Origin of the sequence: Pseudomonas sp. CBC3 (assembly GCF_037967085.1) — a bacterium.
GTDB lineage: Bacteria > Pseudomonadota > Gammaproteobacteria > Pseudomonadales > Pseudomonadaceae > Stutzerimonas.
The window spans coordinates 620,512-677,354 of the sequence record NZ_JBANEO010000003.1; the positions used below are offsets into that span (position 1 = coordinate 620,512).

General features: G+C 61.9%; 51 protein-coding genes, 2 tRNA genes and 1 pseudogene (2 of these 54 only partly in view). 29 read left to right on the plus strand and 25 right to left on the minus strand.

The genetic code is table 11. The features are described from left to right. The 8 genes from tolB to nadA all read left to right on the plus strand — a co-directional run. Positions 1-829, plus strand: partial view of a Tol-Pal system beta propeller repeat protein TolB gene (gene tolB / locus V6943_RS15525; RefSeq protein ID WP_218568023.1) — the 3' portion only. Its footprint begins 428 nt before the window's first position; 829 of the gene's 1,257 nt are visible here — the last part of the coding sequence; the start codon falls outside the window, past its left edge; it ends in the stop codon at positions 827-829. A 50-nt stretch (positions 830-879) separates the two neighbouring features. Continuing rightward, positions 880-1,386 carry a peptidoglycan-associated lipoprotein Pal gene (pal, locus tag V6943_RS15530; RefSeq protein ID WP_131650209.1) on the plus strand — a complete coding sequence of 169 codons (507 nt, stop codon included), beginning with the start codon at positions 880-882 and terminating at the stop codon, positions 1,384-1,386. Positions 1,387-1,392: 6 nt separating this feature from the next. Continuing rightward, positions 1,393-2,220 carry a tol-pal system protein YbgF gene (gene ybgF / locus V6943_RS15535; RefSeq protein ID WP_340554352.1) on the plus strand — a complete coding sequence of 276 codons (828 nt, stop codon included), beginning with the start codon at positions 1,393-1,395 and terminating at the stop codon, positions 2,218-2,220. 122 nt (positions 2,221-2,342) lie between these two features. Next, a complete protein-coding gene (queE, locus tag V6943_RS15540; RefSeq protein ID WP_340554354.1) occupies positions 2,343-2,990 on the plus strand; it encodes a 7-carboxy-7-deazaguanine synthase QueE in 648 nt (215 codons plus the stop codon). A 53-nt stretch (positions 2,991-3,043) separates the two neighbouring features. Next, positions 3,044-3,718, plus strand: coding sequence for a 7-cyano-7-deazaguanine synthase QueC (gene queC, locus V6943_RS15545; protein ID WP_340554724.1), 675 nt, complete (start codon positions 3,044-3,046; stop codon positions 3,716-3,718). Between the two features lie 57 nt (positions 3,719-3,775). Beyond that, positions 3,776-3,851: transfer RNA gene (locus V6943_RS15550), tRNA-Lys, on the plus strand. Between the two features lie 197 nt (positions 3,852-4,048). Further along, positions 4,049-5,545 (plus strand): acetyl-CoA hydrolase/transferase family protein, encoded by a 1,497-nt coding sequence (locus V6943_RS15555; RefSeq protein WP_181101033.1) that lies wholly within the window; start codon positions 4,049-4,051, stop codon positions 5,543-5,545. 237 nt (positions 5,546-5,782) lie between these two features. Continuing rightward, a complete protein-coding gene (gene nadA, locus V6943_RS15560; RefSeq protein WP_131650214.1) occupies positions 5,783-6,841 on the plus strand; it encodes a quinolinate synthase NadA in 1,059 nt (352 codons plus the stop codon). 31 nt (positions 6,842-6,872) lie between these two features. Here nadA and V6943_RS15565 read toward each other — a convergent pair whose 3' ends face one another. Then, positions 6,873-8,303: a M48 family metalloprotease gene (locus V6943_RS15565; protein WP_131650215.1), complete on the minus strand. Its 1,431-nt coding sequence runs from the start codon at positions 8,301-8,303 to the stop codon at positions 6,873-6,875. 106 nt (positions 8,304-8,409) lie between these two features. Here V6943_RS15565 and V6943_RS15570 point away from each other — a divergent pair, with 106 nt between their 5' ends. Both V6943_RS15570 and V6943_RS15575 read left to right on the plus strand, forming a co-directional pair. Beyond that, positions 8,410-8,664: a sulfurtransferase TusA family protein gene (locus tag V6943_RS15570; protein WP_131650216.1), complete on the plus strand. Its 255-nt coding sequence runs from the start codon at positions 8,410-8,412 to the stop codon at positions 8,662-8,664. A gap of 25 nt (positions 8,665-8,689) precedes the next feature. Continuing rightward, positions 8,690-9,766: an AI-2E family transporter gene (locus V6943_RS15575; RefSeq protein WP_340554357.1), complete on the plus strand. Its 1,077-nt coding sequence runs from the start codon at positions 8,690-8,692 to the stop codon at positions 9,764-9,766. 31 nt (positions 9,767-9,797) lie between these two features. Here the strand turns inward: V6943_RS15575 and V6943_RS15580 are convergent, their stop codons facing one another. Together V6943_RS15580 and V6943_RS15585 are read right to left on the minus strand one after the other, a co-directional pair. Next, a complete protein-coding gene (locus tag V6943_RS15580) occupies positions 9,798-10,271 on the minus strand; it encodes a peroxiredoxin (RefSeq protein ID WP_340554358.1) in 474 nt (157 codons plus the stop codon). 14 nt (positions 10,272-10,285) lie between these two features. Beyond that, on the minus strand, positions 10,286-10,846 hold the full coding sequence (locus V6943_RS15585) for a glycine cleavage system protein R (RefSeq protein ID WP_131650219.1): 561 nt from the start codon (positions 10,844-10,846) through the stop codon (positions 10,286-10,288). Between the two features lie 217 nt (positions 10,847-11,063). On the opposite strand from V6943_RS15585, the gene dapA reads away from it, so the two are divergent. From dapA to V6943_RS15605, 4 genes are all read left to right on the plus strand, one after another. Beyond that, a complete protein-coding gene (gene dapA / locus V6943_RS15590) occupies positions 11,064-11,942 on the plus strand; it encodes a 4-hydroxy-tetrahydrodipicolinate synthase (protein ID WP_340554360.1) in 879 nt (292 codons plus the stop codon). Between the two features lie 40 nt (positions 11,943-11,982). After that, complete coding sequence (bamC, locus tag V6943_RS15595) at positions 11,983-13,083, plus strand: outer membrane protein assembly factor BamC (protein ID WP_340554362.1); 1,101 nt, start codon at positions 11,983-11,985, stop codon at positions 13,081-13,083. Between the two features lie 132 nt (positions 13,084-13,215). Next, the gene (locus V6943_RS15600; RefSeq protein WP_340554364.1) at positions 13,216-14,085 is read left to right on the plus strand and encodes a phosphoribosylaminoimidazolesuccinocarboxamide synthase; all 870 of its coding nucleotides are present in this window, start codon (positions 13,216-13,218) and stop codon (positions 14,083-14,085) included. Positions 14,086-14,219: 134 nt separating this feature from the next. After that, positions 14,220-14,309 (plus strand) — tRNA-Ser (locus V6943_RS15605). Between the two features lie 264 nt (positions 14,310-14,573). Here the strand turns inward: V6943_RS15605 and V6943_RS15610 are convergent. The 7 genes from V6943_RS15610 to V6943_RS15640 form a co-directional block, all read right to left on the minus strand. Beyond that, positions 14,574-15,920, minus strand: coding sequence for an OprD family porin (locus V6943_RS15610; RefSeq protein ID WP_340554366.1), 1,347 nt, complete (start codon positions 15,918-15,920; stop codon positions 14,574-14,576). 9 nt (positions 15,921-15,929) lie between these two features. Beyond that, positions 15,930-17,108, minus strand: a complete 1,179-nt coding sequence (locus V6943_RS15615) for a DUF1624 domain-containing protein (protein ID WP_340554726.1) — start codon at positions 17,106-17,108, stop codon at positions 15,930-15,932. Positions 17,109-17,311: 203 nt separating this feature from the next. Continuing rightward, positions 17,312-17,635, minus strand: coding sequence for a DUF2149 domain-containing protein (locus tag V6943_RS15620; protein WP_131650224.1), 324 nt, complete (start codon positions 17,633-17,635; stop codon positions 17,312-17,314). Beyond that, positions 17,632-18,111: a MotA/TolQ/ExbB proton channel family protein gene (locus V6943_RS15625; RefSeq protein WP_340554368.1), complete on the minus strand. Its 480-nt coding sequence runs from the start codon at positions 18,109-18,111 to the stop codon at positions 17,632-17,634. The genes V6943_RS15620 and V6943_RS15625 overlap by 4 nt, the downstream gene beginning before the upstream one ends. A 10-nt stretch (positions 18,112-18,121) precedes the next feature. Continuing rightward, positions 18,122-22,009 carry a cobaltochelatase subunit CobN gene (gene cobN / locus V6943_RS15630; RefSeq protein WP_340554369.1) on the minus strand — a complete coding sequence of 1,296 codons (3,888 nt, stop codon included), beginning with the start codon at positions 22,007-22,009 and terminating at the stop codon, positions 18,122-18,124. 1 nt (position 22,010) lies between these two features. Beyond that, positions 22,011-23,972, minus strand: a complete 1,962-nt coding sequence (locus tag V6943_RS15635) for a TonB-dependent receptor domain-containing protein (protein WP_340554371.1) — start codon at positions 23,970-23,972, stop codon at positions 22,011-22,013. Positions 23,973-24,069: 97 nt separating this feature from the next. Then, positions 24,070-24,327: a type B 50S ribosomal protein L31 gene (locus V6943_RS15640; protein ID WP_131650228.1), complete on the minus strand. Its 258-nt coding sequence runs from the start codon at positions 24,325-24,327 to the stop codon at positions 24,070-24,072. Positions 24,328-24,523: 196 nt separating this feature from the next. On the opposite strand from V6943_RS15640, the gene dksA reads away from it, so the two are divergent. Together dksA and zigA are read left to right on the plus strand one after the other, a co-directional pair. Further along, positions 24,524-24,928: an RNA polymerase-binding protein DksA gene (gene dksA, locus V6943_RS15645; protein ID WP_340554373.1), complete on the plus strand. Its 405-nt coding sequence runs from the start codon at positions 24,524-24,526 to the stop codon at positions 24,926-24,928. A 10-nt stretch (positions 24,929-24,938) separates the two neighbouring features. Next, entirely contained in the window at positions 24,939-26,144 is a 1,206-nt protein-coding gene (zigA, locus tag V6943_RS15650) for a zinc metallochaperone GTPase ZigA (RefSeq protein WP_340554375.1), read from the plus strand. 222 nt (positions 26,145-26,366) lie between these two features. Here zigA and V6943_RS15655 read toward each other — a convergent pair whose 3' ends face one another. The 3 genes and pseudogenes from V6943_RS15655 to V6943_RS15665 all read right to left on the minus strand — a co-directional run bounded on the left by V6943_RS15655 (position 26,367) and on the right by V6943_RS15665 (position 29,436). After that, positions 26,367-27,206 (minus strand): bifunctional allantoicase/(S)-ureidoglycine aminohydrolase, encoded by an 840-nt coding sequence (locus V6943_RS15655; protein ID WP_131650231.1) that lies wholly within the window; start codon positions 27,204-27,206, stop codon positions 26,367-26,369. A 251-nt stretch (positions 27,207-27,457) separates the two neighbouring features. Next, positions 27,458-28,351: an MBL fold metallo-hydrolase gene (locus V6943_RS15660; protein WP_340554377.1), complete on the minus strand. Its 894-nt coding sequence runs from the start codon at positions 28,349-28,351 to the stop codon at positions 27,458-27,460. A gap of 78 nt (positions 28,352-28,429) precedes the next feature. Continuing rightward, a pseudogene (locus V6943_RS15665) lies at positions 28,430-29,436 on the minus strand (GlxA family transcriptional regulator). On the opposite strand from V6943_RS15665, the gene V6943_RS15670 reads away from it, so the two are divergent. The 3 genes from V6943_RS15670 (at position 29,362) to V6943_RS15680 (ending at position 31,234) form a co-directional block, all read left to right on the plus strand. Continuing rightward, complete coding sequence (locus V6943_RS15670) at positions 29,362-29,523, plus strand: hypothetical protein (RefSeq protein WP_231752255.1); 162 nt, start codon at positions 29,362-29,364, stop codon at positions 29,521-29,523. The pseudogene V6943_RS15665 and the gene V6943_RS15670 sit on opposite strands and share 75 nt — an antisense overlap. A 43-nt stretch (positions 29,524-29,566) precedes the next feature. Then, positions 29,567-30,115 (plus strand): cysteine hydrolase family protein, encoded by a 549-nt coding sequence (locus V6943_RS15675; protein WP_131650233.1) that lies wholly within the window; start codon positions 29,567-29,569, stop codon positions 30,113-30,115. Positions 30,116-30,256: 141 nt separating this feature from the next. Continuing rightward, positions 30,257-31,234, plus strand: a complete 978-nt coding sequence (locus V6943_RS15680) for a GlxA family transcriptional regulator (protein ID WP_340554379.1) — start codon at positions 30,257-30,259, stop codon at positions 31,232-31,234. A 338-nt stretch (positions 31,235-31,572) separates the two neighbouring features. Here the strand turns inward: V6943_RS15680 and V6943_RS15685 are convergent, their stop codons facing one another. Next, positions 31,573-33,051: an MFS transporter gene (locus V6943_RS15685; protein ID WP_340554381.1), complete on the minus strand. Its 1,479-nt coding sequence runs from the start codon at positions 33,049-33,051 to the stop codon at positions 31,573-31,575. A 94-nt stretch (positions 33,052-33,145) separates the two neighbouring features. Between V6943_RS15685 and V6943_RS15690 the strand changes: the two genes are divergently transcribed. Next, entirely contained in the window at positions 33,146-33,691 is a 546-nt protein-coding gene (locus V6943_RS15690; RefSeq protein ID WP_340554383.1) for a TetR/AcrR family transcriptional regulator, read from the plus strand. 58 nt (positions 33,692-33,749) lie between these two features. On the opposite strand, the gene V6943_RS15695 is transcribed toward V6943_RS15690, so the two are convergent. From V6943_RS15695 to V6943_RS15705, 3 genes are all read right to left on the minus strand, one after another. Next, positions 33,750-34,682: an electron transfer flavoprotein subunit alpha/FixB family protein gene (locus V6943_RS15695; protein WP_340554384.1), complete on the minus strand. Its 933-nt coding sequence runs from the start codon at positions 34,680-34,682 to the stop codon at positions 33,750-33,752. Continuing rightward, positions 34,683-35,432, minus strand: a complete 750-nt coding sequence (locus V6943_RS15700; RefSeq protein WP_340554386.1) for an electron transfer flavoprotein subunit beta/FixA family protein — start codon at positions 35,430-35,432, stop codon at positions 34,683-34,685. Between the two features lie 157 nt (positions 35,433-35,589). After that, the gene (locus V6943_RS15705; protein ID WP_181101066.1) at positions 35,590-36,372 is read right to left on the minus strand and encodes an enoyl-CoA hydratase/isomerase family protein; all 783 of its coding nucleotides are present in this window, start codon (positions 36,370-36,372) and stop codon (positions 35,590-35,592) included. A gap of 305 nt (positions 36,373-36,677) precedes the next feature. Between V6943_RS15705 and V6943_RS15710 the strand changes: the two genes are divergently transcribed. Beyond that, positions 36,678-37,445, plus strand: coding sequence for an SDR family oxidoreductase (locus V6943_RS15710; protein ID WP_340554389.1), 768 nt, complete (start codon positions 36,678-36,680; stop codon positions 37,443-37,445). 63 nt (positions 37,446-37,508) lie between these two features. Here V6943_RS15710 and V6943_RS15715 read toward each other — a convergent pair whose 3' ends face one another. Genes V6943_RS15715 through V6943_RS15740 form a run of 6 tightly spaced genes read right to left on the minus strand, consistent with a single transcriptional unit; the run spans position 37,509 to position 43,483 of the window. Beyond that, on the minus strand, positions 37,509-38,867 hold the full coding sequence (locus V6943_RS15715) for a spinster family MFS transporter (RefSeq protein WP_340554391.1): 1,359 nt from the start codon (positions 38,865-38,867) through the stop codon (positions 37,509-37,511). A gap of 47 nt (positions 38,868-38,914) precedes the next feature. Continuing rightward, entirely contained in the window at positions 38,915-39,946 is a 1,032-nt protein-coding gene (gene dmpG / locus V6943_RS15720; RefSeq protein ID WP_340554393.1) for a 4-hydroxy-2-oxovalerate aldolase, read from the minus strand. Positions 39,947-39,956: 10 nt separating this feature from the next. Further along, positions 39,957-40,853, minus strand: coding sequence for an acetaldehyde dehydrogenase (acetylating) (locus V6943_RS15725; protein ID WP_131650243.1), 897 nt, complete (start codon positions 40,851-40,853; stop codon positions 39,957-39,959). Positions 40,854-40,878: 25 nt separating this feature from the next. Next, a complete protein-coding gene (locus tag V6943_RS15730; RefSeq protein WP_340554397.1) occupies positions 40,879-41,673 on the minus strand; it encodes a fumarylacetoacetate hydrolase family protein in 795 nt (264 codons plus the stop codon). 9 nt (positions 41,674-41,682) lie between these two features. After that, on the minus strand, positions 41,683-42,456 hold the full coding sequence (locus V6943_RS15735) for a glucose 1-dehydrogenase (protein ID WP_340554399.1): 774 nt from the start codon (positions 42,454-42,456) through the stop codon (positions 41,683-41,685). A 25-nt stretch (positions 42,457-42,481) separates the two neighbouring features. Continuing rightward, positions 42,482-43,483: a flavin reductase family protein gene (locus V6943_RS15740; RefSeq protein WP_181101070.1), complete on the minus strand. Its 1,002-nt coding sequence runs from the start codon at positions 43,481-43,483 to the stop codon at positions 42,482-42,484. A gap of 183 nt (positions 43,484-43,666) precedes the next feature. On the opposite strand from V6943_RS15740, the gene V6943_RS15745 reads away from it, so the two are divergent. The 8 genes from V6943_RS15745 to V6943_RS15780 all read left to right on the plus strand — a co-directional run bounded on the left by V6943_RS15745 (position 43,667) and on the right by V6943_RS15780 (position 54,577). Further along, entirely contained in the window at positions 43,667-45,100 is a 1,434-nt protein-coding gene (locus tag V6943_RS15745; protein WP_340554402.1) for a coniferyl aldehyde dehydrogenase, read from the plus strand. Between the two features lie 77 nt (positions 45,101-45,177). Continuing rightward, the gene (locus V6943_RS15750; RefSeq protein ID WP_340554404.1) at positions 45,178-46,770 is read left to right on the plus strand and encodes an amidase; all 1,593 of its coding nucleotides are present in this window, start codon (positions 45,178-45,180) and stop codon (positions 46,768-46,770) included. A 111-nt stretch (positions 46,771-46,881) separates the two neighbouring features. Further along, positions 46,882-48,072 carry an acyl-CoA dehydrogenase family protein gene (locus V6943_RS15755; protein WP_340554405.1) on the plus strand — a complete coding sequence of 397 codons (1,191 nt, stop codon included), beginning with the start codon at positions 46,882-46,884 and terminating at the stop codon, positions 48,070-48,072. Positions 48,073-48,131: 59 nt separating this feature from the next. Then, positions 48,132-49,841, plus strand: coding sequence for an FAD-dependent oxidoreductase (locus V6943_RS15760; RefSeq protein ID WP_340554407.1), 1,710 nt, complete (start codon positions 48,132-48,134; stop codon positions 49,839-49,841). 10 nt (positions 49,842-49,851) lie between these two features. After that, complete coding sequence (locus V6943_RS15765) at positions 49,852-50,607, plus strand: glucose 1-dehydrogenase (RefSeq protein WP_181101078.1); 756 nt, start codon at positions 49,852-49,854, stop codon at positions 50,605-50,607. Positions 50,608-50,609: 2 nt separating this feature from the next. Continuing rightward, positions 50,610-51,641 (plus strand): ferredoxin--NADP reductase, encoded by a 1,032-nt coding sequence (locus V6943_RS15770; RefSeq protein ID WP_340554409.1) that lies wholly within the window; start codon positions 50,610-50,612, stop codon positions 51,639-51,641. Positions 51,642-51,657: 16 nt separating this feature from the next. Next, positions 51,658-53,265 carry a FadD3 family acyl-CoA ligase gene (locus tag V6943_RS15775; RefSeq protein WP_340554411.1) on the plus strand — a complete coding sequence of 536 codons (1,608 nt, stop codon included), beginning with the start codon at positions 51,658-51,660 and terminating at the stop codon, positions 53,263-53,265. 76 nt (positions 53,266-53,341) lie between these two features. Then, entirely contained in the window at positions 53,342-54,577 is a 1,236-nt protein-coding gene (locus V6943_RS15780) for an NADH:flavin oxidoreductase (protein WP_340554413.1), read from the plus strand. Between the two features lie 555 nt (positions 54,578-55,132). Here the strand turns inward: V6943_RS15780 and V6943_RS15785 are convergent. Next, positions 55,133-56,323, minus strand: coding sequence for an acyl-CoA dehydrogenase family protein (locus V6943_RS15785; protein ID WP_340554415.1), 1,191 nt, complete (start codon positions 56,321-56,323; stop codon positions 55,133-55,135). Next, positions 56,320-56,843 carry the end of an acyl-CoA dehydrogenase family protein gene (locus tag V6943_RS15790; protein ID WP_340554417.1) on the minus strand. 646 nt of this gene lie beyond the right edge of the window, so the window shows 524 of its 1,170 coding nt (coding positions 647-1,170); its start codon lies off the right edge, out of view — the gene reads right to left on this strand; the stop codon is at positions 56,320-56,322. Before V6943_RS15790 ends, V6943_RS15785 begins: the two co-directional genes overlap by 4 nt.

A 56,843-nucleotide genomic window follows, 5' to 3' on the forward strand; every position in this document is an offset into this window, starting at 1 on the left:
GGGCGCGTTCTCCACGCGCTTGCTCTACGTTACTGCTGAACGTCTCGGCGGCACCAATACGCGTTACACGCTGCAGCGTTCCGACTACGACGGTGCGCGCGCCGTGACCCTGCTGCAATCACGTGAGCCGATTCTGTCGCCGCGCTATTCGCCGGATGGCCGTCGCATCGCCTATGTTTCTTTCGAACAGAAACGTCCACGTATTTTCATGCAGCACATCGACACGGGGCGTCGCGAGCAGATTACTAACTTCGAAGGGCTCAATGGTGCGCCGGCATTCTCGCCGGACGGCAATCGCCTGGCATTCGTGCTGTCGAAGGATGGCAACCCGGAAATCTACGTGATGGATCTTGGGTCGCGTCAGTTGCAGCGACTCACCAATCATTACGCAATTGACACGGAGCCTTTCTGGGGCGCCGACGGTCAGACTATCTACTTCACCTCGGATCGTGCGGGCAAGCCACAGATCTACAAGCAGCGTCTGGGTAGCAATAATGCCGAACGAGTCACTTTCGTTGGTAACTACAATGCAAACCCGAAACTATCGGCAGATGAAAAGACGCTGGTGATGATTCATCGCCAGGAGGGCTATACCAATTTCAAGGTGGCGGCACAGGACCTGCAGCGCGGCAATTTACGGCTACTCTCAGATACGAGTTTAGATGAGTCGCCCACTGTTGCGCCTAATGGCACCATGCTAATCTACGCGACCCGCCAGCAGGGCCGGGGAGTCTTGATGCTCGTATCAATCAATGGTCGAGTTAGGCTCCCGCTTCCTACTGCTCAAGGCGAAGTCCGTGAGCCATCGTGGTCCCCTTACCTGAACTGATGCGGTATCAACGCTTTACCTAACCAAAAACACAACTGGGGTTGTTACACATGGAAATGCTGAAATTCGGTAAGTTCGCTGCGCTGACTCTGGCTATGGCCGTAGCTGTTGGTTGTTCGTCCAAGGGTGGCGACGACTCTGGCGAAGGTTCTTCCGCCATTGATCCGAACGCTGGCTACGGCGCTGACAGCGGTGCTGTCGACGGCAGCATGGGTGGCGAAGAAGCTGCTCTGCGCGCTATCACTACTTTCTACTTCGAATACGATAGCTCGGACCTGAAGCCGGAAGCTATGCGCGCTCTGGACGTTCATGCCAAGGATCTGAAGTCCGCTGGCAACCGTGTCGTTCTGGAAGGCCACACCGACGAGCGCGGTACTCGCGAGTACAACATGGCTCTGGGCGAGCGTCGTTCGAAGGCCGTTCAGCGTTACCTGGTTCTGCAGGGCGTATCTCCCGCTCAGCTGGAACTGGTTTCCTACGGTGAAGAGCGTCCGGTTGCCATGGGCAACGACGAGCAGTCGTGGGCTCAGAACCGTCGCGTTGAGCTGCGTAAGTAATAAGTCATGCTCAAGCACCGTTACGCTCTGACGCTTATTGCGCTTGGTTTGCCTCTTTTTGCGGCGGCTCAAGTCCCAGTGGTCGAATATGACTCGCAAACCCAAAGCGGTGTGCCTGAGTCGGGTTATTCCACCGGGGCAGATACTAGCGGTGCCTATGTCGGAGGCGGAGCATCGGCTCCGTCTTCGGCGCAGGGCATGCTTTTCGTTCAGTTGCAGCAGATGCAAGAAGAAATTGCGCAACTGCGCGGCATGCTGGAAGTGCAACAGAACGAGATCCAGCGCCTGAAACAGGAAGGGCTGGAGCGTTATCAGGATTTGGATAGTCGTTTGTCGAACGCCGCATCAGGCGGTTTGGCCAACCAGAATTCGTCAGCCGCGGGCAGCAGTAATGCCGGTGGTGCAGTGCAAGGGCCCGTGAATGCCTCTGTGCAAGATCAGGCGAGCAATCAATCGGCTGATCCTGAAAGGGAAAAGCTGTACTACGACGCAGCCTTCGATCTGATCAAGGCGAAGGATTTCAATAAGGCTAGCCAGGCTTTTTCCGCCTTCTTGCGTAAATATCCCCAAAGCCCCTATGCCGGTAATGCACAGTACTGGCTGGGCGAGGTCAATCTCGCCAAGGGAGATTTGCAGGGGGCCGGCCAGGCATTCGCGAAGGTCAGTCAGGCGTATCCTCAGCACAACAAGGTTCCTGACTCGCTGTACAAGCTTGCGGATGTCGAGGTGCGGCTGGGTAATCGTGACAAGGCTGACGGGATTCTTCGTCAAGTCATTGCCGACTACCCGAACAGCTCGGCTGCGCAGTTGGCTCAGCGCCAACTGAATCGATAAGCCGATACGTTGGCATCAGGTAACAAAAACCCGCCCATTGAGCGGGTTTTTTCGTTAGAATCGCTGCCCTTTTCCCGCAACGGAGGCGGATGGCCTGTTTAGCCGTCACGCCCGTGGCTGATATGCAAAATACCCTGCGAATTTCCGAGATTTTCTACTCGCTGCAGGGGGAGACCCGTACCAGTGGCCTGCCTACTGTGTTCGTCCGCCTGACCGGCTGCCCCCTGCGCTGTCATTACTGCGATACCGCCTACGCTTTCAGTGGTGGCGAGATCATGCCGCTCGAAGCAATTCTCGAGCGGGTCGCGTCCTATAAGCCCCGCTACGTCTGTGTCACGGGCGGCGAACCGCTGGCTCAACCGAACTGTCTGCCGCTGCTGCGCGAGCTCTGCGACGCGGGCTATGAAGTTTCACTGGAGACAAGTGGTGCGCTGGATATTTCCGGTACCGACACGCGAGTAAGCCGGGTCGTTGATCTGAAGACGCCGGCGTCAGGCGAGATGGGCCGCAATCTGTACGCGAACATCGGTCAGCTGACGCAAAACGATCAGATCAAGTTCGTAATTTGTTCACGCGAAGATTACGACTGGGCTGTATCCAAGCTTATCGAGTACCGGCTGGATGCTCGTGCTGGTGAGGTGCTGTTTTCGCCTAGCCATCGGCAAGTCGATGCCAGAGCGTTGGCTGACTGGATCGTCAGCGACAATCTTCCGGTGCGTTTGCAGCTTCAACTGCACAAAATTCTCTGGAACGATGCGCCCGGCCATTAATGTACGCCGGAGCGGCTTTGATCCTGGAGCCGAAGTTCTCACAGGTAAACATAATGACTGACAAGAAAGCCGTAATCCTCCTTTCGGGCGGGCTCGATTCTGCGACCGTTGTCGCGATGGCCAAAGCGCAAGGTTACGCTTGCTACACCATGAGCTTCGATTATGGTCAGCGTCACCGTGCGGAGCTGCAGGCTGCCGAGCGGGTTGCTCGCCAATTGGGCGTGGTGGAACACAAGGTCATCGGCATGAATCTCGATGGCATAGGGGGCTCGGCACTCACCGACAGTAGCATCGAGGTGCCGGAGGCGTCGGAGGAAGGCATACCGATAACCTACGTGCCGGCACGCAACACCGTGTTTCTCTCCTTGGCGTTGGGCTGGGCTGAGGTGCTCGGCGCTCAGGATGTTTTCATTGGAGTCAATGCCGTCGACTACTCCGGTTATCCAGATTGCCGTCCAGAATTCATCGATGCCTTCGAGCGCATGGCCAATCTTGCGACCAAGGCTGGCGTGGAGGGGCAGGGCTTTACCATTCGTGCTCCCTTGCAGAACTTGAGCAAGGCGGAGATCGTCCAGGCTGGTGCCCGTCTGGGTGTTGATTATGCGATGACCGTCTCATGCTATCAGGCCGACAATGATGGGCGTGCTTGTGGAAAGTGCGACAGCTGCCGTTTGCGAGCCGCAGGTTTTGAGCAGGCCGGCCTTTCGGATCCGACTCGCTACCGTTAATTTCTTCCAAAAAAACTTTGATTTAATCAATCAAATCAGTATCATGCGCCCCGCATTGGGTCGTTAGCTCAGTTGGTAGAGCAGTTGGCTTTTAACCAATTGGTCGTAGGTTCGAATCCTACACGACCCACCATATTCTCCTTAGGGAGCCGAAAAGCCGGAGACCGCTAGGTCATCCGGCTTTTTTATGTTCGCAATTCACAGCAGTCAAAACGGGTTATTTCCGTCGGTTATAAAAGGCGTTTTTCACTACGACCTTGGTCTGTGACTCAGCCGAGATTAAACGTAATAGACTGCGACCTCCCGATTGTCCGTTGGTTTGAGGCTCAAATGTATTCTGATCGCATCCGCTTGTCCTCCCTGCAGAGCAAGGTCATGAGCGCCGAAAAGGCCGCTACTCTTATTCAAGACGGCATGACCGTCGGCATGAGCGGCTTTACCCGTGCGGGTGAGGCTAAAGCTGTGCCTTTGGCGTTGATCGATCGCGCCAAGGACGAAAAGCTGAAGATCAGTCTCATCACAGGCGCCAGCCTCGGTAACGACCTGGATGGAAAAATGGCTGCAGCCGGTTTGTTGGCTCGCCGTGGACCGTTCCAGGCGGATGCCGTCCTGCGCAAGGCGATCAACCTGGGCGAGGTCATGTTCATAGACCAGCATCTCTCCCACACCGTTGAGCAGATGCGCAACAACCAAATCAAGCGTCCGGACGTGACCATCATCGAGGCCGTAAGCATCACTGAGCAGGGTCACATCGTCCCGACTACCTCAGTAGGTAACTCCGCCAATCTGGCGGTGTTCGCCGACAAGATCATTGTCGAGCTGAACCTTGCACATAACCTGAATCTGGAAGGTCTGCACGACATCTATTTCCCGGGCGAGCGTCCGAACCGTGGTCCGATCCCACTGACCAAGGTCGACGATCGTATCGGCACTGCCGCCATTCCGGTCGACCCGGCCAAGATCGCCGCTATCGTCATTACCGAGCAGCCGGATTCTTATTCCACCGTCACGCCAGCAGACGAAGAAACCCAGGCCATCGCCAATCACCTGATCGAATTCTTCAAGAAAGAAGTCGATGAAGGCCGCATGGCGAAGAACCTTGGTCCGATGCAGGTGGGTATCGGTAACATCGCCAATGCCGTTGTATGTGGTCTGATCGACTCGCCGTTCGAAGATCTGGTGATGTACTCCGAAGTGCTGCAGGACTGCACCTTCGAATTGATCGATGCTGGCAAGATGAAGTTCGCTTCCGGTTGCTCCATTACCCTGTCCGAGCGCTGCAACGATCGCGTATTCGGCAACCTGGAGAAGTACAAGGACAAGCTGGTGCTGCGTCCGCAGGAAATCTCCAACCATCCGGAGCTGGTGCGTCGTCTGGGTATCGTTGGAATCAACACCGCTCTGGAGTTCGACATCTACGGCAACGTCAACTCGACGCATGTCGGCGGTACCAAGATGATGAATGGCATCGGTGGTTCCGGTGACTTCGCGCGTAACGCTCACATGGCCATCTTCGTGACCAAGTCGATCGCCAAGGGCGGCAACATTTCCAGTGTTGTGCCGATGGTTGCGCATGTCGACCACACCGAACACGACGTGGAAATTCTCGTCACCGAGCAAGGCCTGGCGGATCTGCGTGGCCTGGCGCCCCGCGAACGGGCCCGTGTGATCATAGATAACTGCGTCCATCCTTCGTACCGTGATGCGCTGAACAATTACTTCGAAGGCGCATGCGACAAGGGCGGCCAGACTCCACATATGTTGCGCGAAGCCATGAACTGGCACATCAATTTGGAAGAACGCGGTCATATGCTCAAAGACAAGTGATCGATAACCGCCGGCAAATGCCGGCGGTTTTCATTTGGGTGAGCCTAAACACCCTTCGTTTGCCCCCTCGCTTTCCCTTTTGCAGACGCTTCAGCTAGTATTCCTGCCCCTTGAGCGGGCAGGGAGCGGCGGACTGCACCTCGCACTGTCTTCCTCTTTCGCCTCGTCCGATTCGAACAGGCTGGCCGGGTATACTCGGCGCTTCATGCAATAACGCGCTTTTGCAGGACCGCGAATATGACGCAGATACCCGAACGCATTCTTGTGCAGGCTCACCTGGCAGCCAAACAACCCCAGCCGCTGTCGCCCGAGCAGGAAGCGCAATTGCGCGACGATATCGCTGTCGAGTTGAAGCGCCAGAATGCGGTGCTCGTGGCGCATTACTATACCGACCCGGTGATCCAGTCGCTCGCCGAGGAAACCGGAGGCTGTGTTTCCGATTCGCTGGAGATGGCCCGCTTCGGCAACGAACACTCGGCGCAGACCGTGGTGGTCGCGGGCGTCAAGTTCATGGGTGAGACGGCGAAGATCCTCAATCCTGAAAAGCGGGTGCTGATGCCGACATTGGACGCCACCTGCTCGCTGGACCTCGGTTGCCCGGTGGAAGAGTTTTCGGCTTTTTGTGATCAGCATCCAGAGCGTACTGTCGTGGTCTATGCCAATACTTCGGCGGCTGTGAAGGCTCGGGCCGACTGGGTAGTTACCTCGAGTTGTGCGCTGGAAATCGTCGAAAGCCTGATGGACAACGGCGAGAAGATCATCTGGGCTCCAGACAAACATCTCGGCAGCTATGTGCAGCGTGAAACCGGAGCCGACATGCTGCTTTGGGATGGGGCTTGCATCGTCCACGAAGAATTCAAGGCGAAGCAGCTGGAGGATATGAAGGCGCTGTATCCGGACGCTGCCGTTCTGGTTCACCCTGAATCACCTGAATCGGTGATCGCTCTGGCGGATGCCGTTGGGTCCACCAGTCAGCTGATCAAGGCGGCCCAGACGCTGACGAATCCAACTTTCATCGTTGCCACCGACCGCGGCATCTTTTACAAGATGCAACAGCTTTGTCCTGATAAGGCGTTCATCGAGGCGCCGACGGCGGGTAGCGGAGCCGCCTGCCGTAGCTGCGCGCATTGCCCGTGGATGGCGATGAACACGCTCGAGCGTACATTGCATTGCCTGCGCACCGGCAGCAACGAGATATTCGTCGATCCAGCCTTGGTTCCGCGGGCGGTCAAGCCGCTCAAGCGCATGCTGGACTTCACTCAGGCTGCGCGTATCAAGCAGGCTGGCAACGCCTGACATCATTGTCGTCGAGGTAGGTGCTGCACGCTCAGCGCAGCATCTCCTCAATCATTCGCTTCTCTTCGATCAGCTGTTTCTGCCGGGCGTCGATACGTGCGGCTGTTTGAAAATTGCTCGATCGGCGTTTAGCGAGATCCAGTTGCTCGATAGCCTGATCGTAATCTCCGACCAGGGCGAAGAATTCAGCTCGGCCCTGGTGCAGCCCCAGTATGTTTCCGGTAAGTCCGCGGATCTCCGAAACCTGATACCAAATGTCCGGGTCCTTGGGGCGTGCTTCGACCAGCTTGTCCAGCTCTCGCTCGGCCTCTTGCAGCTTGTCTTCCTTTATCAGTAGATCGATATGCGCTTGGCGTACCGGGTAACTGCTGGGGTAGAGATCGAGCAGGGTCTGGGTTCGCTCGCGGGCTGCGGCCAGTCGGTTGGCGGTGATATCCAACTCGATCTGCGCCAGGTTGTAGCTGACTTCGTCCGGCGACTCCGCCAGTAACGGTTGCAGGCTGGCGGCGGCGTCCGAGAGTTGGCCGCTCTTGATCTGAGCCAGCGCCAGGCCGTAGCGAGCAGCATCCAGGCTTTCGTCTTCATTGAGCATGGCTCGGAAGCGCTTGGCGCTGAGGCCGGGTGTGCTTTCAAATTTAAGGTCGACTCTTGCACGCATCAGCTGATATCGCAGGCTGTCTTGCACGCCTCCAGCCGGAAACTGTTCGGCGCGGTTTTTGGTATCGGCGATGCGCGATTCCGTGACCGGGTGGGTCAGGAGGAATTCGGGCGGTTTCTGGTCGTAGCGATACTGGCGCATCAGACGACCGAACATCTGCGGCATGGCGCGAGGGTCGTAACCTGCTCGTTCGAGATTGACGATGCCGATGCGATCGGCTTCCTGTTCGTTCTGTCGGGAGAAGCGTCGTTGTGCCTGGATTGCCGCGGCCTGAGTCGAAACAATCGCGGCGATGCCTGCGTCACCCGCGCCGGCTGCGGCCGCTACGACCCCCGCAAGCATCGCTGCCATCAGCGGCAGCTGCATCCGCTTTTGTGCTTCCAGGCCACGTGCGAAGTGGCGTTGGGACAGATGCGCTAGTTCGTGCGCCAGTACCGAGGCGTATTCGGCTTCAGTCTGGGCATGAAGAAACAGGCCGCCATTGACTCCGATGATTCCGCCCGGCGCGGCAAACGCGTTCAGCTGCGGACTTTCGAGCAGTACGAACTCCAGACGGCGGTCTTGCAGCTGGCTGGTCTCGGCCAGGCGATAGACGCTGCGTTCCAGATAGTCTTTCAGCAGCGGGTCGGACAATTGCGGAACCTGTCCGCGAAGCAGGCTGAGCCAGGCCCGGCCCAGTTGGTACTCCTGTTCTGGCGAGACGATACCTGAGCTGGAATCGCCGAGAGAGGGCAGATCATTGGCCATGACCGGCTGCGCAATCAGGCATGCCAGTGTCAGCAGGGTGGGGCGCAGCAATTTCATCCAGACTGGCTCATGAAGGCAGGAGCGTTACTGTAGCCTTGTGCCAGGGTGGCTGGCCAGGGGCGGGCGCGGGTCGGTATCCTGCGCTCCTTTCGAGGAGATGAACATGACCCAACAGACCGTGCCTGTCACCTGCGATGCCGAGCTGGATGCGGTCGGGCTGGAATGCCCGATGCCGCTGCTCAAGGCTAAACTTGAACTCAACCGACTAGCCAGCGGGCAGGTACTGAAGGTTACCGCGACCGATCCGGGCTCGCAGCGAGATTTTCGTAGTTTCGCCAGATTGTCCGGCCACGCTCTGTTACGGGAAGAGGCGGATGAAGGGCTCTATCGCTACTGGCTGCGTAAGGCTGAGGGCTGAAGGCTGAAGGCTCTAAGGGAAACATATGCTCAAGGTGTTGCGCAGCTGGGCCCATCGCTATTTCTCTGATGAGGAAGCGGTGGTCTTGGCTGTACTGTTGGTGGTTGCCTTTGCTGCGGTGCTAACGCTGGGCGACATGCTTGCGCCAGTCCTTGCCGGCCTGGTGCTCGCCTACCTGATGCAGGGTTTGGTCGGCGCGCTGGAGCGCATCAGGATTCCCCACCTCGTGGCGGTCTGGCTAGTATTTTTGATGTTCGTCGGCGCGCTCACGGTTTGCATGCTGTTTCTTGTGCCTTTGGTCTGGCAGCAGGTGCTAACCCTGTTCAACGAGCTGCCACGGATGCTTGTGGAATGGCAGTCCTTGTTGCTGCTTCTGCCCGAGCGCTACCCGCAATTGCTCACCGAAGAGCAGGTGCTGCGTGGCATCGATTTCATGCGTGGCGAGGTAGGCCGCTACGGCCAGGTGGTGCTGACGTCGTCGTTGTCCAGCCTGCCATTGTTGTTAAGCCTGATGATCTATCTGATCCTGGTGCCGATTCTTGTGTTCTTCTTTCTCAAGGATCGCCAGCAGATAAGCGACTGGTTGAGCGGCTACCTGCCGCGTGAGCGTGCGCTGATTACGCAGGTGTCTCAGGAAATGAACGTGCAGATCGCCAATTACATTCGGGGCAAGGCGATCGAGATCCTGATCTGCGGTGTGGTGTCGTATGCGGTGTTCGTGGCGCTGGAGCTCAACTATGCCGCGCTGCTGGCGCTGCTGGTGGGGGTCTCGGTTGTGGTGCCTTATATCGGTGCGACCGTGGTGACCATTCCCATCGCCCTGATTGGCTTATTCCAGTGGGGGTTGGGTGACCAGTTCATCTACTTGCTGGTGGCCTACGCGATCATTCAGGCGTTGGATGGCAATGTCCTTGTGCCTTTGCTGTTCTCCGAAGCGGTGAACCTGCACCCGGTGGCCATTATCTGCTCGGTGCTGTTATTCGGCGGCCTCTGGGGATTCTGGGGAGTGTTTTTCGCGATCCCCCTGGCTACCTTGTTCAAGGCGGTGCTATACGCTTGGCCGCGCAGGCCACCCACGGTCCCGGTGGTGGAGGTCGGCTAGAACGAGAAAGGCCGGTGCTACCGGCCTTCGCTTATTGTCGATGCAGTGCTTGAGCGGCCTGCAAAACGGCTTCGACATGTCCGGGAACCTTCACGCCTCGCCACTCCTGGCGAAGGATGCCGTCGCGGTCGATCAAGAAGGTGCTGCGGTCTACGCCCATGTATTCCTTGCCATAGAGCTTCTTCAGCTTGATGACATCGAATAGCTGGCAGAGCTCCTCAGTCTTGTCGCAAATGAGCTCGAAAGGAAACGCCTGCTTGGCCTTGAAGTTCTCGTGTGTCCGCAGGCTGTCCCGCGAAACGCCGAAGATCAGCGTGTTGGCTTCGCTGAACTCCGGCTGCAGGTCGCGGAAACCCTGGCCCTGAGTGGTGCATCCTGGCGTGTTGTCCTTGGGATAAAAGTAGAGCACCACCTGCTTGCCCTTCAGCGTGTCGAGGCTGACCAGGGTGTCGCTAGTGGCTTGGGCCTGGAAGGGCGGAACGGACTGGTCGATTGCTACGGCCATCACTTGTTTCCTTATCAGGGGTTTTGCGGGCGCCAGGGCTCTATTAGAGCGTCAAGATTCAGTGCGTCGGCAAAATCCAGAAATTGATCACGCAGCCAGCTGATCTGCGTACCTGCCGGTAGCGTGACGGTCAGCGTCGCGTTGAGCATGGTGCCGCCGGTCTGGGGCGCCTGGTACGTGTCGCAGGTAAGATTTTCCAGTTCGACGCGGTGGTCGATGAAGAACTGGCACAGCTCATTGAGTATGTCCGGACGGTATACCGAGCTGACATAGGCTACGTATGGCAACGCTTGCGGGCGGGTTTCCGATGGTTCGCTGCGCACTACATTGGTGGTGAAGTCGTGCTTCTTGGCCAGGCTCGGCAGCGCCGTCTCCATGCGAGCGAGGGCATCCCAGGTCCCGGTGATCTCCAGGACCAGCGCACAGCATTCGCCATGACGGGTCAGACGCGTACTGACTACGGCGCAGCGATTCTCGTTGCTCGCTCTGCAAAGCACGTTGGTAAGCGCCATAGGGTTGCGGCCCATGGCGCTGATGACGAGAAACTGTTCTCGAGGTACTGAGGGGGTGGACATGCAGGTTCCTGGCGAAGATGAATCGGACGGCCAGCCAAGCCGAAAATGGCTAAGGTTAGCGAAAAGCACCGCCCGAGGGAATGCGTGTGCGGTGTGAGCCCGAAAAGCGCAACGCTGGCGTTCGGTCGTTCCGACGGTGGGATGTAACCAGCGTACTCGCAAAGCGCTCAGGAGCCTTGTACCATTACGCCTCTCTTTTTCCGGCAGGAGTGGTTGCATGATCTCAGGCAGTATGGTGGCGCTGGTCACTCCCATGGACGCGCATGGCGGTCTTGATTGGGACAGCCTGAGCAAACTGGTGGACTTCCATCTTCAGGAAGGCACCAATGCGATCGTTGCGGTGGGTACCACTGGCGAGTCGGCGACGCTAGAAGTGTCCGAGCATATCGAGGTAATCCGCCGGGTGGTGGATCAAGTCAACGGTCGCATTCCGGTGATTGCTGGCACCGGTGCCAACTCCACTCGCGAAGCCGTCGAGCTGACTGAAAATGCCAAGGCAGCCGGAGCGGATGCCTGCCTGCTGGTCACGCCCTACTACAACAAGCCGACCCAGGAAGGCATGTACCTGCACTTCCGCCACATCGCCGAAGCCGTGGCGATTCCACAGATCCTCTACAACGTGCCCGGGCGTACCGCCTGCGACATGCTGCCGGAAACCGTCGAGCGTCTGTCCAAGGTGCCGAACATCATCGGAATCAAGGAGGCGACCGGCGACCTCAAGCGTGGGCAGGAAGTGCTCGATCGTGTCGGCAAGGACTTTCTTGTCTACTCCGGAGACGATGCCACCGCCGTTGAGCTGATGCTGATGGGTGGCAAAGGCAATATTTCCGTCACGGCGAACGTCGCGCCCCGCGCCATGAGCGAGCTATGCGCTGCCGCCATTGCCGGTGATGCGGAGAAGGCGCGTGCCATCAACGCATTGCTGATGCCGCTGCATCAGACGCTGTTCATCGAGGCCAATCCGATTCCGGTGAAATGGGCGCTACACGAAATGGGCCTGATGTCGGACGGTATTCGCTTGCCGCTGACCTGGCTCAGCCAGCGTTGCCAGGAGCCGCTTCGCGACGCCATGCGTCAGTCCGGTGTACTGGCCTGAACGGTATCCGGTGTACTGATCTAATAATGAAGGAACATGCATGAAGCGACTGGCCGGCCTCTCGACCCTAGCCCTGATCATCTCTGGAACCAGCGGTTGTGGCTGGCTGTGGGGAGAAGACGGATATTTCCGTGACCGTGGTAGCGACTATCTCCAGGCCCATCAGGTACCGCCGATGCAGGTCCCGGCCGATAGTGAGTTGCGCCCGATCGAGCCCTTGCTACCGATCCCCCAGCAGGTCCCTGATACCCGCGCGACAGGCGAATACGAGGTGCCGCGCCCGCAACGGTTGCTGGTCGCTGAAGAAGCCAGCGAGTTCAGCCTGCAGACGTCGGAGGATGCGCGCTGGCTGGTCGCGATGCGTGAGCCGTCGCAAGTCTGGACTGCGACGCGGCAGTTCTTCACCGACAATGGCTTTCAGATTGCCGAAGAGCGCCCGCAAACGGGAGAGCTCATTACGGCCTGGCAGACCCGTGATCAGCTCGCTCCAGCGCTGGTGCGCAACCTTGGGCTGGGCGATGGAGAGACCCGTATCCGGGTTCGCATCGAACCGGGTGTGCAGCGCAATACGAGCGAGATCCAGCTGCTCAGCGTTCAGCGTCCCGCAGATAGCAATGCTGACGTAGCCTGGCCTGATACCCCAGTCAATGCCGAACTCGATCGGGTACTGCTCGATGAACTGCAGGTCGGTTTGAACAGCAGCGCAGCCCAAGGCGGTTCAGCCTCTCTGCTTGCAGAGCGCGAGTTCGACGCACCCAGCCGAGTGACGCTCATCGAAGCGGGCAGCGGCACTCCGGTGCTACAACTTGATACTGACTTCAACCGTGCCTGGTCAAGTGTGGGCCGGGCACTGGCTGCAAGTGACATCCTCGTCGAGGATCTGGATCGCAGCCTCGGTGTTTACTACATCAACCTGTCGGAAGGTGCGGAGAATCCGGACGACAAGCCGGGCTTCTTCTCCCGCTTGTTCGGCGGGGCGCCCGACCGTGAGGAGATCGAGGCGCGCGCGGAGCGTTATCAGGTCCGTGTGAACGATGTGGCCGGCAACATCCAGGTGACGCTCGACAAGAACCTTGACACCGTCGCGCCAGCCGACGTCGCACGGCGCGTGCTGAACATGCTCAAGGACAGTCTGGACTGAGACACCGATCAGCCCGCTCCAGCTAGTCCAGGCGAAACCCTCTCGGTTTCGCCTGTTTCGTTTGATGACAGGCCTGCCGTTACACTGCCGTCCCGCGCAACGTAACGAAGGTTCGGAACCGCGAGAATCGAAATGCCTACTCCCAATGCCCTCAGCCTGAAGAAAATCTACTCCGGCAAGGTTCGTGATCTGTACGAAATCGACGACAAGCGCATGCTTATGGTCGCTACGGACCGGCTCTCAGCATTCGATGTGATTCTCGCCGAGCCAATACCTGAGAAGGGCAAGATTCTCACAGCGATTTCGAATTTCTGGTTCGAGAAGCTTTCCGCTCTCGTACCCAATCACTTCACTGGCGACAAGGTCGAGGACGTGGTCTCGGCGCAAGAGCTGCCACTGGTAGAGGGGCGTGCGGTGGTCGCCAAGCGCTTAAAGCCGGTTGCCGTTGAAGCCATTGTCCGTGGCTATATCGTTGGCTCCGGTTGGAAGGAATATCAGAAAAACGGAACCGTTTGCGGCATCCAGTTACCGGCCGGTTTGAAGGAAGCCGCTAAGTTGCCGCAGCCGATCTTCACGCCATCGACCAAAGCCGCCGTCGGCGATCACGACGAGAACATATCCTTCGAGCAGTGCGAGGCCATCATTGGCAAGGAACTGGCAGCCCAAGTGCGCGATACTTCCATCGCACTGTATTCGGCAGCCGTCGAATACGCGGCAACCCGTGGCATCATCATCGCCGATACCAAGTTCGAATTCGGCCTCGACGAGGCCGGTAACCTAACGCTCATGGATGAAGTGCTGACTCCCGACTCCAGCCGCTTCTGGCCTGCCGATAGCTACCGGGAAGGCAGCAATCCGCCAAGCTTCGACAAGCAATTCGTTCGCGACTGGCTGGAATCCACCGGCTGGAACAAGGAGCCGCCAGCGCCTCCTGTGCCGGTTGATGTCGCCCAGAAGACCGCTGACAAATATCGCGAAGCCCTGACTCGGCTGACGACCTGATTACAGCTTTTGATTGGAGCGGAGTGGCGGCTTCAAAAGCGCTGGGGGTTTAGCGCAACATCCTGAATAGCGAGCGAAAAAACACCCTCCTGGGGTTCGACAATCGCTTGCGAGCTGCTATTATGCGCGCCGCTGGAGAGATGCCGGAGTGGCCGAACGGGACGGATTCGAAATCCGTTGAACAGGCAACTGTTCCTAGGGTTCAAATCCCTATCTCTCCGCCACTATTGAAAGACCTGAAAGCCCCGCAGCGCTTAGCGTGTAGCGGGGCTTTTTGTTTTCCTGAGTCTGGTTTGGGCAAAATTGGGGCAAGAACGCACATTCCAGCCCGCCCGAAGCCGCCCTATGTCGAACTGCCCCCACCATCTGAGAGACGATCGCAGCCATGCTCGTATATCGGTGGGCATCCACCGTGCTTCTTCACCGGCGCCGAGCCGCCGTGCGGTCTGCATTCGGATAGACCCGGTAGCCTCTCACCGCGTCGCGGACTAGAACATCCCCTGGATTGGATACTCCACCGCCAAGCGAATCTGGTCGGCGTCCAATTCCGCCTGATCGATGTTGCCCCGATGCACCGCATAGCGGGCGCTGAAGGTCATCCCTTGGGCGGCCCCGTTTTGTACGACGTAACGGGCTTCCAGGTCACGCTCCCAGTGCCGTCCGTTACGCCCATAACCCAGATAGGTATAGCCACCGCTGGGGTCCACATCGCTACCGTCGATGCCACTGCCGCGAATATATGCTGCACTGAAACTCAAGCCGGGTATGCCGTATGCAGCCATCGCCAGGTCATAGCGTAATTGCCATGAGGCTTCATTCGGCCCGTTGAAGTCAGACAGCGCCACCGCGTTAGTGAGGTAGATGGCACCGCGGGTGACGTAATCGAACGGCGTATCCCCATGCACCTTCTGGTAGCCCAACGAAAAGCGATGGGCACCGCGCAAGTAAGAACTCATCAAGCTCCAGGTGGTGTTGTCGATAGCGCCCGAGCGTGCCTCTCCGGTGTCCTGTGTGCGGTAGAGATTCAGATTGAAGGACAACGCCTGTTCATCATCAATCGGCCATGCGTACACGCCGCCTAGATAATGCTGCCGCCAGGTTTCGTCGTATTGCGCGCTGTAAAGGGTCAGGTTGAGGCGCTCCATGCCGTCGTAGCTGCCGCCCAGGAAGTCGAACGAGTCGCCTTGTCTCCCGTTGGAGTAGTTCACGACGAACCCACGGTCGTGGCTGCTGGCATTGCGGTCGGTACTTTCGGTGAAATGACCACCGTTGAGGGTCAGGTCGCCCCATTCCTGGCTGGTCACCCACCACCCCGTGGCGGTTTCAGGCAGCAGGCGGCTGTCGGACGAGCCGAAGACGGGCGTTTTCACCCGCTGCTCGCCGTATTTCAGCACTGTGGATGACAGACGCAGCTTCGCCGCCGCACCAGCGCGTCCATAGTCATCTTTGGGATGCCCCTCGTTATCCACCGAAAGCAGGCGAGCCTTGCCAGCGCGACCACCGCCGCTGTCCAGCTTTACCCCCAGATAGGCGTGGGCATCGAGGCCGAAGCCGACCGTGCCTTGGGTGAACCCTGAGGCGTAGCTGCCCATTAGCCCGTAGCCCCATTCCTCCGCCAGATCGCTGCGCTCGCCGCGCGGTTTAGCTGCATTGCGCGCGGCCCCGTTGAGCCCACCGTGGCGGTAATCACGACGGTCGTAGACGGTGCGGTTTAGCAGGTTCCATGTGCCATCTTCGATGAAACCCGCCGCCTGCTCCTGTGCGCCAGCACATGCCGCCAATGGCAGGCATGAGAGCGACAGCACCCGCATCCAGTAACCGGTTTTTCTGTTCATCACCAAGCCTTAGAAGTACTTCAGCCAAGCGATATCGCGACGGCGCTGCTTGAGTTGCGCGAACCAGCGGGTCGGAAAATAAAGCGCCGCCGACAGCATCACTGCCCACAGCCAGATACCAGCGAGGCTATCGAAACCGTAGTAGTTGCCTTGGTTCAGGCCCCAGATCTGCACAGCGATCAGGTAAAGCGCCTTGAGTACCAGCAGGTGCAGGACGTAGAAGAACATCGGCGCACCGCCATACAGCGAAAGCACCTTCAGCACGGGACGCCCTTCGAGTTGCTGAAACCAGGCGAGCAGCAGAAAGCCGACACCGATGGTTGGCATCAGGAACATTAGGGAAGGTGGGTATTTGGTAAGCGACATGAAGCTCATGAAGGTGCGTACGCCGTTTTCCATGGTGCTCCACGGCTTGTCGCCATAGACGTTCAGGTAGCGGATCAGGACGAAACCCACGAGCAAACCGATACCCCACATCAACAGGCGGCAGGCACGCTGCGCCGGATCGGCATCGCGGGCAAACCAGGGGCCTGCGCAGTAGCCAAGTGCGATGAGACCGATCCAGGGGAGGATGGGGTAAGTGGTCCGTGCACGTGTGTGCTCGGTAATTTCGAGAAAGGAACGCTGGTGCAGGATCGACCAGATCTCGAAGAACGGCGAATCCGCTGTGAGCACGATGCCATCAAGCAGATTGTGGCCGGCCACGATCACCAGACTCAGCACCGCCAACCCCGCACGCGGCATGTGGATAAGCGCGGACAGCACGATCATGCTCAAGCCGATGGCCCATATGACCTGCAACCACAGGGTCGGCGGTACGAAGGTCGCGTTCCAGGCGAAGTTCACTAAGGTCAGTTCGAGGAACACGAGGAATACGCCCCGCTTGAGCAGGAACGTCGACACTTCGCTGCGGCTGTGGGATTGCCCGTACAACCATGCGGAAAGGCCGGTCAGGAATACAAAGACCGGTGCGCAGACCATGCTGCTGATACGCGTGAAGAACAGCTCCGGTGGCGTGTTGACCGGATCCATGGGGTCGCCTACCTGAACGTGCAGGAAAAAGGTCTCCCGCACGTGGTCGACGAGCATGAACAGCATGACCAGCCCGCGCAATGCATCGATCGCAAGCATCCGCGTGCGTATCTGCGTCTTCACATGAAGGGATGAAAGCGTGCCGGCTGCGGGCATCGTGGCGGCGTTAGTCATGTAAGCGCGTCCTGGATATAAAGCGGGATGCGAAAGTTATAATATAACAAGGTCATTTGGAATGACTGTTGCCAAATTTCGACCTGGCCCCGCGTAAGGTTCGACTACCGGCAGCTGTCGGCCCGATACCGATGTGGCCTCAATAGGATTGGGCTGTCTTCTTTTGCCTAGATCACGGTTAGAAATTACTTAACCAATGCCTTCTCCTCGGGCACGTAAATCATCCTTCCGTCGTTCAGGCGATAGGTGATTCCAGCCTTGGCGCCCTGGCCTTCGCCGATTTCGCCGCTTGACTCATATTGCTTCAGCTCCTGACCATCCTTGATCAGCATGCGCATGTTCGCTTCGCCTGGATTTTCGATAACCACGACCTTCTCCTGGCTGAATGGATTGAGCGGGTTCTGCACGATGACGATGAGCAGAATGCCGATCACCACCAGGAACAAGTCGATCAGGTTGACCACCGACAGCAGCGGGTCATCGTCCTCGTCATGGTCGAGAAATCTCATCGGTGCTGTACTCCGGCGCGCTCGATGGCACGCAGCTCCTGCAACAGCCAGCGGCGCCGAACGGTGAGAACGAAGAAGGTGATGCTCGCTGCGATGAGCGCAAGGATCACCGAGGAGAAGGCGACCACCAGATTCTCGCCGATGCCTTTTGCGTCGCTCTGGGTCAATGCCAGCAGGGCTGGGCCCATAGGGATCATGGTCGCGACTAGCCCAAGCATCGGTGCGCTCCGCGAGGTCACGCGCAGCCATTCCAGGCGTTGCATGATCCAGAGTTCGAGGTCATCGCTGGTGCCACCGTTTGCCGCTTGGTGCGCCGCGAGGACGGAGCGATAGCGGCCGTTACGGCGTTGCCAGGCCTCCATGGCGAAGCTGCCCAATGCCAGAAAGGCATAGACCAGCGCGGCCAGGATCAATAGCAGGACGGGTGCGAGAAAAATACGTGTCAGTTCGTAGAGACTGGTTTCAAGTGCGTTCATGGATTTCGGTTCATTGAGGGTTTAAAACGGGCTCGACGCGATGGTTGGCAAGCGCTTGGAGTAGGGCGCCAAGTACCAGGCACGACAGCAACGTGGCGATGCCGAGCAAAAGCCGCCATGGGCTCGGCGCCTCGCGCGCTTGATCGACCGCTTCCTGCATCACCTGGCCGCGTACCGTTTCACCCGCGTTCGCGTTGCTTGATGAGGTGGGCGTTGCGGCAGTTGAAGCGGCTTCTGGAGCGAGGCCATAACCGGCGGCCATCTGTTCGATGAAGTCTCGGGTGATCGGCTCGCCGGCCTCGGCGCTATGTTCGGTTGTGAGCGCCTGCCAACGTTCGGCCAGTTCGCGGCGGGTTTTATCGGAGGCATCCCAGTAGCCCTTGCGGATTGCTTCGGCCATACGCTCGATCAGCTGGGCCTGGGCCGTGGGGTTATGTGCCTCGAACCATTGATCGAGGCCAAGCTCGCGCTGATCCATGACGAAGGTGTCATGCAGGGCCTGCCATTGATCGGCGCGGACCATGCTGTGGTCGGCGGCCTGCCAGCCCCAGAGGTTATTGGCGACGTTCAGCACTTCCAACGTGCCGGCGTAGCCTTCCTGCTGCATCGCGCTGATCCATTGCGGGTTCAGGTAGCGGCTGCGCAGTTCACTGGCAAGGTAGCTCGCCGCGCCCGTCGTGCGGGGCTCGGCCTTGCGCAGATCCGATATGTAGAGTGATGGACTGGCACCGTCGAGATGGCGGACCGCCAGGGAAAGTCCCCCCAGAAACTCGAATGGATGGTCGGTCGACAGGACGCCGTTGAGCTCGCTGGAGCGGGCCATGATCGCAGCCTGGACACCTTTGAGTTGTTCGGCGAACAGGTTTTGGCCCTCGATCTTTTCTCCCCAACTGACGGTGCCGTAGCCATATTGCAACCGCGAGACGAACTGCTCTGCGAGGGCCGAATCGTTCTCCCAGCGTGTCGAGTCCATCGTTAACTGAGAAACGCCGGTGCCATAGTCGCCGGGCTCGTTACCGAACAGCCGCAAGTGCGACAAGTGCTCGGCGTGGTCGGCCTCTATCCCCTGATCCTGTAGCCGCTGAGCCAGTAGTCGGCTGTTGGTGGCCAGCGTGTTGCCCGGCTCATCCAGCACGGCGAGCCGCTCCATTACATCGGCTAGCTGACGCATGAAGCCGTCGAACTGATCGCGGTAGACGCTGGTGACCTGGACGACGACGTCGATGCGTGCTCTGCCGAGTTCCGCTGCCGGGATGATTTCCAGGGTACGAATCCGTCCTCCCTCATCCCAAACCGGACGTACACCCAGTGCATGCAGGACCTGGCTTTCGAGAATGCCAAGGTGGCGCATGGCTTCGGAGGACCACAGGCTGAACGCGAGTTTCGTCGGCAATTCGCCTTCGTGCTCATCACGGTAGCTCGCGAGCAGTTGCTCCAGTGCCTTGTCGCCTGCCTCATAGGCCGCTCGGGTCGGCAACTTGTCGGCCTCGAAGGCGTAGAGGTTGCGACCGCTTGGCACGTCCGGATTGCGCACCGGGTCGCCCCCGGGTCCGGGAGCGATGAAGCCACCGGCGAGGCCGGTCAGCAGCGCTTTCATTTCCCCCGTGTCGGTCAGCCGGGCGTCGAGCACGCGTGCGCGTTCGATCTGTTCGCGCAGTCGTGCACCGGCAATCGAATCAAGGCTTTCACCCTCGCGCAAATAACGCTGCAGCGTGCGGTAGGGAAGGCTGGCCTGTAGCCCGGCGAAATCCTCGGCCATCGGCTCGTCATCGGTCAGCTCCAACGCGCGCAGATAGGGCTCGCCCAGTTGTTGCAGCACGGTGGCCAGGCGATGTTCGGTGGATGCAGGCTCGCCGAAGGTGTGCAGGCCGAGCGGGAGGTTCGCCTGGGCGATGTCATGCAAGTGATCATGCAACGCTTGCAGGAAGCCTCCGGTATTGGCACGCATGCGCGCTTCGTCCCAGCCCAAGTCTTCCAGCAGTTTGTTTTCCAGGGCCAACCGACGAATACGTTCGGCCGTGTTTTCGCGGACCGCGCCCACGTCGAGCTGCTGGTATTCGTGGATCAGCGCATGCACGTCGCGCAGCTCGTCATAGAGCCCGGCGGGCGCGGAGGGCGGTGTCTGGTGACTGACGATGACCGCGCGACCGCGACGGCGCGCCTGTATGGCTTCGCCGATGTTGTCCTGAATGTAGGGGTAGAACACCGGCATATCGCCCAGCGCAAGGAAGGGGTAGTCGCTGGCAGCCAGGCCGCGATCCTTGCCGGGTAGCCATTCCTGCGTGCCGTGCGTGCCGAAGTGAATCAGCGCATCGGCTTTAATGTCTTCTCGCAGCGCTTGATAGGCGGCCAGATAGAGATGATCGGGCGGAACCTTGCTGTCGTGATAGGCCTCACCGGGGCGACCGGCACGCGGCGGTTGCGGCAGCAGCAACAGCTTGCCAAGGCGCGCGGCGGGAATGATGAAGTGAGACTGGCCATCGATATCGCGTAGCGCCCAATGGTCAGCCGGATCGCCCCATCGCTCGAGTAATGCCTTGCGTCTGAATGCCGGCAGATCGGCGAGCCAGCGCTGGTAATCCGACAGTGACAACGCCACGGCAAGCCCGCCGGCTAGCAGAGCATCCAGCGTCTCTGGCCGGTAGTAACCGCCAAGGAGACGCTGCGCCGTTTCAATCAACCGTGCCTCACCCGTAGCGGGCACGTCATAACCGGCCTCGTGCAGAGCGGTGGAGAGGTGCGCCAGACTGCGTGGCACGTTGAGGTTCGAGGCGGCTACATTCTTTTCACCGTCGGGGTGGTTCCAGAACATCAACGCTAGACGTTTCTCCGCAGGGGCAAGCCGACGCAGCCGGGTCAGACTGTCGACCTTGCTGAGCAGCGCCTCGACTTGTTCGGGGGTAGGGGTCGGCTCGCCGTTTTCGACGGCGGCGATCACCAGCGGATCGGTCATGCCCCAGCTTTCCGGGATGGTCAGCATGGCCGCGGCGGTTCGCGCCGTAATACCGCTATCGGACGCTCGCCAATGCGCAGGATCACCTTCACGCCAGGTCAGGGTGGACAGCACCGGGATGCCAAGTACTAGAAACTCTGCCTGACGTGCCGGACCGTTCTGCATGTGCTGAAGGTTGACCAGCACATCGCTGCGTGCGGGTACCAGCACCTTGCTCAGCGCCTGCGGGTCCCTGTCATCTATCCAGAACGCGATTGGAGCTTGGCCACGCGACTCGCTGCTTTTCATCAACGCGTCGATCAACTGCAACTGGCTATCGACGACGGCACCGCGGTGAATGGCGAAGGCGACACGCGGCGCATCTATCGTCCAGCGATCGGCGCCCCAGGCGAGGTAGTCGTCGAGTTCTGTAAAGGGCGCGGGTGCGTCGGGGTGATAAAAACCGACCTTGCCCAGTTCGGTAGGGCCTGGTATCGAATCGGTGAGTGTTTCGTCGCGCCAGGCTCGCAGATAGGCGAACAAATGCCACAGGTTCTGCTCGCCCCCATTGGCGTAATAACCGATCAACCGCATGGCGACCGGTGTCGGCAGATTGCCGAAGGCAGGGGGGCCACCGCCAACGCGTATCCATGGCGTGTCCTCTGCCATTAGCGCGTCGAACTGCTGCTGGACTGCCGCAAGATCCGTAGGGCGCGGCGTGTCCAGTATCAGCAAATCCGCGTTAATGGCCGGTTGCGGCTCAGTTGCCGAGGACGCGCGTACGGTGCCAAGCGTGATATCCGAGTCGGCTGCCCAGTCAGCAAGCCGGTCGAGCTTGCCCTGCAGGACGAAGTCGGTCGTCAGCACCTGTACATGAATGTCTTGCCGTACCGGGTTGGCGAACGCAGCCGCTCCCCAGCCGGCCAGCGCGATTAGCGCCACGCCGATTTTGATCCAACTGGTCATGTCAGAAACTCAGGCTCAAGCCGACGTGATAGGTGCGGCCCGGTTCGGCGAAGGTGAAGTTGTCAGACGCGTCGCTGAAGTCTTCGTCGGTCAGGTTTTCGATGCCGCCGCGAATGCTCAGGGTGTCGGTAATCCGCTGCGTCAGCTCCAGATGCCACAGGCTGTAGGCCGGCACCGCATAGGCCGTGTTGCTGGAATAGGTCAGCTGGCTGCCGACGTATTCGCCACGCAGCTGCCCGGTGAACGTGGCGTTCGGCGTCCATTGCAGTTGGGTGTTGGCCAGATGGCGTGCTCGATCACCCAGGCGCCGGTCGGCGCTGCGGTCGATGGCGTCGAGGTAGGTGTAATTCAGGTCCCAGCGCAGGTTGGCAGGCAGATCCAGACCGCCGCCTAGCTCGAGCCCGCGGATGCGCGCCTCGTCGACGTTGTCGTAGTTGCGAACCTCTCGGCCGCGGACACCACAGCTCGATACGCAGACCGTCTGGATCAGACCACGCACGTTGTTCTGAAAGACGCCCGCGTTCAGTGACCAGCCGTCTGCCTGATAGTCCGCGCTGATTTCGTACATGGTGTTGATCTCGGGTTCGAGATCCGGATTGCCGTAGATCCTGAACATCCCGCCGCCGCCGATGGCCGAATAGCCCGGCGACAGCTGCTTGAGTGAGGGCGCCTTGAACCCGCGGCCAACGCCGCCCTTGATCGTCAGGGCATCGTTGGCATGGTGAACCAAGTAGGCACGCGGGCTGTTGTGCCAGCCGTATTCCTCGTGCTGATCGAAGCGATTACCCAGTACCAGCGACCACGCTGGGTTGAACTGGATTTCATCCTGCAGAAACAGCGCACGGTGAATGATTCGGGCATCGCCTGTCGTAAAACCGCCGTCCTCCAGCTGCTCCTTGCGCCACTCGCCGCCGAGCGTGATCAAGTGCATGCCGGCGAATGGCAGGGTCAGGCTGCCATCGACGATGTCGTCGGTGAGTTCCTGACGTGGCGAGGAGGGGACCACGCCGTTGGTATAGCGGTTGGTGCGCTCCAGTGTGTTGCGGTAGGCGCGCAGCGAGCTGCTGCCCCACGTCCAATCGCCACTATGGGCGAGGGAGAATCGCTCACGTTCGATACGATCGCTGGACTCGTAATCCACTGGTGCGCGTCCTGCACTGCGGGTATTGCGCCAGCGATCCTCAAGGCCGCTTGCATAGCTGAAGTCGATGCGTTGCGCGGTGTCTGGCGTCCAGCTCAGGGTGATGTCGCCGCTGTGCGCGTCACGGCCTTCGATCTCCGACAGCGAGGCGTCCTCGTTAAAGGGCGTTTCCTGGCGGCGCCGCGTCTCGCCGCTCAAGGATAGGCCGAGCAGTCCAGGCACAAGTGGGCCGCCGGCATAGATCCCCAGTTGATGTATCTGGCCGCCGCGCCCGTCCTCGCGTACGCCGCCGTTGATCTGCGCCGCGCCCTGCCATGCGTCCGTCGCGCGCCGCGTGATGACATTGATCACACCGCCGAGCGCTTCGGAACCGTAGAGCGAGGACATCGGGCCGCGTATCACCTCAATGCGTTCGATCGCCTCTACCGGCATCCAGCCCAGGTCGAAATCGGCATGCGCCACGGCGCCAGCGGCGGTATTGATGCGCTGTCCATTCATCAGCACCAAGGTGTGCTCGCTTCCCATCCCTCGAATACTGACGCCACGGCGCGTCATGCCAATGCCTGTGAACTGGAGCCCCGGCGTGCCACGCAGAGCATCTTCGAGATCCTGAACGGGCCGCATGCTCAGTTCCTCTTGGGTGATGACCGTAACGCTTGCGGGCGCATCGCTCAGCTGGCGCGCTGTGGAGGTGGCGGTGATGACCGTGGGTTCGAGGTTCAGGGGCTGGTCAGCGCCCAGTGCCGTCAGGGGTAGCAGGGCGAGGGCGGAAACGAGTCGGGCGGGTGTGCGGACAGTAAGGAGGCGGGTCTTGCGGGACATTGAAGCGTCTTCCGTGGCTTGGATGATTGCTATCGGGGTGAGGACGCGATCCGCTCGGGTATTCGAGCGGATCGTCTTGGCGTTGTGAAAAGAGCGATCACTTCTTCGTGGTAAATCCGGCGAAGCGCTTGTTGAAGCCCGCGATACGGCCTTCGGACGTCGTTTTGCGCTGCTGGCCGGTGTAGACCGGATGCGATGCGCTGGACACGTCGAGCGCTACGTACGGGTAGGTATTGCCATCGGTGTGCTGGTGCGTACGGCTGGCTTCGACCGTCGAGCCGATCAGGAAGTAGACGTCTGCCGCCGTGTCGTGGAACAGGACGGGACGATAGTCGGGATGGATGCCTGGTTTCATAAGCTGCTCCTTCATTTTGAGTAGGGTGTGATTGATACGGCGTTAAATGTTATATCATAACGATATGAGTTGGGCGAAACCGTAATGAGATCACCCGTAGCCCAGCAGGTATGCCGAAAACGCTTTTATCAAGATGAACTTCAGAGAGCGGTTTGATTTATGGATGTTGTCGTCTCAATTGATCATTGGTGCACCCATGACTGAGCAGGAACTACTTCAGCAACACCCCAACGCATATATGAGCGAGCAGCAGCAGACGTTTTTCCGCGAGCTGCTGTTGACCGAGCGTCGTGAGCTGCAGGAGCGAATCACGAGCGAGCTCAACGAACTACGCGATCACGAACCAAGCAGCGATCCTGCGGATATCGGTAGTACGGAGGAGCAGCGCCAGTGGCAGCTGCGTCTACTCGAACGGGAGAAGAAGCTGCTCGACAAGATTGACCGGACGCTCGAACGCCTGGCCCGTGGCGAATACGGCTGGTGCGAGGAAACCGGAGAGCCGATTGGTCTGCGCCGCCTGTTGCTGCGACCTACGGCGACCTTGTGCATCGAGGCCAAGGAGCGGCAGGAAAAGAAAGAGAAACATCTACGTGAGACTTGAGGCTTCCCCCATGACTGATCGACTTCCCGTTACCGTACTGTCCGGCTTTCTTGGCGCCGGCAAGAGCACGCTGCTCAACCATGTGCTGAAGAACCGCGAGAACCGTCGTGTCGCAGTGATCGTCAACGACATGAGCGAAATCAACATCGACGGCAGCGAGGTGCAACGCAATGTGAGCCTCAACCGTGCCGAGGAGAAGCTGGTAGAAATGAGCAACGGCTGCATCTGCTGCACCCTGCGCGAAGATCTACTGGAGGAAGTCAGTCGCCTGGCTCGCGAAGGCCGTTTCGACTACCTGCTGATCGAATCCACCGGCATCGCCGAACCCTTGCCAGTGGCCGAGACCTTCACTTTCCGCGACGAGCAGGGGCGCAGCCTCTCCGACCTGGCGCGCCTGGATACCATGGTCACGGTGGTCGACGGGATCAACTTTCTCCGCGACTTCCATGAATCGGAGAGCCTGGCCAGCCGTGGCGAGACCTTGGGCGAAGAGGATGAGCGCTCCATTACCGATCTGCTGATCGAGCAGGTGGAATTCGCCGACATCATCCTGATCAGCAAGATCGATCTGATCTCCAGCGCCGAGCGTGAAGAGCTGACCGCTATCCTGCGCGGCCTTAACACGCACGCCGAAATCATGCCGATGAGCATGGGCCGGGTGCCCCTGGGCAGTATCTTGGACACAGGCCGCTTCGATTTCGAGCGTGCCGCCCAGGCGCCAGGCTGGCTCAAGGGGCTACGGGGCGAGCATGTGCCCGAAAGCGAGGAGTACGGTATCGCCTCGACCGCGTATCGTGCGCGTCGGCCGTTCCATCCGCAGCGTTTCCATGAATTTCTGATCCGTGACTGGAGCAATGGCAAGCTGCTGCGTTCCAAGGGCTTCTTCTGGCTTGCGAGCAAGTACCGCGACGCCGGTAGCTGGTCCCAGGCGGGTGGTCTGATGCGCCATGGTCTGGCGGGACGTTGGTGGCGTTTCGTACCCAAGACACAATGGCCCACCGATGACGAGGGGATGCAGGAAATTCTCAAACACTGGGAAGTCCAGACCGGCGACTGCCGGCAGGAGCTGGTGTTCATCGGGCAGAATATCGATTTCCAACGACTGAGCGCGGAGCTGGATGCCTGCCTGCTCACCGACCAGGAGATGGCCGCGGGCGTGCAGACTTGGGAGCGGCTTCCCGACCCTTTCGGCTCTTGGCACGAGGCTGTCACCTGATGCCAGCGAGCCGGTCGAGAAACAGTCACGGCACGTGGCCGACAGCTGGTCGCTTCCATCCTGGCTATGACTGTATGTGCCGGGTACGCCCGATCGCACTGACTTTCCCAGCTAGCCCGATACTGACTGCCTAGATCAACTGGCGGACCTCTACGAGAACGGCCCGCAGAAACGAAAACGCCCTCCTGGCCGAGAGGCGAGGAGGGCGTTCGATGCGAAGAATCAGGCCCGGTGGTTGTATTTGCCCAGGTCCATGTGACGGTTCACATCCTTGTACAGCAGGTAGCGGAACTTGCCGGGGCCGCCGGAGTAGCAGGCCTGCGGGCAGAAGGCGCGTAGCCACATGTAGTCGCCGGCTTCCACTTCGACCCAGTCCTGGTTCAGGCGATAGACGGCCTTGCCTTCCAGTACGTACAGGCCGTGTTCCATCACGTGGGTTTCGGCGAACGGGATCACCGCGCCCGGCTCGAAGGTCACGATGTTCACGTGCATGTCATGGCGCATGTCGCTCATGTCGACGAAGCGAGTAGTGACCCACTTGCCATCGGTGCCCGGCATCGCGATCGGCTCGACGTCCTGCTCGTTGGTGACGAAAGCTTCCGGATATGGCAAGCCTTCGACGGCCTGGTAGTACTTGCGTACCCAGTGGAAGCGCGCAGGGGCGCCGCTGTTGTTGCGCAGGCTCCATTTGGCCGCCGGCGGGATAAAGGCGTAGCCGCCCGGACGCATGACGTGCTGGGTGCCTTCGAGGGTCAGGGTGAACTCGCCATCGACCACAAAGAGTACGCCTTCAGCGTTCGGGTCCTGCTCGGGCTTTTCGCTGCCACCGCCGTCGGCTAGTTCAACGATGTACTGGGAGAAGGTCTCGGCGAAGCCGGACAGCGGGCGGGCGAGCACCCACATGCGCATGTTGTCCCAGAAGGGCAGATGGCTGGTGACGATGTCGCGCATCACGCCCTTCGGAATGACGGCGTAGGCCTCCGTGAACATCGCGCGATCGGTCAGCAACTCAGTCTGCGCTGGGTGCCCGCCAGTGGGGGCGTAGTACCTTGTGTTTGCCATATGACTCCCATCTTGTTGGTGGTGCCTGCGGTCGAGATGGCCGCAGGCTGGGTGCGGAGCTATGTGCTCAATTGTACACATGCTGACAAATAAATCTCCAGCAATTGTATACAATCGATGCTCGTTCCAGACCTGAGCTACATTCTTGAGCATGATGGAGTCGGTTCAAAGCCCCGTTGTCTCTGGATCAGCCCCCAGCAGCCCTGGGCTAGCGCAGGTGGGGCGCCCTGACAAGGCGGTCCCAAGCCAGCTTAGAACTTCAGTGTTGCCCCATCCTCGGGAATCTCGACGCGTTCCTGAATGCCTTTCTCCTGAACGTAGGCTTTCAACTCTTTACGGCTCAGCCCCATATGGTTGATGGCATCCATGTGCGTCGCCACGACTGTTGCATCCGGCACCGCCTGGCTGGCACGCAGTACATCTTCCTTGCCCATGAGGATCGCGCCGTCATAGCCAGTCACCTGTGCATAACCGGCATTCAACACGACGACTTCGGGCTTGTACCGGCTTAGCGCCTGGTCGACCTCGTCACGCCAGATGGTATCGCCTGCCAGATAGAGCGTTTTGTGCTCTGGCGCTTCGAAGACGACACCAATCGCAACGCCGAGGAACTCCGCGAGCTCAGGTGTAGCGAACATCTTGTCGGTACCGTGCTGGCCACCAATCCTGCTTAGCGTGACGCCGCCGAACTCCGCTTGGTCCGTGAGAATCCGGACGTCGCCAAAGCCCTGCCCACGGATGATCTCGGCATCGGCCTCGTTCTGTAAGAACAGCGGGAGATCCTTGGGCAGCATCTGCTGCGCGGCGTCATCCCAATGATCCAGATGAGTGTGCGTGACGATCACCGCATCGACCCCGGCAAGGACCTCTTCGGCTGGCATCGGCAGCTCGACCAGCGGGTTGCGAAGTTCGCTGCGGTAAGTGCCCTCGAAGCCTGGGTAAGTGTCTTTCTTGGCGAGCATCGGGTCGATCAGAAAGGTCGTGTCGGCGTAGATGATTTTCAGCGTAGAGCTGCGGATCTGCTGCAGCTGCACCCGCTCGGAAGGCGTGGCTGATGTACCTGCTGGTTGTGCCGAGGCAAATGCGCTGGTGAAGGCGAGGCTGACGGCCAAAGCCAGTGAACTGCTGATTTTTGAAAAATGCATGGAGCGACTCCTGGGTTCGTTTCGAAGGAGCGCATTGTGGGAGCAGAGAGAAAGAAGCAATAGCGGCCCAAAAGACAATCATAGATAAAAACGTGCCATTCTTTCGGCGGGTCGTGAATTTGCCCAAGCCTGCCTATGAAACCCACTGAAACGTCGTCGATATTCGCTAGGCGTGAGCCCGACGATACCTGTGAATACCTTGCGGAACGCTCCGGCGTCACCATAGCCGACCTCCCAGGCGATCCGCTCGATGGGTAACTGGCTCGCCTGTAGCATCTCGCGCGCGCGGCCCACTCGGAGGCGCTGGCAATATTCGGTGGTGGTCATGCCGGTAGCTTTCTGAAAGCGGCGCAGAAAGGTGCGCACCTCCATGCCGGCACGTTGAGCCAGGTCGGGAAGGGCGATGTGCTTGGCACCTGTCTCTTGCAACCAGTGCTGCACGGCCAGCACGGCCTGATCGCCATGAGCCAACCGCGGCGCGAAGGCGCTGTAGTAACGCTGCTGGAGTCCGGGCGGATCGACGAGAAACATCTGGGCGGTGTCGATCATCACCGCAGCGCTCAGGTAGCGGTCTACCAATCGCAATCCGAGATCGATCCAGGCCATGACGCCGCCGGCGGTGATGATGTCGTCGGCGTCGATGATGAGCTGGTCGATATCGAGCCGCACATCGGGGAAGCGCTCCGCGAATTTCTCCACATAGAGCCAATGCGTCGTGATGGTGCGACCGGACAGCAAGCCTGTTTCGCCAAGCAGGAAAGCGCCTGCACACACGGACGCGAGCGTAGCCCCCGCGCGGTGCTGCGCCTGCAGCCATCTCTGTAAGGCGCCGCTGCGCTGGTGGCAATCGGTTCTTCCAGGCTAGGGGGCAGGATGAGCACGGCGGGCGTCGTGCTCATGCCAGCAAGCGAATCCTGTACGCGCACCGGAGTTTCGCTCGGGCTTTGTTTTTGCCACTGGCTGATGCGCAAAACCGGCATATCCGGCGCCCCTCGCTCGTCGGCGATTCGTTGTGCAAACGCGAACAGATCGGTCAGGCCCAGAACCGTCGCCAGCTGCGCACCGGGATACAGCAGTATCCCGATCTCTATGACGTTCATATCCGGCATGTGTCGATCCAGCCCTTGAAGATGTCGATCTCGCCACTTCGCAACAAGCGCCTCGATGGCTGATGATGGTCACGCTTCCCCTTACAACATCGTCAAGGAGCCAATAATGAGCAAGCGTGCATTGGTCGTAATCGATCTGCAGAACGAATACCTGCCGACGGGCAATCTACCGCTGACCGGTATCGAGGCGGCCGTCGATAACGCAGTAAAAGTGATTGCCGACTCCCGCGCCAAGGATGTTCCGGTCATTCACGTCCGTCATGAATTCGTCAACGGGGAAGTCCCGGCTTTCGTTCCGGGAACTCAAAACGTCGAGATCCAACCTGCTGTCGCCCCGCAGAATGGCGAGCCTGTCATCGTCAAGAACTACCCTAACTCGTTCCGTGAAACGGAGCTCAAGCGTTTGCTCGACGAGCAGGGTGTAGAAGAAATCGTGATCGTCGGCGCGATGAGCCACATGTGTGTCGATGCCGGCGTTCGTGCCGCAGCCGATTTGGGCTATTCGGTGACCGTACTGCACGATGCCTGCGCGACGCTGGATCTGGAGTTCGAGGGTGTACAGGTTCCGGCAGCTCAGGTGCATGCGGCCATGATGGCTGCCCTGAAGTTCGGCTACGCCAACGTGATCTCGACGCAAGCCTATCTGACGGCCTAAGCCGCTGTTGGATACCCCGATCTGTGCCCAATCCGCAGGTCGGGGAAGCACCTACCAGCGATGCCGCTCGGCACTCGATGTTTGACCTGAATAAAGCTCTTGGATACTTTCGGGCCATCTTTCCCAAGCGGGTCATCTGCCATGTCCATGCTTCGCGTTGCCGTCCTGGCGTTCGATGGCGTGAGCCTGTTCCATCTCTCCGTGCCCGGAATAGTCTTTGGCGCAGCCAAAGACGCACCGGATCTGCCGCATTACGAAGTTCGATATTGCGCTGCAAAGCCGGGCCAGGTCCGTAGCGATCAAGGCGTGATGATCGATGTGCCCGATGGGCTGGAGGCGATGGAGCGTGCCGATATCGTCATCGTGCCGGCTTGGAGCGATCCCAACCAGCAAGCACCTACCGAACTGACCGATGCCCTGCGTCAGCGCCATGCACAAGGCGCACTGATCGTTGGCCTGTGCTTGGGTGCCTTCGTGTTAGGCGATGCAGGTCTGCTGGATGGCCGCGAAGCCACCACGCATTGGGTGGCTCGCGATCTCTTCGCTCGGCGTTTCCCCAGCAGCCACTTCCGCCCGGATGTGCTCTACGTTTCTGACGACAACATCATTACCTCGGCCGGTACGGTCGCCGCCATCGACTGTTGCCTGCATCTGCTGCGTCAGCGACACGGTGCCGATGTAGCGAATCGAATGGCCCGGCTGCTGGTTACACCACCGCATCGGCAAGGTGGGCAGGCGCAATACATCGAACAACCTGTTCCGCAGCTGCCGAGTGAGAGCCGGCTGCCCGGTGTCCTAGAGTGGGCGCGGGAACATCTGGCCGAACCCTTGTCGCTCGATACGCTGGCTGATGTGGCCAGCATGAGTCGCCGTACCTTCACCCGCCGTTTTCGCGAAACCACAGGCACGACCTTCATCAAATGGCTCAGCGCCGAACGTGTCGCGCGGGCACAACAGCTGCTGGAGACCACCGAGATGCCGATCGACTGCATCGCATCGGAGGTAGGCTTCGGCACGTCGCTTTCACTGCGTCAGCAGTTCGCTGCGCAATTGGGCACGACCCCTTCGGATTACCGGCGGACCTTCTGTAAGGAGCTGCGCTCGAAGGCGCTCAGCTAATCGGGCGCGTGTAACAAGCGATCAGGCGCATGCCGGGCTCGTGGATTCTGCTGCTCCTTGGCCCGGGCCACCAACTGGTCGCGGGCGAGCGGCATAGCGTTCTTCACCGCCAGGACCTCGGCCATGACGCCGCTGGAAGCCGACGGGATGCCCGCGCCGCGAGCGCCAGTTCGGCACGACGATGGCCGAACGCAGCTATGAGCCATATCGATCGATGCCGCTTTGATGCAGCGCAACGAGCCAGGTGTTGCCTTGGTCCAGATCGGTCCTTTCCATGCAGGCGGTTTGCTGGCATCTCCAATTGGCATGAAGCTTCGTCCTGTTGCTTGCGCGTTCTACTAACGAGCGCGGCGGGTGGTCAGGGCGATGCCGGCCGAGGCCGCGCCGAGCAGCGCGACGACCATGATCATCACCGTTACGAAAGCACTGTCGAAAGCGCTTTGCGCCAGGCTGACAAGCGGGGCGGCAACGGTTTCAGGCAGGGCTTCGGCGGCGATCAGCGCACCGTCGAGGCTGTCTCGGGCCAGCGCTGGCGCCGCGCTGCCTGCCGGTGTGGTGAAGGCTGCGGAATACACCGCGGACATCAAACTACCCAGTATGGCGATGCCCAGCGCACCGCCCAGCTCGTACGAGACCTCTTCGATCGACGCCGCCATGCCCGCACGGTCTGGCGGCGCATGCAACAGCATGGCGCTGGAGGCGGCAGTCATTGCCGCGCCGATGCCGAAGCCGAGCAGGCTGAACGATAGAATCTGAACCCATAGCGCGGCGCCATAACCCAGCAGGTACAGCAGCGCCCCGGCTGCCGACAGGGCGAGGGAGGTGCTCAGGATGCGTTCCGCCCCCAGGCGCGGCAACGCCAATCCGGCAAGCGGACCGGCGACGAAGGCACCCAGCGGGATTGGCAGAATGGCCAGACCGGCCTGCAATGGTGATAAGCCGACCACCAGCTGCAGCCGCTGGCTGACCACCAACTCCATGCCCATCAATGCTGCCGAGGCGATCAATGCCGTGGCTACGCCAGCCGAGAAACTGCGGTCGCGAAACAGAGCGAATTCGATCATCGGTACTGTCGTCTGGCGCTGGCGCCGCAGGAAAGCCAGGCCGCACACGAACGCCGTAATTGCCGCCGCGCTGGCTTGCAGCACGGACGGGTCTGGCTTGCCGGCTTCCTTGATGGCCAGCGTCAGGCCGACCAGCGCACCCATGATCCACAGTGAGGCGAGCAGGTCGAACGGCCGATCGGGGTTGCCGGGCCGGGCGGGCACCCAGACTGCGGCGAGCGCCAACGCCACGATTACGATCGGCACGTTGATGATGAACACCGAGCCCCACCAGAAATGTTCCAGCAGCACACCGCCGACGACCGGGCCGAAGGCGGCACCGCCCGAAGCGATCGCGGCCCATATGCCGAACGCCAGGGCGCGCTCGCGGACGTCGTCGAAGACGTGGCGGATGATCGCCAGTGTGGCCGGCATCATCATCGCCGCACCTACCGCCAAGGCCACCCTGGCGGCGATCAGCGCCTCGGCACTGGGCGAAAAGGCAGCGCCCAGGGACGCTCCACCGAACACCACCAGCCCGGCGATGAACATCCGCTTGTGGCCGAAGCGGTCTCCCAGCGCGCCCATCCCGGGCAGTAGGCCCGCGACTGTGAGGGCATAAGCGTTCACGATCCATAGCTTCTCGGTGGCCGAGGCGCGCAGTTCGTAGGTCAGGCTTGGCAACGCCAGGTAGATTACCGTCATGTCGATGACGATTAGCAAAAGCGCGCTGGATAATATGCCCAGCACCAGCCAGCGAAGAGGTGATTTCAACGGGTCGTCCTCGGGTCCGGTATCCCAGCATTGGCGGGGGGAAAACGTTGCGGCAGAATATAAATACATACGTATTTAATTTAAAGGGATGAATGTGGGCAGAAAGAGAACCATCGATCGCGAGGTACTGCTGGATGTGGCCGAAGGAATCGTCAATCGACAAGGCGCTGCAGCACTGACGATAGACGCCGTCGCCAAAGCTGCGGGCATTACCAAAGGTGGCGTGCAGTACAGCTTCGGCACCAAGGATGAGCTGATCAACGCGATGTTCGAGCGTTGGGGCAAGGGTTATACGGAGCAGTTCCAGCGCATCGCCGGAGACAACCCCGATCCGCTGACGGCGGTGCGCGCGCATGTCGAGGCCACTCGCGGCTCGGACTCCGGTTCTCACGCCAAGGCGGCGAGTCTGTTGGCGGCGCTGCTACAAACTCCCGAGCACCTGCAGTCGACTCAGGCGTGGTACCGGGAGCGCCTTGCCGGGCTCGACACCTCGACCGAAGAGGGCCGCCGCGCCCGTGTCGCCTTTTTCGCTGCCGAAGGCATTTTCGCGCTGCGCTTCTTTCGCCTGATGGAAATAGGCGAGGAGGAGTGGACGGACGTTATGAGCGATATCGCTGCAATGGTCCGTCCGGATAGCTGACCGGCCCTCGACATCGGCCCGTTGCCTGCTAGACCGACGTGTGCTGGAGACCGGTCTATCAGCCAAGCAGACTCTCGAGCTCCGGCACGATCTCGAACAAGTCACCCACCAGGCCGTAATCGGCGGCCTGGAAGATTGGCGCTTCTTCGTCCTTGTTGATCGCGACGATCACTTTGGAGTCCTTCATACCGGCCAGGTGCTGAATGGCCCCCGAGATACCCACGGCGATGTACAGCTGCGGCGCAACGATCTTGCCGGTCTGACCCACCTGCATATCGTTCGGCACGAAACCAGCATCGACCGCCGCGCGCGAGGCGCCAACGGCAGCGCCGAGCTTGTCGGCCAGCGAATACAAATGCTTGAAGTTTTCGCCGTTGCCCATGCCGCGACCGCCGGAAACGACGATCTTGGCGGCGGTCAGCTCGGGACGGTCGGACTTGGCCAGCTCTTCGCCGACGAATGCGGAGATGCCCTTGTCGCCAGTGCCCGAAACCTGCTCGACGGCAGCCGAACCACCTTCGGCCTTGACCGGATCGAACCCGGTGGCACGTACGGTGATCACCTTGATCGGTGCGCTGGACTGCACGGTGGCAATGGCGTTACCGGCATAGATCGGGCGCTTGAAGGTATCGGCGCTTTCTACCGCGATGATTTCGGAGATCTGATCGACGTCCAGCTGGGCGGCCACGCGCGGCAGGAAGTTCTTGCCGTTGGTGGTGGCGGCAGCCAGGACGTGGCTGTAATTGGTTGCCAAGCCAGCGATCAGCGGCGCAACGTTCTCAGGCAGCTGGTTGGCATAAGCCGCATCGTCTGCGACCAGAACCTTGGAGACGCCTTCAATCTTGGCGGCCGCTTCGCCGATGGCGCCACAGCCACTACCAGCGACCAGTACATGAATGTCGCCGCCAATCGCTTTTGCGGCCGTAACCGTATTCAGCGTGGCAGCAGCCAGAACGGCGTTGTTGTGTTCAGCGATAACCAGGATAGTCATTTAGATTACCTTCGCCTCGTTCTTCAGTTTCTCGACCAGTTCAGCCACGGACTTGACCTTGATGCCCGCGCTACGGGCAGCCGGTGCTTCGACTTTCAGGGTCTTCACGGTGGAGGTGGTGGTGACACCCAGCGCGTCCGGAGTCAGAACTTCCAACGGCTTCTTCTTGGCCTTCATGATGTTCGGCAACGACGCGTAGCGCGGCTCGTTCAGGCGCAGGTCGGTGGTGACGATCGCCGGCAGGTTCAGCGCAACGGTCTGCGCGCCGCCATCGATTTCGCGCTCGACTTTGACCTTGTCGCCTTCCACTTCGACTTTCGAGGCGAAGGTGCCCTGGGCGTAGCCCGTCAACGCACCGAGCATCTGGCCGGTCTGGTTGTTGTCGCTGTCGATGGCTTGCTTGCCGAGAATGACCAGCTGCGGCTGCTCCTTGTCGACAACCGCTTTGAGCAGCTTGGCCACGGCCAGGGAGTTGAGTTCTTCGGTCGATTCGACCAGCACAGCGCGATCGGCACCCAGTGCCAGCGCGGTGCGCAGCTGCTCTTGGGCAGCGGTTGGACCAATGGAAACCACGACGATTTCGCTCGCCACGCCCTTTTCTTTCAGGCGCACGGCTTCTTCCACGGCGATTTCGCAGAAGGGGTTCATCGACATCTTGACGTTGGCGAGGTCGACGCCGGAGTTGTCCGCCTTGACGCGAACCTTGACGTTGTAATCGACCACTCGTTTGACGGGTACCAAAACTCTCATAAGTCGGCTCTTGTTCCGTGATTGATCATGTCGGCTCATTGGGCGAGTAGGGTCGAGTCGACTCAACACGCCTGCTGATTGGCTGTCGCTAAGATAGGCAGCGTTCCTGAAACAGGGATGACCTAAACGGACGATGCTGGGGCCGATTCACAGACTGCTAGCCGTTAATGGCCGGATACCTTTCCAGGTAAGCGTGGGCCGCGCGCTGGCATTCGTCGCTCTCCAGGCAATCGGATAACGCGCGTTTTTCCGCTTCGAGCTGCTGCGGCAGATCGCGCTGATAGGCATCACGCATCAAACGCTTGAGCTGGCCTTGTGCGGGTACTGCCGCCTCGCTCAATCGCTTGGCCAGGCACGAGGTCTCGCTGGCCAGCGTCTCGAGCGGCACGATGCGATTGACCAGCCCGATGGCTGCCGCCTGGGAAGCCTTCAGCGGCTCATTGAGCAGCGCGATTTCCATGGCCGCGCGCAGCCCCACGAGACGAGGCAGGTGCCAGGAAGCGCCGAGCTGACAGCTGATGCCCGCCTGCAAGCACGCGAAATTGAAACGGCAATTGGTGGCGGCGATGGCCAGATCGCAAGCCAGGGCGATGCTCATGCCGGCGCCTGCAATCGGTCCCTGCAGGCTGCCGAGAACCGGGATGTCGAGCTCGGTCAGGATCTGTATGGCCTGATTCATCGGCTCGATCAGGTCTTCGATGATCAAGTCTGGCGCCGCGAGTACCTGCGGCAGATCGACCCCAGCCATGAACGTGCGGCCTGCGCCGCTGAGCACGAGCACTCTGCTGGCTGGACGCGCCGCCACCTCACGGCATGCCGCCAGAAAGGCCCAGGCCATGTCCCGGTCGATGGTATTGAGCGCCTCTGGCCGGTTGAATCGGATCTGGCTGATGGCGCCGTTATGTTCAAGCGACACGGGCGAGGAGGCTCGATTGTTCATATAGGACTCCGAAACAGGGGCGGCGGGTAGCTGGAGCCGAGGTTTGGCCCAAAGGGCGCACCTTCATTTGTGATCAGCGTGTGGGCAGAAATCCTGCGGCTCGGCATGCGGTGCCCACGATTGCGATCAGTGTTGGCAAGAGCCCGTGGTCGGCGCATCGTTCATACGGAGTACATCTCCGGCAAAGTTGGAGGCTTTAGTCTTTCCGGACGATGTGAGGCGCTGTGAACGCATGGGCAAATGAGCCGCCGCTAATGCCTGAAGTCAGGGCGCTACCCATATCGTTTTTGGCAAAGGAGAAGCACATGCCTGTCACAGCAATTACCGGATCCGCCTCTGGCATCGGCGCGGCGTTGAGCGAGGCGCTGACGAGCGCCGGCCACACCGTAATCGGAATCGACCGAGCCAACGCCGAGATCAATGCAGACTTAGCCACTCCCAGTGGTCGCCAGGCGGCCGTTGCCTCTGTGCTCGAACGTTGTGGTGGCGTGCTTGACGGATTGGTCTGCTGCGCGGGCGTTGGCGTCACCGCGCCGCGCAGCGGGCTGATCGTGGCGGTCAATCACTTTGGTGTCAGCGAACTGCTGGATGGACTGTTCGAGGCGTTGCAGAAAGGACACAAGCCCGCCGCTGTGGTGGTTGGGTCCGTCGCTTCAGTGCAGCCAGGCGCGCATGAGCTGCCGATGGTCAAGGCCATGCTGAGCGGTGATGAAACCCGAGCGATCGAGCTGGCCGAGTTGCAGAACGAGCCGCACATGGCCTACGCCGGTTCCAAATATTCAGTCACTTGCATGGCGCGGCAAAAGGCGCCGGACTGGGGCAAGCTTGGGGTGCGCCTCAATGTGGTCGCGCCGGGGGCCGTGGAAACGCCCTTGTTGCAAGCGTCCAAGGCCGATCCTCGCTACGGCGAATCGACCCGTCGTTTTGTTGCGCCGTTGGGCCGGGGCAGCGAGCCAACGGAGGTGGCGTCGGTGATCGCCTTCCTGCTCTCGGAACAGGCGAGTTTTGTCCATGGCAGCGTGCTATTCGCCGATGGCGGCATGGACGCGATGGTCCGACCGAACACGTTTTGAAGTTCGTCTCGCAGATCAAAAACGCCTGGCTTGCCAGGCGTTTTTGCGTTTGGAGAACCGGCTTTAATCCGCGCAAGCGGCGAGCGGGATGGCTGACGGCGCGGGGGTACGAACGGGCGAAGGCTCCTGGTACGCCCGGGCACGGTACAGCGTCAGAAGCAGCGCCAGCGGTGCGAACAAACTGCAGCTGACCACCAACAAGGCGTAGCGCAGCGATTCATGTCCGAACGTGGTGCCGAGTGCGTCGCTCAGGAGCCCGGCAGCGAGCGGCCCGAGACCGATGCCGAGCAGGGTGGAGAAGATCGTCTGCAAAGCGATCGCCGTGCCGCGTTGCCAGGGGCTGACCAGTTGAGTCAGCAGATTGAAGGATGCCGCCACCCACCAGATCGCGAAGAAGCCACTGAGCGCCGCCCAGAGCATCGCTGTCGGCACGGGCAGGCCGCCGAGCATGAACCAGGTGCCCTTGGGCGCGAGCAGGTAAAGCGCCATTCCAATCAGTCCCACGACATGTCCCAGCAGCGGAATGCGCAATAGCCAGGCGCGGTTCAAGGCGCTGAGGCGATCGGTCAGCCACCCGCTGAACAGTCCGCCGACCGCCATGCTGGCCCCGCTGACCACGCCGGCGAGGATGCCGGCATGCTGCAGCGAGAGGTCGTGGCTGCGCATCAGGAAAGTCGTGTTCCACATGCCGAAGGCGTAGGCGCCAAAGGTCGTCAGCGAGCTGGCGCTCATCAATAGCAGGTAGGGCCGGTTGCGCAGCAGATCCAGCGCCGATTGCGTCAGCGTCTCGCCCGGGACCGGGTGCGTGCTCACCGCATCCCAGCGGCCGCGAGACGGTTCGCGAACCACAAAACCGAACACCAGCGATAGCACCAACAAAGGCGCGGCGATCAGCATAAAGCCGGTGCGCCAGCCATAAACGTCGACCAGCCAGGCGCCGACGCTCAGGCCGAGGATGGCCGACAGGGTCGGCGCGCCGGTGAAGCAGCTGATTGCCAGCGAGCGGTTGTGCGCCGGGTAGAGATCCGCGATCAGCGACAGCGAGGCCGGCATCACCGGCGCTTCGGTGGCCGCAACCAGCATCCGCGCCAACGCCAGCATGAAAAAGCTCATGGCCAGGCCGCAGAGCAGGGTCGCCAATGCCCACAGCACGGCGGCGATAGCCAGCACCCGCATGCGCGAATGACGGTCGGCAAGGCGTCCGGCGGGCAGGCCGAGCAGTGCGTAAAAGGCGGCAAAGACCAGACCGGAGAGCAGCCCCATCGCGGTATCGCTGACGCCGAATTCCAGTTTGATCGGTTCGATCATCACCGACATGATCTGCCGGCCAATGAAGCTACTGGCATAGGCCGCCACCAGCAGCGCCAGCACGCCATGGGTACGCCAGCCAAGGCCAGCCTCGGAAATATTCGCGGTCGTCATGCGTGGCTCCGGTGGCCGGCCCGGGCGGGCCGACCGAGAGGGGCGGCTCAGGCGCTGGCCTGGCGCTGCTTGAGTAGGGTCAGAGCGGTGTCCTCGATCATGTCTTCCTGGCCACCGACCATGCCACGGCGGCCCATTTCGACCAGGATTTCACGCGCCGAGACGCCGTACTTCTTCTCGGCACGCTTGGCGAACAGCAGGAAGGACCCGTAAACCCCGGCATAGCCCATGGTCAGTGCGTCGCGGTCGCTGCGGATGGGAAAGTCCATGATCGGCACCACCAGATCTTCTGCCACGTCCTGGATGCCGAACACGCTGACGCCGGTCTCGATGCCCATGCGGTCGCAGACCGCCACCAGCACTTCCATCGGCGTATTGCCGGCACCGGCACCAAGGCCTGCGCAAGCAGCGTCGATACGTGTCGCGCCGGCGCTGATGGCGGCGATAGAGTTGGCCACGCCCATCGACAGGTTGTGGTGGCCGTGAAAGCCGATCTCGGTTTCTGGCGCGAGGGCATCTCGCAGAGCGGCGACCCGCGCGCGGACATCCTCCGGCAACAGGTAACCGGCCGAGTCGGTGATGTACACGCAGTTGGCGCCGTAGCTTTCCATCAGCCGGCCCTGGGTCGCCAGTCCTTGCGGACTGTTCATATGCGCCATCATCAGAAAGCCCACGGTGTCCATGCCCAGCGTGCGGGCGTGGCTGATGTGTTGCTCGGAGACGTCCGCCTCGGTGCAATGGGTGGCGACGCGAATGGTGGCGACGCCCAGCTCGTGGGCCATCTTCAGATGATCGACGGTGCCGATGCCCGGAAGCAGCAGGGCGGAGACCCTGGCGTTCTTCATCAGTGGAATCACCGCCGACAGGTATTCCTCATCGCTGTGGGCCGGAAAGCCGTAGTTGACCGAGGTACCGCCCAGGCCGTCGCCGTGGGTGACCTCGATCAGCGGCACGCCGGCCGCGTCCAGGCCCTGGGCGATGCTTTTCATCTGCTCCAGGCTGATCTGGTGGCGCTTGGGGTGCATGCCGTCGCGCAGGCACATGTCGTGAACGGTAATTTTCTTGCCGCGAAGGTCCATGGCGCGCTCCTTAAAGCTCGGTCTGCTTGAGCAGTTCTTCGGCGAACATCTCGGCAGTACGCGCCGAGGCTGCGGTCATGATGTCCAGGTTGCCGGCGTACTTGGGCAGGTAGTCGCCCAGGCCTTCCACTTCCATGAAGATGGAGACCCGGTTGCCCTCGAACACCGGCCCGTTGACCAGTTGGTAGCCGGGCACGTACCGCTGCACCTCGGCGATCATGGCCATGATCGAGGTGGTGATCGCCGCCTCGTCCGGGGTGCCTTCCGTTAGGCAGTGCACGGTGTCGCGCATGATCAACGGCGGCTCGGCCGGGTTGATGACGATGATCGCCTTGCCCTTCTTCGCGCCGCCCACCTGTTCCACCGCGCTGGCGGTGGTGCGGGTGAACTCGTCGATATTCTTGCGAGTACCAGGCCCGACCGACTTCGAAGCCGCCGTTGCGATGATCTCGGCATACGCCACCGGCTGCACCCGAGACACCGCCGCCACCAGCGGAATGGTGGCCTGGCCGCCGCAGGTGACCATGTTGACGTTCAGCGCGCCGGCCTTGAGGTTGTCTTTCAGGTTCACCGGAGGCACACAATAGGGGCCGATGGCCGCTGGTGTCAGGTCGATCATCAGCACGCCCAGTTCGTTGAGCTTGCGGCTGTTCTCGGCATGCACGTAGGCAGAAGTGGCATCGAAGGCGATGCGAATGTCATCCGCCTTCACGTGAGGCAGCAGGCCGTCCACGCCCTCGGCCGTGACTTTCAGGCCCATCTCCTCGGCGCGCTTCAGGCCTTCGGAGGTGGGGTCGATGCCCACCATCCATACAGGCTCCAGCACCTCGCTACGCTTTAGCTTGTACAGAAGGTCGGTGCCGATGTTGCCGGGCCCGATCAGGGCGCAGCGGATTTTCTTGCTCATCAATCGTCTCCTTGCCAGCTCGGGGTCACTCGATGAACTGCAGGCTGGCCGAGCCAAGGCCGCCGATAGTCATGTGGATGCGGTCGCCGGCGCCCACTGGCACCAGCGGGGCGAGGGCGCCGGAAAGGATCACCTCGCCCTTGCGAAACGGAATGCCGAGCCGGCCCAGCGTATTGGCCAGCCACGCGACGGCCTCGCAGGGGTGGCCCTGCACGGCGGAGCCCAGCCCCTGGCCAGCGGGTTGGTCGTTCTTGAACATCCGTAGCTCGCAGGCGGCCAGATCCAGCTGGCGCGGGTCGATGCGGGTATCGCCCAGGGCAAACACGCCGCAGGAGGCGTTATCGGCGACGGTATCCTGGATGCGGATTTTCCAGTCGTCGATCCGCGAATCGACGATCTCGAAGCAGCAGGCTACCGAGGCGGTCGCCGCCAGCACGTCGGATGCGGCAACGCCCGGGCCGTTGAGATCCTCGGCCAGAATGAAGGCGATCTCGCCTTCGGCGCGCGGCTGGATCAATCGGTGTTCGGCCATGCTCACGTCGCTGCCGCGGGCAACCTGCATGCGATTGGTGAGAAAGCCGAAATCGGGCTGGTGGACGTTAAGCATGTCCTGTACGGCCTTGCTGGTGACGCCGATTTTTTTACCGATCACCTGTTCACCGAAGGCCTCGCGCCGTGCGAGAAAACGCAGCGAGATGCGATAGGCGTCATCGATGTCGATGGCCGGGTAGCGCTGGGTCAGCGGCGCCAGGGTGCGGCGCTCGCGCAGGGCGGCGAACAGCTCGTCGCCGAGGGTTTCAATCAGTTGGGGGTCAAGCATGGTTTCTCCTCAGCCCGGCCAGACGCTGGATTCGGCACCGCCGTCGACTTCGATGATCTTGCCGGTTACCCACCTGGAGGCCGGGGTCGCTAGGTACAGTGCGGCAGCGGCGATGTCTTCCACCTCGCCCAGGCATTTCATCGGCGTGTTCGCTTCCATGGCCGCGCGCATCTCGGTCGGCATCACTCGATTCAACGCATCGGTGAGGATCGGGCCGGGCGCGATGGCGTTGACCCGGATCCGTGGCGCGAAATCGTGCGCCAGCAGACGAGTCAATTGGGACAGCGCCGCCTTGGCCGAGCCGTAGGCGCTGAACTGCGGCTGCGCGTAGCGGGCGGCGCCAGAAGTGATATTGAGAATGTTGCCGCTCCCTGCCTCATGCATATGCGGTACGCAGAGCTGGGCAAGCGCATAGGCCGAGCTGACGTTGAAACGCAGAACCTGCTCGAACTCCTCGACGCTCATCTTCAGTGGATCGTTCGGTCCGGCACCGCCAGCGTTGTTGACCAGATGAGTGATGCGCCCGAAGGTCTCCAGTGCGGTCTGCACCATGGCCTGGCGTTGGGCCGGCTCGTTGACGTCGCAGCTGACCGCGACGGCCTGGCCACCGGCGGCGCGAATGTCGGCGACTACCGCCTCGACGTCCGTCAGTGTGCGCGCGGCGCAGACCACCCGCGCACCGGCTTCGGCATAGGCGAGCGCGATGGCGCGGCCAATTCCGCGCCCGGCTCCGGTGACGATGGCGACGTCATCGCGCAGGGTGAAGCGATCAAGCAAGCTCATGATGTCTTCCTTTTTCCGAGAGTCTTCAAGCGCGGGCACCGAATTCCTGTGACGCTGGTGCCCACAGGTCCGGCAGGCCGGGATCGGTCGCCTGAATGAGGCGCTTGAGCAGCATCTTCAGAACCTGCGCGTCTGCTTGGCCAAGCTTTTCTATCAGCTGCTGTTCGACCGCCTTGGCCAACGCGATCTGTTCGAGCGACAGCTCCCGCCCGGCCGCGGTGAGCAAAAAGCGAAGCACCCCGAACTGCTTGTCGGGCGCCACATAGCCCTGCTTCTCCAGGAACAGCATCAGCGATTGCGTGACTTCCCGGCCGGTATAGCTGACGTAGTCATTGATTTCTTCCAGGGTCAGGTTGTCCTGGATGCACAGCACCGAGAGTACGAAGAAGGCATGCTCATCGATCTTCTGGCTATGCAGCAGCCGCCGCAGTGCGTCCAGCAGCTGGTAGTGCGCACGACCGGCCAGATAGCCCAGAAGGTCTTCGGTATAGCTGCACTCGGGTGGCGGCTCCGCACCCAGGCGCAGGAGTTCGCGAGGCTTGCACGTCGCCAGTGCGTACTGGCCGCTTTGGTAGGCCAGCGGCGGTAGTTCGGTCTTGTCGAAGGCCAGCACCTCGCCCACGAAGATCAGGTGATCGCCGCCTTCGTAGGTGAAGGCCGTACGGCATTGAAAGCGGGCGGTGCAATCCTTGAACAGCGGCGTGTCGTTGATGCCCTGGTCGAGATTGACGCCGGCGAACTTGTTCTCACCGCGGGAGGCGAAACGGCCCGACAGCACGTCCTGCTCTGCCGACAGGACGTGCACGTTCCAGTGCCTGTTTTCGGTGAACGCCGGCAAGCTCAGCGCCGATTTGGCCAGGCTCCACAGTACGAGGGGCGGATTCAGCGAAACCGAATTGAAGCTGTTTGCGGTGACGCCTACCGGCTCGCCCTCTGCGTTGCGGGTGGTGATGATTGTCACGCCGGTGGTGAAGGTGCTCAGCGCGGCGCGAAACGCCTGAGGGTTGAAGCTGGCTACAGCCGTCATGGTCTGCCTCGTGAATCCGGTCAGTCGTGGACGCAGTATTGGCAGTCGGGCAAGTGGGAACATCGTCTTTACGGACTAAAAACGCGGTCCGCCGCGTGTCGTCCGGATGGACGAGGCAGGGGCCGGATGGCGCGGGCTAACGTGTCCGTCGACCAGGAACGACACGGCCGCCCGGGAGGCCCTATGAGTGCATATCTGCGATCCATCGATGAAGTGCGCGCGCTGCTTGGTGCACAGCGTCAGGCTTACGACCGAGAGGGCCCGGTCGACGCCGCGACCCGCCGACGCCGGCTGCAAGCGGTGATCGAACTGCTGGTGGCCGAGCAGAACAGGCTGCTGGAGGCGATGGATGCCGACTTTGGTGGGCGCCATCCGGGCTATTCACTGATGACAGATGTGCTCGGTGCGCTGAGTTCACTCAAGCACGCTCGCAGCCATTTCGAGCAGTGGATGCAGGATTCGCCCCGGCCGCCGTTTGCGCCCTATGACCAGCTCGATGCCGAGGCATGGGTGCAGTATCGGCCCAAGGGCAGCGTGGGCATCATCGGCACCTGGAACGCGCCGGTGTTTACCTTGCTGAGCCCGCTTGCAGGTGTGCTCGCCGCCGGCAACCGGGCAATTCTCAAGCCGTCCGAGATCGTGCCCAACACTGCGCAGGTGCTGGCGGAGGCCATCGCTGATCGTTTCGATCCCTTAGAGCTGGCCATTGTCACGGGCGGCGTCGAGGTCGGACAGGGCTTCGCCAGCCAGCCGTTCGATCATCTGGTATTTACCGGCGGTACCTCAATTGGCCGGGACGTTATGCGCCGCGCCGCGGAGAACCTCGTACCGGTGACGCTGGAGCTCGGCGGCAAGTCGCCGGCCATTGTCGGCCGCAGTGCGGACATCGCCGATGCGGCCCGGCGCCTGGCCATCGCCAAGTTCACCAACGGCGGGCAGATTTGCGTCTCGCCGGATCTGGTCTACGTGCCGGTGGAACAGAAACAGGCCTTCATCGGCGCGCTCCGCGATGCGGTTGGCGTGCTGTACCCACGAGCCGCCGGCAACCCGGACCTGGTTGCGGTGGTCAACGAGCGCCACCTCCAGCGCATCGACCGTTACCTGGCCGATGCCGAGGCGCAAGGCGCCGAGATCATCCGTTGCCCCGACGAGGCGCCCGTACCTGGCTGCTGCAAGCGGCCGCTGAGTGTGGTGGTCAACCCGCCGTTGCACAGCCTGGTCATGCAAGAAGAGATCTTCGGCCCGGCAATGGTGCTGCTGACCTACAGCGACCTTCCCGCCGTGGTGGAAGAAATCAACAGCAGGCCCCGGCCATTGGCACTGTATTACTTCGGCCATGACCAGGCCGAGCAGGATTACGTGCTCGGCCACACCTTGTCGGGCGGCGTGACGATCAACGACGCGATGATGCATCCGGCCATGCATGACGCCCCGTTCGGTGGCGTTGGCGCTTCGGGCATGGGGCACTACCACGGCTGGGAGGGCTTCTGTCAGTTCAGTCATGCACGCACCATATTCAAGGCGCCGGCCTATGACCCGCGCGGCGAGTGGGGCCTTTTGCCGCCCTACGGCGAAAACCTTCTCGCCACCTTGCAGGCGCAGGTCACCGCTGACTGAGCAGACATGGCCCGGTCGTGGCTGCCAGGTCGCGCCGGCCCTGCGTAAAAACCGTCATTCATGATCGGAGCATTCCCATGAGCAAAACCGACCCCGCTGGCGAGCCCGTTCTCGCCGAGCTAGAAATCCAGCCAGCCTGGCCGCGCCGTGGGGTACTCAAAGCCGGCGCGCTGGTTTTTGGCGCCACGATGCTCGGTCGCTTCGCCCTGGCAGGCGAGCGAACCACCGGCCTAACGTCAGAGCAATACGCGGGGCTCGACGCCTGGGCCATGGCCGAGGCGGTGCGTAGCGGTGAGCTGACAGGCGCGGAGCTGTTGGCCGCGGCGCTTGCTCGCTGCGAGGCGGTCAATCCGCAAGTCAACGCCGTGAACATGCTGCATGAGGATTACGCTCGGGCGCTGCTGAACGAACGTCGCGCGGCCCGCGAGACGGGTGCGCTGGCCGGCGTGCCACTGCTGGTGAAAGATCTCAGCACGTATCTGGCTGGCACCGTGACCAGCCATGGCAGTCGACTGTTTCGGGATGGCCCGCCGTCGCAATTCACCAGCACCTTGATCGCGCGTTACCAGGCCGCCGGTGCGGTGCCCTTTGGCAAGACTGCCACCCCTGAGTTCGGGCTGACCACCACCACCGAGTCGGCGCTGTGGGGCCAGACTCGCAACCCTTGGGATCTCGAGCGCAGCGCCGGAGGTTCCTCCGGCGGCGCGGCGGCGGCAGTGGCGGCGGGCATCGTACCGGCGGCCCATGCCACCGACGGCGGCGGCTCGATTCGCATCCCGGCGTCTTATTGCGGCCTGGTCGGCCTGAAGCCCAGCCGTTACCGCACGCCCAGCGGTCCGGGCCGCTTCGAGGGCTGGTTCGGCGCGAGCGTGGCGCACGTGGTTTCGCGCACGGTGCGCGACACGGCGCTGTTTCTCGATGCGGGGCAGGGCCATGAGGCCGGCAGCCCATACTGGACCCAGCCACTGGAGCGCCCCTTCGTCGAGGCGGTGGAGCGCGATCCCGGGCGCCTGAAAATTGCGCTGGTCAGCCGTTCGCTGACCGGTGCGACGCTGGACCCGGCAGTGGCGCAGGTGCTCGACGATACCGTGAAGCTTTTGCTCGGCCAGAGTCATGAGGTTGAGGAACTGACCCTGCCGGTCGACCCGCGTGAGCTGTTCTCGGCCCATGGCAAGGTGAGCGCCACCGCGCTGCTGGCCAGCATCCGCGACCGTGAAGCAATACTCGGGCGCAAGCTGAACACAGACGAGCTGGAGCAGATCACCCACGTCGTGCTGGGCAATGGCGAGCAAGTCAGCGGGCTCGACCTGTACCGCGCGCGGCACGCGTTCGAGACCATCAGCGAGCAAATGGAGCGCCCGTTCGAACGCTTCGACCTGATTCTTTCGCCAGTCACCGCCAACCTGCCGCCCAAGCTCGGCGAGTTGCGCCTCTCGCAACCCTGGGAAAGCTACATGCAGAAGGCCATGGGCAGCGCCTCCTTCACGGTGCTGGCCAACGTCAGCGGGCAGCCGGCGATCTCGTTGCCGCTCGGCTGGAGCGAGGAGGGGTTGCCGGTGGGGATGATGTTCACCGCGCGCCTGGGTGGCGAGGAACTGTTGCTGCGCCTGGCCGGACAGCTGGAACAGGCCCGTCCCTGGTCGTCTCGCCGTCCCGGCCTGCCGGTGTGATCGGTTTTTGGCTATCTGCTAGTCCGCTTTGACGATGAGTCTGCCAGCTCCGGCTTCCGATAATCAGAACAGCCGCGCCTTCCTCGCAGCGGCGCTATAGAGGAATCAGAGATGGCAGCCACTCGCCAGAAAACACAACAAGAAGTCGACCTGATCGAGCGCGCGCGGCAAATGATCCCCGTGCTTAAAGCGCGCGCCGCCCAAGCGGAAAGCCAGCAGAAGGTGCCGGACGAAACCATCGCCGATCTGCAGGAAGCCGGCCTGTTCAAGGTCCTGCAACCCAAGCGCTTCGGTGGCTACGAGGCCGACCTGCGTACGTTCGCGGACATCCAGATGGCGCTGGCCGAAGGCTGCATGTCGACTGCCTGGATCTATGGGGTCATCGGCGTGCATCCCTGGCAATTGGCGCGCTATCCGCTCCAGGCGCAGGAAGACGTCTGGGGTTCGGACCAATCCACCCTCATGTCTTCAACCTATATGCCGGTCGCCAAGGTGACGCCTGTGGAGGGCGGCTATCGCATCAGCGGCCGCTGGGGCTTCTCCAGCGGCAGCGAGCACTGCCATTGGTGCCTCCTGGGCGGCATCATTCCGCCCGATGAGAACGGCGAGGGCGCCGAGCACGGCACCTTCCTGGTGCCACGCAGCGACTACCGCATCGAACACAACTGGGACGTCCTGGGCCTGCGCGGCACCGGCAGTCACGACATCGTCGTGGAGGATGCATTCGTGCCGGCGCACCGCGTTCAGCGCACCAATAATTCAAGCCTCGAAGCGACCCCGGGCCGCGAAGCCAACCCCAACCCGCTGTACGGCATTCCCTTCGCCCAGGTGTTCACCCGCGCTGTTTCCACCTCTTGCCTGGGTGCATTACAGGGCGCGATCAACGAGTTCCGTGAAAACGCCGCGCGGCATATCGGCAAGCACGGTGCGAAAACCGCAGAGGACCCGCTCGCCCAGGAAACCGTGGCCGATGCCTCGCTGACCCTGGACATGCTGCGTCTGGTGCTCGATCGCAACTACGAACAGTTGCAGGAAATCTCCGCCGGTAACGCCTTCCCGGATGTGGAAACCCGCCTGCTGTATCGCTACCAGTCGGCCTACGTGACCAATACCTGCGCCGAGAAGGTCAGCGGCATCCTGCGCTGCATGGCCGCGTCCGGGCTCTACGAGAGCAATCCGGTGGCGCGGATTTTCCGCGACCTGCACCAGGCTCGCGGGCACATCTCCAACAACGTGGCCGCGTTTGCCCGCACCTATGGCGCCGTCCAGCTCGGCCTGCCCAATCCCGACCCCTACGTGTGACAGCCATGCCGCTGTCCGTGCGACGGCGGTTCGATCGATCAAGCAAGTGAGTCCGGAACATGCATAACAACAAGAGTCATCCAGACACTTACGACGTTGTGGTCGTCGGCTCGGGGGCCGGTGCGATGACGGCAGCGATAACCGCCGCCGACCAGGGGCTGTCGGTGCTGGTAGTGGAAAAGGCCGCGCAGTACGGCGGCACCTCGGCGTTGTCCGGCGGCGGCATCTGGATCCCCGACAACCACTACTTCAAGAAAATCGGCGGCAAGGATAGCTACGAGCAGGCCATGACCTACCTCAAGGCTGCGATCGGCGACCGGGTCGACGAGTCACGCCTGCACGCCTATCTGACCCACGCCCCGGCGATGATCCAGTACCTGGAGGAGCGGACCCAGGTGCATTACACCGTGGCCGACAAGTATCCGGACTATTACCAGGACCTGCCCGGCGCCCTGAAGGGCGGGCGCAGCCTGGACCCGGAACTGTTCGACGTCAGCGTGCTGGGCGCGGAACTGGAAAACCTGCGCGAGGCCTCGCCGACCACGCTGCTGATGGGGCGCATCGCCTGGACCGCGCGGCACGCCCACAAAGTCATGGCCAAGGCGCCCGGCTGGCGGCTGCTCGTGCTCTGGCTGATGCTGCGCTACAAGTTCGACTTCGCTTGGCGCAAGAAGACCCGCCGCGACCGCCGCACCGCGCTCGGCAACGCCCTGGTGGCGAGCCTGCGCGCCTCCATGCTCGACCGCAAGATTCCCCTGTGGCTGAACACCGACTTCCGCGAATTGATCGAGGAAGACGGCGTGGTAACGGGCGTGGTCATCGAACGCGACGGCCAAACGATGGCCATCCGCGTGCGGCGCGGGGTGATTCTCGGTGCCGGCGGCTTCGAGCAGAACCAGACCCTGCGCGACCGTTATCTGCCGCAGCCGAACAATCACGAATGGAGCGCCACGCCCAAAGGCGGTAACACCGGAGCGGCATTGGAGGCGGGGCAGAAGATCGGTGCCGCCACCGACCTGCTGGACTGGGCATGGTGGGCGCCCACGCTACAGGTGCCGGGCGAGGCCCAGTCACGCGGGGTGTTCGCCGAGCGGGCGTTTCCCGGTGCCATCGTGGTCAACGGCCAGGGTCGGCGCTTCGTCAACGAGGCGGCGCCTTATCTGGAATTCGTCGATGCGATGTACCGCGACAACGAGACCAGCGGCGGCAAAAGCGTGCCCGCCTGGGTGATCTTCGATGCCAGGTTCCGCTTCGGCTATGCGATGGGCCCGCTGATGCCGGCGCAGATCATGCCGGACAGCCGCCTGCGCAAGGAATGGCTGGGCAGCGTCTACTGGAAGGCCGACAGTCTGGACGATCTGGCCCGCCAGATCGGCGTCGCCGCTGACGGGTTGAAAGATACCGTGGCGCGCGTGAACCGCTTCGCCAGCAGCGGTATCGACGAGGACTTCGCTCGCGGCGGCAACGTCTTCGACCGTTACTACGGCGACTCGAACGTCAAACCCAACCCGTGCCTGGCGCCGCTGGACAAGGGGCCGTTCTACGCGATGCGGATGAATGCCGGCGACATCGGCACCAAGGGCGGACTGCTGACCAACGCGAACGCCCAGGTGCTACGCGAGGGTGGCGAGCCGATCGGCGGGCTCTATGCCATCGGCAACACCTCGGCTTCGGTGATGGGCACGCGCTATCCGGGCGCCGGCGCTACGCTCGGCCCGGCCATGACCTTCGGCTACATAGCCGCGCACCACCTGTCGGCAACGGCGTGAGGGCATGCTCATGAGTGCACGTTTGCGGGACAAGGTGGCGATCGTCACGGGCGGCGCCAGCGGCATGGGCGAATGCGCCGTGCGCCAGTTCGCCGCCGAAGGCGCACAGGTGCTGCTGACTGACCTGAACGTCGAGGCCGGACGTCGTCTGGCTCATGAGTTGGGCGACGCGGTGTCGTTCATGCAGCAGGACGTCAGCAATCCCGATGGCTGGCAAGCGCTGGGCGCGCTAGTGGATGAGCGCTATGGCCGGCTCGACGTGCTGGTCAACAACGCCGGAATCCTCAAGGCCGGGACGATCGAGCAGGCCACTCTGGCCGACTGGCAGACGCTGATGCGAGTCAACGCCGATAGCGTATTCCTCGGTTGCCAGACGGCGGTCGCACTGATGAAGCGCGGCGGGGGCGGCTCGATCATCAACCTGTCATCTATCGCCGCGATTGCCGGCAAGCCCGACTTTCTGGCCTACAGCGCCAGCAAGGGTGCCATCAGCGCGCTCACACGCAGTGTCGCGGCCTTTGGCCGGGCGCACCGCATCCGCTGCAATTCGCTGCATCCGGACGGCGTGCTCACGCCGATGACCCGCGCCATCTACCCGCCGGGTATCGATCCGGAGCAGTTGACCATCGACACGGACCCCATGAACCGGGCCTGCCGGCCAGAAGACGTGGCCAATGCCATGGTCTTTCTCGCCTCGGACGAGTCGCGGGCGATCAATGGCATCGAACTGCGCATCGATAGTGGCCAGTTCGTCATGAGTATCTAGACATGAACGCGCCCGAATACATCACGCTGCAGGTCGCCGAGGTGATCCACGAGACCGCCGACAGCTGCTCCTTCGTCTTCGACGTGCCTGAGGCTCTGATCCGGCGTTTCGAATACCGCCCTGGCCAGTTCCTCACCCTGCGTATTCCCCACGGCGATGATTGGCTGCCGCGCTGCTACTCGCTGTCCAGCTCGCCGCTGGAAGACGAGTCGCTGCGTGTCACCGTCAAACGGGTGGAGGACGGTCGTGGCTCGAACTGGCTATGCGACCGGTTAAGGCCCGGCGACAGCGTTCAGGTGCTGCCGCCGGCTGGTGTGTTCGTGCCCAGGTCGCTGGACACCGACCTGCTGCTGTTCGCCGGTGGTAGTGGCATTACGCCGGTGCTGTCGATCCTGCGCGCGGCGCTGAAACAGGGGCACGGCCGGGTTCGCCTGGTCTATGCCAACCGCGACGAAGGTTCGGTGATCTTTCGCGAGCTGCTTCGTGAGCTGGCCACCCTCCATCCGCGACGCCTGCAGGTGATCCACTGGCTGGACAGCGTGCAGGGCCGCCCCTCGCCTGAGCAATTGGCGGCGTTCGCCGAAGGCTTCGGCCACGCCGAGGCGTTCATCTGCGGGCCGGGGCCGTTCATGGACGGCGCCGTCACCGCGCTGAAGGCCGCCGGCCTGCCGAACCAGGCGGTACACGTCGAACGTTTCGTCTCGCTGCGGGGCGAGGGCGAGCAGCCCGCCGATGTGGTGGAGCATGCCGGCGCTACCGCGACGCGTCTGACTGTCGAGCTGGACGGCGAGCGCCACACCATCGACTGCGAACCTGGCGAGCTGCTGCTGGCGGCGATGCGCCGGGAAGGGCTGCAAGCGCCGCACTCCTGTCTGGTCGGCGCCTGCGCCTCCTGCATGTGCACCCTGGTGGAGGGTGACGTCGAGCTGCTGGCCAATGATGCCCTGGATGCGGACGAGCTGAAGGAAGGCTGGACGCTGGCCTGCCAGGCCATCGCGCTCAGCAGCAACGTCCACCTGCGTTTTCCCGACTGATTGAACCGAGGCTGACATGACCGTGCTGACGACCCCTTCGACCCGCGCCGACGCTGACGTCCGCGCCATCCAGACGCTGCCTGCGCTGCTGTTTTCTGCCGCCGAGGTCCATGCGGGGCGCACAGCGCTGGAAGATGGCGAGCGGCGAATCGACTATGCCGAGCTGCCCGAGCACGCTCTGGCTATCACCCGCGGGTTGATGGCGCTCGGTGTGAAGGCGGGCGATCGAGTCGCCATCTGGGCGCCGAACTGCATTGACTGGGTGCTGCTGGCCCTCGGCCTGCAATGCGCCGGCGCGGTGCTGGTGCCGCTCAACACCCGCATGAAGGGCGCCGAGGCGGCGGATATCCTGTCGCGTAGCCGTACGCGCCTGCTATTCGTGCAGGGGCAGTTTCTCGGCGTGGACTATCCGGCAATGCTGGCGCCACACCGGCCAGCGGGCCTGCGACATGTAGTGGTGCTGGGCGAAGCCCCGTCGGCTGCGGCGGATTTCAGCCTGGATGCGCTCGTGGCCATCGGCTCGACGGTATCGCCGCAAGCCGCCTGCGAACGCGCCCAGGCGGTGCGCGCGGAAGATCTGTCGGATCTGCTCTATACCTCTGGCACCACCGGCAAACCCAAGGGCGTGATGAATGCCCACGGTCAAAGCCTGCGCGCCTTTGGCGAATACGCCCGGATCATCGGCCTGGTGCCGGGCGACCGTTACCTGATCGTCAATCCGTTCTTCCATTCATTCGGCTACAAAGCCGGCTGGCTGACTTGCCTGCTGGCTGGCGCGACGATCCTGCCGCATGCGGTGTTCGACGCTGAACAGATTTTCGAGCGGGTCGCCAGCGAACGGATCACCGTATTACCCGGCCCGCCGACGCTGTACCTGTCGATGCTGGCGCATCCGAATCTGCAAAACACCGATCTGGGCAGCCTGAGAATTGCCGTTACCGGCGCATCGACCATCCCGCCGCAATTGATCGAGCGCATCCGCGGCGAGCTGGGTTGCGAGGTGGTGACGACCGCCTATGGCCTGACCGAATGCGGCGGGCTGGCCACCATCTGCGACCCGGCCGCTGCCGCGGAAGTCATTGCCGGCACCAGCGGCCAGCCCATCCCCGGTACGGAGGTGCGCATCGTCGACGCCGACAACCGTCCGGTGCCAGCGGGGGAGAACGGCGAAATCTGCCTGCACGGCTTCCATGTGATGCAGGGCTATTTCGACGACCCCGGCGCCACCGCCGAGGCCATCGACGCGAACGGCTGGCTGCACACCGGCGACGTCGGCAGCCTGGATGCCAGCGGCAATCTGCGCATCACCGGGCGGCTCAAGGACATGTTCATCGTCGGTGGCTTCAACTGCTATCCAGCCGAGATCGAGGCCGCGCTCGGCGAGCATCCGGACGTTGCGCTGGTGGCGGTAATCGGCGTTCCCGATGAGCGCATGGGCGAGGTGGGCTGCGCCTGCGTGGTGCGCAAAAGCGGCGCGATACTCGACGCATTCGACCTGATCGCCTGGTCGCGCGAACACATGGCCAACTACAAGGTGCCGCGCAAGGTGGTGTTCTTCGAGCAACTGCCGACCAACGCGTCGAACAAGATCGACAAGTTGAAGCTGCGCGCCGAGCTGTCCTGAGCGATCCAGGCAGTGACATGATCGGCCAGCCGTGACCTGGCCGATCCCGATTTCGCCCATCAGAGGCAAGCGATCCATGGACCACGACAACAATACTTCCAGGTCTCCCTTCAGCCCTCTGCGTGTCGGTCCGCTGACACTCAGGAACCGCTTCATCAAGGCCGCGACCAATGAAGGCATGTCCATCGATGGAGTGCCCAGCAAGCAGCTGGTGCGCTTCCACGAGTCGATGGCGGCCGGCGGCACGGCCATGACCACGCTGGCGTACTGCTCTGTCAGCCACGACGGACGAACGCTGCCGGGCCAGATCGTGCTGCAGCCGGACAGCCTGGCGCATCTTCGCGTGCTGACCGATGCGGTGCACCGACACGGCGCCGCTGCCTCGGCGCAGATCACCCATGGCGGCTGCTTCACCTTCATGACCCAGCGCTCCACGCCCCGGCCGTTGTCGGCCAGCGGCGGCTTTAACAAGATCGGCATGCTCAGCGGCATGTTCCGCAAGCAGGCGATGACCGAGGCGGACATGGATCAGGTCGTCCGCGAGTTCGCCCAGGGCGCCCGGCTGGCACGGGAGGCGGGGTTCGATGCCGTTGAGATCCACATGGGGCACGGCTACCTGCTCAGCCAGTTCATCTCGCCGCTGTACAACAAGCGCCGCGATGCCTACGGCGGCAGCCTGGAGAACCGCCTGCGCTTTCCGCGTCAGGTATTGCGTGCGGTGCTCGATGCGGTGGGCAGGGACATGGCGGTGCTGTGCAAATACAGCATCACCGAGGGGGTAAAGGGCGGCAATCAGCCGGAAGACGGCGTGGCCATTGCGCGCCTGCTCGAGGCGGAAGGCGCGAACATGCTGGTGCTCAGTGCCGGTATGAATGCCGAGTCCATCACCACCATGTTCGGCTCCTCGTTTCCCAAGGAAAACCGCGTGCGCCCGAGTAATCCGCTGGTGGCGGCAGCCATGGCGATCCAGCAATTGCGCGAGCGGCCAGTGGACTTTCGCGAGCTGTACCTGCTGGAGCATTCGCGGCGGATCCGCCAGGCCGTCAAGGTGCCGCTGGCCTACCTGGGCGGCGTCACAAGCCTGCGTGGCGTCCAGCAGGTGCTGGACGAGGGCTTCGACGCGCTGGCACTGGGTCGGGCGCTGATCGCCGAGCCGGATCTGGTCGCGAAGTTCGCTGCGGGGGCCAGCCAGCAAGGCATCTGCACGGCGTGCAACCGATGCGTGGCGATGATGTATACGCCGGGCGGTACCAGCTGTGTGCTTGGTGCGCCGGGTGACCCGGTGCTCAATGCTCAGGCGGCGGCTTCCTGAGTTTTTCAGGAATGTGGTTGTTCGTGTTTCATGGCGGTGACCATCGGGTTGGCGGTGCTGAATAAGCATTTTGCTTTCATGGCGATTAGCGAGTTGTTTGAGAGCTTGGTTTCGCCCTGCTGGGCGAGTCCCTTTTGGCAGTCGCCCCAAAAGGAACCAAAAGGTCTTGCCCCGCCATCCGGCCCTGCGCTGCGCGCAGGGTTCGTTCACTCCATCGTCACTCCGAGGGTCGTCGTACAAGGGCCATCCCTGGCCCTATACGACTCTCGCCGCATCCATGCGGCTCGCCCCTCTACGCAACGATTGCGCTCACCCTCCTGATGGGGCGTCTGGAGTTGTCTGACAGTTCGGTTGAAATTCAAAAGCCAAAGCAGCATAGACAATCTTCCAGGCGGTTTGGACCGTTCCCGTCAGAACCCGTCGACGCCCGCCTCTCGGACAAACCAGTACTCGCCCCAAGGTCGGGCACACCCACGGTATGCACCTGCTGCTGTGGGAGGCCCGCCCTCGCGGCGAACGGCGTTGCGCTCAGAGCCGGGCCTTTCACAAGGTGCACTACTGCACCCTCGGCTCGCGCGGCATGCCCAGTGCGCGCTCGGCAATGATGTTGCGTTGAATCTCATTGCTGCCGCCGTAGATGGTGTCGGCGCGGGTGAACAGGAACAGCGACTGCAGACGCGACAGTTCGTAGGGCGCCTCTTCGAGGATTTCCGCCTGTGGCCCGAGCACGTCCATCGCCAGCTTGCCCAGCTCGGCGTGCCAGGTGGACCAGGCCAGCTTGTAGATGGTCGCCTCGCGACGCAGGCTGCCGTCCTGCGGGCCGGAAAGCATCCGCAGCGAGTTGTAGCGCAGCACCCTGAGCCCCGCCCAGGCCTGGGCCAGGCGCTGGCGGATCAGCGGGTCCTCGGCGGCGCCGTTGCCTTTGGCGAGACGGATGACCTCATCCAGCTCGTTCTGGAACTGCATCTGCTGGCCCAGGGTAGATACGCCACGCTCGAATCCCAGGAGCGCCATGGCGATCTTCCAACCCTCGCCCGGCGCGCCGATCATGCAGGACGCCTCGGCTTCGGCATCGTCGAAGAACACCTCGTTGAACTCGCTGGTGCCGGTAATCTGCTGGATCGGCTGCACGCTGATGCCGGGCTGATCCATCGGCACCAGCAGAAAGGACAGGCCGTGATGGCCGCGGCTGTCCGGATCGGTGCGCGCCAGCACGAAGCACCAGTCCGACTCGTGGGCCAGCGAAGTCCAGACCTTCTGTCCATTGATCCGCCAGATACCGCGCGTGGCGTCGACCTGCGCGCGGGTCTTGACCCCGGCCAGGTCAGAGCCGGCGCCCGGCTCGGAATAGCCCTGGCACCAAAACTCGCGGCCTTCGAGAATGCCGGGCAAGAAGCGTGCACGCTGTTCGTCGCTGCCGAAGGCCACCAGGGTTGGGCCGATCAGCCCCTCGCCGATGTGCCCCATGCGGCCGGGACCGCCGGCACGGGCATATTCCTCGTGAAAGATCACCTGCTGGCTGATCGACAGGCCGCGACCGCCGCATGCGCTTGGCCAGCCCAGGCCGACCCAGCCACCCTTGGCCAGCTCACGTTCCCAGGCTTTGCGTTCCTCAGGAAACATATGCTCGTCGCCCGGCCCGCCACGAAAGCGCAGCGGCTCGAAGGGGCCGCGCAAATGCTCGGCGAGCCAGCCGGCGACTTCCTGGCGAAAGGCTTCGTCTTCTGCGCTGAATCCGATCTTCATGTGAACTGCTCCAGAATCAGGTGGGCCAGGCGCTCGCGGTGCTGAGCGGGGTTGCCGAACAGCTGTTCACCGGCGCGGGCGCGTTTGAAGTACAGGTGCGGGTCGTATTCCCAGGTGAAGCCGACCCCGCCGTGCAGCTGGATCGACTCGGCGGCGCAGTGCATGAAGGCTTCGCTGGCGTGGATCTTGGCAACGACGCTGACTTCGCCCAATTCGCCCGCGATCAGTCTGTCGCCTTCGGCTGAGAGCACTTCATGGGCCACACAGGCGGCGTAGTAGCAGGCCGAGCGTGCGCTCTCGATCTCCAGCATGAGGTCGGCGCAACGGTGTTTGATGGCCTGGAAGCTGGCGATGGAACGGCCGAATTGCTGGCGTTCGCCGAGGTAGGCCAAGGTCAGATCCAGGCATTGCTGGGCGCTGCCTGTCTGCTCACAGGCCAGCGCGATGGCGGCGAGTTGCAGCGTGGTGTCGAGCAAATGCGCGCCCGCGCCGGGCGCGTGCAGGCATTGCTCGGCCGATA

Bases quoted from the DNA above. Each gene is read 5' to 3' on its own strand.
- pal (WP_131650209.1), top strand. From the start codon at position 880: ATGGAAATGCTGAAATTCGGTAAGTTCGCTGCGCTGACTCTGGCTATG.
- ybgF (WP_340554352.1), top strand. From the start codon at position 1,393: ATGCTCAAGCACCGTTACGCTCTGACGCTTATTGCGCTTGGTTTGCCT.
- queE (WP_340554354.1), top strand. From the start codon at position 2,343: ATGCAAAATACCCTGCGAATTTCCGAGATTTTCTACTCGCTGCAGGGG.
- queC (WP_340554724.1), top strand. From the start codon at position 3,044: ATGACTGACAAGAAAGCCGTAATCCTCCTTTCGGGCGGGCTCGATTCT.
- V6943_RS15555 (WP_181101033.1), top strand. From the start codon at position 4,049: ATGTATTCTGATCGCATCCGCTTGTCCTCCCTGCAGAGCAAGGTCATG.
- nadA (WP_131650214.1), top strand. From the start codon at position 5,783: ATGACGCAGATACCCGAACGCATTCTTGTGCAGGCTCACCTGGCAGCC.
- V6943_RS15565 (WP_131650215.1), bottom strand. From the start codon at position 8,303: ATGAAATTGCTGCGCCCCACCCTGCTGACACTGGCATGCCTGATTGCG.
- V6943_RS15570 (WP_131650216.1), top strand. From the start codon at position 8,410: ATGACCCAACAGACCGTGCCTGTCACCTGCGATGCCGAGCTGGATGCG.
- V6943_RS15575 (WP_340554357.1), top strand. From the start codon at position 8,690: ATGCTCAAGGTGTTGCGCAGCTGGGCCCATCGCTATTTCTCTGATGAG.
- V6943_RS15580 (WP_340554358.1), bottom strand. From the start codon at position 10,271: ATGGCCGTAGCAATCGACCAGTCCGTTCCGCCCTTCCAGGCCCAAGCC.
- V6943_RS15585 (WP_131650219.1), bottom strand. From the start codon at position 10,846: ATGTCCACCCCCTCAGTACCTCGAGAACAGTTTCTCGTCATCAGCGCC.
- dapA (WP_340554360.1), top strand. From the start codon at position 11,064: ATGATCTCAGGCAGTATGGTGGCGCTGGTCACTCCCATGGACGCGCAT.
- bamC (WP_340554362.1), top strand. From the start codon at position 11,983: ATGAAGCGACTGGCCGGCCTCTCGACCCTAGCCCTGATCATCTCTGGA.
- V6943_RS15600 (WP_340554364.1), top strand. From the start codon at position 13,216: ATGCCTACTCCCAATGCCCTCAGCCTGAAGAAAATCTACTCCGGCAAG.
- V6943_RS15610 (WP_340554366.1), bottom strand. From the start codon at position 15,920: ATGAACAGAAAAACCGGTTACTGGATGCGGGTGCTGTCGCTCTCATGC.
- V6943_RS15615 (WP_340554726.1), bottom strand. From the start codon at position 17,108: ATGCCCGCAGCCGGCACGCTTTCATCCCTTCATGTGAAGACGCAGATA.
- V6943_RS15620 (WP_131650224.1), bottom strand. From the start codon at position 17,635: ATGAGATTTCTCGACCATGACGAGGACGATGACCCGCTGCTGTCGGTG.
- V6943_RS15625 (WP_340554368.1), bottom strand. From the start codon at position 18,111: ATGAACGCACTTGAAACCAGTCTCTACGAACTGACACGTATTTTTCTC.
- cobN (WP_340554369.1), bottom strand. From the start codon at position 22,009: ATGACCAGTTGGATCAAAATCGGCGTGGCGCTAATCGCGCTGGCCGGC.
- V6943_RS15635 (WP_340554371.1), bottom strand. From the start codon at position 23,972: ATGTCCCGCAAGACCCGCCTCCTTACTGTCCGCACACCCGCCCGACTC.
- V6943_RS15640 (WP_131650228.1), bottom strand. From the start codon at position 24,327: ATGAAACCAGGCATCCATCCCGACTATCGTCCCGTCCTGTTCCACGAC.
- dksA (WP_340554373.1), top strand. From the start codon at position 24,524: ATGACTGAGCAGGAACTACTTCAGCAACACCCCAACGCATATATGAGC.
- zigA (WP_340554375.1), top strand. From the start codon at position 24,939: ATGACTGATCGACTTCCCGTTACCGTACTGTCCGGCTTTCTTGGCGCC.
- V6943_RS15655 (WP_131650231.1), bottom strand. From the start codon at position 27,206: ATGGCAAACACAAGGTACTACGCCCCCACTGGCGGGCACCCAGCGCAG.
- V6943_RS15660 (WP_340554377.1), bottom strand. From the start codon at position 28,351: ATGCATTTTTCAAAAATCAGCAGTTCACTGGCTTTGGCCGTCAGCCTC.
- V6943_RS15675 (WP_131650233.1), top strand. From the start codon at position 29,567: ATGAGCAAGCGTGCATTGGTCGTAATCGATCTGCAGAACGAATACCTG.
- V6943_RS15680 (WP_340554379.1), top strand. From the start codon at position 30,257: ATGTCCATGCTTCGCGTTGCCGTCCTGGCGTTCGATGGCGTGAGCCTG.
- V6943_RS15695 (WP_340554384.1), bottom strand. From the start codon at position 34,682: ATGACTATCCTGGTTATCGCTGAACACAACAACGCCGTTCTGGCTGCT.
- V6943_RS15700 (WP_340554386.1), bottom strand. From the start codon at position 35,432: ATGAGAGTTTTGGTACCCGTCAAACGAGTGGTCGATTACAACGTCAAG.
- V6943_RS15705 (WP_181101066.1), bottom strand. From the start codon at position 36,372: ATGAACAATCGAGCCTCCTCGCCCGTGTCGCTTGAACATAACGGCGCC.
- V6943_RS15710 (WP_340554389.1), top strand. From the start codon at position 36,678: ATGCCTGTCACAGCAATTACCGGATCCGCCTCTGGCATCGGCGCGGCG.
- V6943_RS15715 (WP_340554391.1), bottom strand. From the start codon at position 38,867: ATGACGACCGCGAATATTTCCGAGGCTGGCCTTGGCTGGCGTACCCAT.
- dmpG (WP_340554393.1), bottom strand. From the start codon at position 39,946: ATGGACCTTCGCGGCAAGAAAATTACCGTTCACGACATGTGCCTGCGC.
- V6943_RS15725 (WP_131650243.1), bottom strand. From the start codon at position 40,853: ATGAGCAAGAAAATCCGCTGCGCCCTGATCGGGCCCGGCAACATCGGC.
- V6943_RS15730 (WP_340554397.1), bottom strand. From the start codon at position 41,673: ATGCTTGACCCCCAACTGATTGAAACCCTCGGCGACGAGCTGTTCGCC.
- V6943_RS15735 (WP_340554399.1), bottom strand. From the start codon at position 42,456: ATGAGCTTGCTTGATCGCTTCACCCTGCGCGATGACGTCGCCATCGTC.
- V6943_RS15740 (WP_181101070.1), bottom strand. From the start codon at position 43,483: ATGACGGCTGTAGCCAGCTTCAACCCTCAGGCGTTTCGCGCCGCGCTG.
- V6943_RS15745 (WP_340554402.1), top strand. From the start codon at position 43,667: ATGAGTGCATATCTGCGATCCATCGATGAAGTGCGCGCGCTGCTTGGT.
- V6943_RS15750 (WP_340554404.1), top strand. From the start codon at position 45,178: ATGAGCAAAACCGACCCCGCTGGCGAGCCCGTTCTCGCCGAGCTAGAA.
- V6943_RS15755 (WP_340554405.1), top strand. From the start codon at position 46,882: ATGGCAGCCACTCGCCAGAAAACACAACAAGAAGTCGACCTGATCGAG.
- V6943_RS15760 (WP_340554407.1), top strand. From the start codon at position 48,132: ATGCATAACAACAAGAGTCATCCAGACACTTACGACGTTGTGGTCGTC.
- V6943_RS15765 (WP_181101078.1), top strand. From the start codon at position 49,852: ATGAGTGCACGTTTGCGGGACAAGGTGGCGATCGTCACGGGCGGCGCC.
- V6943_RS15770 (WP_340554409.1), top strand. From the start codon at position 50,610: ATGAACGCGCCCGAATACATCACGCTGCAGGTCGCCGAGGTGATCCAC.
- V6943_RS15775 (WP_340554411.1), top strand. From the start codon at position 51,658: ATGACCGTGCTGACGACCCCTTCGACCCGCGCCGACGCTGACGTCCGC.
- V6943_RS15780 (WP_340554413.1), top strand. From the start codon at position 53,342: ATGGACCACGACAACAATACTTCCAGGTCTCCCTTCAGCCCTCTGCGT.
- V6943_RS15785 (WP_340554415.1), bottom strand. From the start codon at position 56,323: ATGAAGATCGGATTCAGCGCAGAAGACGAAGCCTTTCGCCAGGAAGTC.